A 57,671-nucleotide genomic window follows, 5' to 3' on the forward strand; every position below is an offset into this window, starting at 1 on the left:
AAATGCTTTGTATCCGGCATCACCATCAGGGAAGAGGTCTGCCGAGTAATTCTTTGCCTGGAGATACTCTCTCAACAGCATGCCAAGATTTTCATCATCTTCGCACAATAAGATACGTAATTTCTCGTCCATATTATTCATTTTTTAATAAAGGTATTGCAATTATAAATTTAGTTCCTTGCCCATATTCGCTCTCGGCACGGATGGTCCCGCCATGATCGGTCACTATTTTATGGACATAAGCCAATCCTAAGCCAAATCCTTTCACATCGTGCAAGTTTCCGGTGTGAACGCGATAGAACTTATCGAAAATTTTCTTCAAGTTCTCCTTCTTTATTCCTATACCATTGTCTTCAATAGAGATATTCAACTTATTTCCATCATTCCACGTACGAATATTCAGATTCAATTCTCTAGCCGGGTTACGGTATTTGACAGCATTATCCAATAAATTGAAAATCACGTTAGTAAAGTGCATCTCATCGACAAAGATATATGGATCAGCAGCCTGCAGATCGGTAGTGATTGATCCGCTATACTTCTCTACTTTCAACGAGAAAGAGTTAACAACACCATCTATCAGCTTATGGGCATTTACTTCTTTCTTTTTCAGCACTGCTTTTTGACGCTCAAACATAGACATCTGAAGCACCTTCTCTACTTGAAAGCGCAGACGTTTAGTCTCATCGTTAATCACTCCGGATATGTGCTTAAACATAGCCGGCGACTTTCCTATCTCAGGATCCTGCAACATCTGGGCGGCCAGAGAAATAGTAGAGATAGGTGTCTTAAACTCGTGTGTCATATTATTGATAAAATCGTTCTTTATCTCCGTCAACTTCTTCTGACGGAAGATGATATAAATGGTAAAGATGAATGTTACCAGTAATACGAGCGTAAAGATAATGGACGGAATCATAAACTTTACAGAGCGGAAAATGTAACGATCCAAGTCAGGAAAATGAATATTCACAAATCCCATACGTGCAGGTGGATCGTTTTTAAACAATTCCTGTGTAAACGTATGGTTACTGCCCGCGCTTGTATAGTCGGAACAACGATAAACTTCTTTCCCATCACGGTCGGTAACTGTAAAATGATACAGAATGTCAATGCCGTTGTTCAATAGTTCCGTCTTCAGGAATGAATCCAATTGGCGGAAGTTTACCCGCTTAGCCAAAGGTTTGTCGCTTGCCGTATACAAGATGTTATAAATCACTTCATCAAGGAGTGCACGCTGATAGACATAACGCTCTTTCAAAATATCCTGCAAAGCTTTTGAAGTCTGCGGAATGTTCTTTCCGGATGAAGAGATAAATGCTTTGGGCACACTTGAAGGACGATTAGTAGTAATATTGAACTCAAATGATGAGATCCCTCCTAATCCATCAATCGTTGACACCGAATAACGTCTGTGAATAGTGGTATCATTAGTTAGCGAATCGTCTGTAAGGGCTGACAGCCGGTTAGCCCGTTCCGTCGCGACAACATCCGCTTCCAAATATTTCTTCGTCTCAACCAATTCAATATTCTTGCAAGCCTGCACCAAACTACGTTTAACAGACTCTTCAAACTGTTCCTGACGCATACTTACCATCTCCTCAATATAGCTCACCTGAAGATAAAGCAATATGAGAAATGATACGCCCATCACAGCACCTAATATTAAAATTGTCGACTTTTTCATATAGCAAAAGTAAAACTGTTAAATTTATTATCATAATTATTAAATCAAAAATCTGCCAATTTTGCTCAATTTTAACAATATAGAAAAATATGATTACTTATTTATTAAATAAATAAAAATAGAGGAATATATCCTACCGATACATTCCTCTATCATTTATAATTAAAATTAAGATATTATTCTTCTTGAGCCTCTTGAGCTTCAAACTCTTTAATAAGCTTATCCTGAACATCACCAGGAACCAATTCGTAACTTGCAAACTTCATGGTGAATGAAGCACGTCCTCCGGTAATAGAGCTTAAAGCGGTAGAATAATTAGACATTTCCTTTAATGGCACCTTAGCTTGAAGTTTCTGATAACTCTTCTCGCTACTCATACCCATAATGATACCACGACGTCCTTGGATGTCACTCATTACATCGCCCATGAAATCGTTTGGAACCAATACCACAACATCATAGATAGGTTCCAAAATCTTTGGACCGGCATTCTTGAACGCATCACTAAATGCATGACGACCTGCCAACATAAATGAAATCTCATTTGAATCTACAGGGTGCATCTTACCATCGTAAACAATAACACGAACATCACGAGCATAAGAACCGGTTAACGGACCTTGTTCCATACGCCCCATGATACCTTTCAGGATAGCGGGCATAAAGCGAGTATCGATAGCGCCACCAACAACTGAGTTGATAAATACCAGCTTACCACCCCACTCCAATGGAATCTCTTCCTTACTCTTAACATTGATTTTATATTCTTGTCCATTGAACTTATAAGTAGTTGGATCGGGCATGCCTTCTGTATAAGGTTCAACAATGAGATGAACCTCGCCAAACTGACCGGCACCACCTGACTGTTTCTTATGGCGATAATCGGCACGAGCAGCCTTCGTAATAGTCTCACGATAAGGAATACGTGGCTCGCCATACTCTACCTGCAATCCTTCATTATTCTCCAAACGCCATTTTAATGTACGAAGATGGAACTCACCCTGACCACGAACAATAGTCTGACGCAACTCTTTAGACTGCTCTACCAACCAAGTAGGATCTTCTTCACGCATCTTATTCAGAACTGTTATCATCTTCTCCATATCAGCCTCGTTCACTGCCTTGATGGCACGTGAATACTTCGGATTAGGATATTTCACAAAATTATATGTCCAGCTCAATCCTTTATCATTCAGGGCATTACCTGTTTTTACATCTTTCAGTTTAACGGTACAACCGATATCACCGGCATGCAATTCAGATATAGGAATACGAGTTGCGCCGGCAGGAACAAACAGCTGTGCGATACGTTCTTTTGAACCTCTGTCGGCATTCTCCAAATCAGTACCTTCCTTAATGGTACCGTTCATAACCTTAAAGTACTGAACACCGCCAATATGTGGTTCAATACCGGTCTTAAAGAAATAAAGAGAAACAGGGCCATTAGAATCGGTAGGAACATCCTCTCCTTTTGAATTCTGAAGTACCGGCATATCAGAAACGAAAGGAACAACGTTACCCAAAAATTCCATCAGACGACGAACACCCATATCTTTCTTTGCGCATACGCAAAATACCGGGAACATACCACGACTGATCAAGCCTTTACGGATACCTTCTCGCATCTCATCTTCCGTCAGTTCATCTGATTCAAAAAACTTCTCCATCAAGCTTTCATCATGCTCGGCAGCAGCCTCGACTAATACTTTATGCCACGCTTCGGCTTTCTCTTTCTGATCAGCAGGGATATCTTCAATAATAGGAGCACCACCTTCAGATTTCCAAGAATACTTCTTCATCAACAGCACATCAATGAGCGAATTGAAGTTTGGTCCTGTCTCTAATGGGTACTGAATAGGGACTATGCCTTGACCATAGCTTGAACGCAACTGTTCAAGAATTTGATCGTAATCGCATTTTTCATTATCCAACTGATTGACGAGAAAAATAACCGGCTTCTGAAGTTTCTCTGTGTAACGGAAATGGTTCTGTGTACCCACTTCAACTCCATACTGCCCGTTCAACAAAATGACAGCGGCATCGGTTACATTTAATGCAGTAACAGCTGCTCCAACAAAATCATCACTACCCGGACAATCGATGATATTCAGTTTCTTATTGTTCCATTCTACATGGAAAACAGTTGAGAATACAGAATAACCATACTCTTGTTCTACTGGAAAATAATCACTTACAGTGTTATGAGCTTCAACGGTTCCTCTACGTTTTATAACGCCACTCCCATAGAGTAAGGACTCTGTGAGGGTGGTCTTTCCAGCTCCATGATTACCCAAAAGGGCAATGTTTTTGATTTCGTTTGTTTGATAAACTTTCATGATATCTAAGATTTTATTATTAACATTCAGTATGTCATCATACTTTTCAAAATGCGGAGCGCAAATTAGAAAATAATATTAAGAATAACAACGAATCTAAAGTGTTATAAAGCATAAAACGAGTTGTTTTATACTTTTTAGTCGTATATTTGCCCACGTTAAAGTAATTGTCATGGCCGGAATCTATATTCATATACCATTTTGTAAAAACAGATGTATCTACTGCGACTTCTACTCCACTACTCATCATGAAATGCAACAGGTGTATGCCGAAACGTTATGTAAAGAGCTGGAGATGAGAAGGAATTACCTTAATGGAGATGAGATAGAAACCATATACTTTGGAGGCGGAACTCCATCTCAATTAAATGAGAATCAGCTATCAAAAATCCTTTCACTTATATATAAGGTATATCAAGTTAAGAACGATGCTGAAATCACTATCGAATGCAACCCCGATGATTTGAAAACTGAATATATCACCATGCTCCGCCGATTGTCTTTTAATCGTATCAGTATGGGTATTCAGACTTTTAACGAAGACACTTTAAAAGTTCTGCATCGCCGACATTCTGCGGTCGAAGCGATGAATGCTTATCAAGCTTGCCGCCATGCAGGATTTCAAAACATCAGCATAGATTTAATGTACGGATTACCCCATGAAACGATTGAGCAATGGCTTTCCGATCTACAACAAGCTATTGCGTTGAAACCTGAACACATATCCGCATACCACCTGATATACGAAAAAGGAACTCCGCTATATAAGCTCCTAAAACAACATAAAATCCAAGAAGTAGATGAAAATCTAAGCCTGAAGTTCTTCACCATGCTAATGGATGAGTTAAAAGCGGCAGGATACATTCATTATGAAATCTCCAATTTCTGTTTACCAAATTATCATTCCAAACACAACTCCGGTTATTGGACCGGCAAAAAGTACTTAGGTTGCGGTCCGTCTGCACATTCGTTTGACGGAATGTCCCGCCAATGGAATATATCTTCATTGGATGCTTATCTAAACGGCATTAAAGTAGGGAAATTAAACTTTGAAAAAGAAGAGGAAAATTTATATACCCGATACAACGACTTTGTTATTACCTCCATCAGAACCTGTTGGGGAATGAATTTATTGATACTGAAAGAAAGATTTGGAGATAAGCTGTTCAACTATTGTCTGAAAATGGCTTCGCCGCACATCAAGCAGAAATTGATGACCATTCAAAACAATACGCTACGTCTTACGCGTGAAGGAATATTCATTTCCGACGGAATTATGAGCGACTTACTTTGGGTAGAGGAATAAAACACGCGCAGTTCGTTCAATCTATTCTGCAAAAAGCACCACTTTCATAAGCAGAAGAACGAATTACAAACATGATACCCGTGAACCGATAAAGTGATACGTATGAATCAACCAACTCATGCGGACGAACCGGTCAACTCATGCGGATGAACCAATCAACTCATACGCATCAGTTGAGCAACTCATGCGTATCACTTCACCCGTTCATACACATTGACTTGCTTGCCTCTCTATAACAAATCTGTAACACGCATGTATAAACATTGCTATCAAGGGATGAGATGGTGTTATGTCAAGTTATAGCAGCCAAACAATTACAAAAAATAGCCCCTCACGTATTCATCATGAGGGGGCGAAATTTTATATCTTCAGTATTTATTACATCAAACCTTTGATAACTTCCATCACTTCTTGGCCAATTTTATTGGCAGCCTCCATAGAAGCAGCTTCGGAATAGACACGTATAATAGGCTCTGTATTACTTTTACGCAGATGAACCCACTTGTCGGGGAAATCAATTTTCACTCCGTCAATATCATTGATCTCCTCTCCCTTAAACAACTCCTTAACTTTTACAAGAATGGCATCAATATCCGTATTCGGAGTCAAATCAATTCGATTCTTTGCTATATAATAAGCCGGATAAGTTTCACGGAGTTCGCTTATCTTCACATGTTTTTGAGCCAGATAACTGAGAATAAGAGCAATTCCTACCAAAGTATCGCGTCCGTAATGACATTCCGGATAGATAACTCCACCGTTACCTTCACCACCGATAACAGCTCCAACTTCTTTCATCTTGGTTACTACGTTTACTTCGCCTACAGCCGAAGCATAGTATTCACAACCGTACTTACGTGTTACATCGCGCAAGGCACGAGTAGAGCTCAAGTTGGAAACGGTAGCTCCGGGAGTATGCTGAAGAATATAGTCGGCAACTGTCACCAAAGTATATTCCTCTCCATACATCTTTCCGTTCTCCTCAATAACAGCCAGACGGTCGACATCAGGGTCACAGACAAAAGCAATATCGTAACCTCCTTTCGCGACCAGATTCATAATATCACCCAAGTTCTTCTCCAATGGTTCCGGATTATGCCGGAAATCTCCTGTAGGCTCACCATAAAGAGTGGTAACCGTATCGACGCCCAACTGTTTCAACAATTTAGGCAGAATAATTCCTCCAACGGAATTAACTGTATCAAGAGCAACACTGAAATGAGCATTGCGAATAGCTTCCACATCAACCAGCTTCAAACTCAATACTTTATCTATATGTTTCTGATCGTATGTATTATCCTCACGATATCTGCCTAAATGATCAACGTCGGCATATTCAAAAGCCTCAGCCTCAGCTATACGAAGCACTTCATTTCCTTCTTCTTTATTCAGAAACTCCCCTTTCTCGTTCAAAAGTTTCAATGCATTCCACTGACGAGGATTATGGCTTGCTGTAAGAATAATACCTCCACATGCCTCCTCCATAGTCACGGCAAGTTCTGTGGTGGGCGTAGAAGCCAATCCGATATTAACAACATCGAACCCCATCCCCATCAGAGTTCCGCAAACAACGTTCTTTACCATCTCTCCGGAAATGCGTGCGTCTCTGCCAACAACAATCTTATTTGTAGTGACTTGGGTTGTTTTCCTTATCAGCGTTGCATAAGCTGATGTAAATTTTACAATATCCAATGGATTTAATCCCTCTCCCGAATGGCCTCCTATAGTGCCACGAATACCAGAAATAGATTTTATTAGTGTCATCTTCCCAATTGATAAGTTATTTCAAAATAGCAAGGGTATACATACCTTTTAATTTGCATAAAGCTCTCTGAATGAGGTACAATCAAACGAACCTTTCCGCGTTCTCCCATCAATCGTCCAACTTTCAGATATTTAAATGGAGATAGCAGACCGGTCGGAACAGCTGATTCCCCCCAAGCATTCATTAGTTCACCCCGAGAGAATGTACCGGAGTATGTTGTACCGGACTTTGTAACAGTCATTACATCCGGGTCAGGAGTTCCTTGTAGATTTGTATTCCAAAGAGAATCGGTACCATTCTCATAGATACGTGACATATTAAAACGGAAAATAATCTCGTGGCGCCCATCCTTCAAATATTCCTTACCACCCCGATTAATTACCTGCATGTAGATACCACTTTCCTTAAAAAGAACGAATTCGTTCTTAAGTACATCCGTCATAGTATCATGCGCACAATAGTCTTCTTCCGAAATAACAGTTATATTGTTTTTATCTATAAAACGATTAATAGCTTCGCGCTCATCTTTTTTCCTTTCAGCATACGTTTTAGTATGACGACATGCTGTAAAAGCCTGACCAACAATTACGGCGGCCACCAACAAAAATGCTATTTTAAGCTTATTCATATCCTTTTCTATGTAAATTTGAACAAAAGTAATAAAAGAATGCTATATGTAACTATCTGTTTGGTGCAATTAGTATTAAATAACTATTTTTTTGCCAACAATAAATCCTGATACTTCACTAAAGCTTGTTTGAAAAGGTTCAATGCTTCTTCAAGCGTCCCATAATATTCTCCACCGGAAGCATTTAAATGCCCACCTCCGTTAAAGAAATCCGCGGCAACTTTATTACACGGGAACGAACCGACCGAACGTAAAGATATCTTGACCATGTCTTTCTCTGTATCCTCTCTAATAAAAGCTGAAAATATAATATTCTTTATGGTTAAAGGGATATTCACAAATCCTTCCGTATCACCTTTTACATAATGAAAATGCCGTTGCTCTTCTCTATCCAAATAAATTAAAGCAGAACGGAACTCAGGAAAGACTTCCATCTTATTATAAAGAACATATCCCTCCAAACGAAGACGTCCTTCGGAATAAGTATTATACACATTTCGATAAATCTGGTCTTTATCAATGCCTTTCGACAGAAGCTCACTGATAATGGTATATATTTCCGGTTTATTAGAATTATAGGTAAAGCCTCCTGTATCGGTCATCATACCACAATATATACATTCAGCTCCTGCCTTCGAAATATTCACAACATCATCTAACTGATAAATCAAACGGAATATCAGCTCTGATGTAGAGCACGCCTCCGGATGCGAGATGACGATCTGACAGAAATTCCCCGGATTCAGATGATGGTCAATCATTATCTTCTTTCCGGATGCATTCTTTACGGCCTCCTCCATTTCATCTATTCTGGAAAGCTCATTAAAATCCAAACAGCAAATTACATCAGCCGCATTTAAAAGAGCATCTCCTTTTTCTTTCCATTTATCATAACGAACTATATCGGGAGCGCAACTCATCCAACGAAGGAAATCAGGAAAGAGATTCGGGACAATAATATCAACTGACTTTCCTTTTTTTATCAGATAATGTCGTAAGCCTAAAGCCGATCCAATAGCATCTCCATCCGGAGACACATGAACAACAATCGCAAAACGTTCATAATTTTGAATCCACTCTGCAAACTGCTTCACACTGGCATCTGCAATTATATTCGATAACATCTTTACTACATTTAGAAAATGCGAATATACAATATATTTGCGAATTAAAAGACATTTTTTAGAAGAACCTTTAAATAGTCAATCGTTCAAATAACATATAAGAACTGCCAATCAGCAAAGTCGCCAACCAATGAATAAAATCTCTACGTCGTCGATAACGAATAAAAAGAAATGTTCCCATTATTATAAGGTATAATACGATGACTCCTGAAGGTTTAACATGCAAAACAAAAGAAGCATAAGGCAGACAACTCACCCATTCGGCCACATTATTCAGAAAATGAATAGCATGCCTCAAACAGAATATGAATGGAGAAAACAGCAATGAGCCCACAGCCAGATACATAATAATCGGTATGAGCGGCGCTACAATCAGATTAGACAATAAAAAATATACGGAGAAATTAGAGAAATAAGTCATAACTAACGGTGCTGTACCCAATTGAGCAGCAAAAGATACACAACAGACACCCCACACATAACGTACAACCGAATGATGAGAATGCAAAATATTAAACATAGGGCGATAAAACATAAAAATAGAAAGAACAGCCATAAACGATAGCTGAAAACTAACATCGAATAAATAGAAAGGATTATATATCAACATGAAAAACGCAGCCGCCGATAAAACATTGAGCGATGAAAACTTACTACTTCGAATATGCCCCAACTCAACCAGCATACACATAATGACTGCCCGAACTATGGATGCGGCCAAACCGGCTATAAAAGCATAAATCCACAAAACAGATGTGATTAAAATCCATTTTATAATTCTCCCACCCGTACTTCGTTTCAGCGGACGCAGCAATAACGTCAACAATCCCCATAATATGCCTACATGTAAGCCTGATATAGCTAACACATGGCTAATTCCCGCGACGGAAAAATCATGTCTGAGTTCGTCAGTAAGCTCTTCCTTATAACCAACTGTCAATGCAGACAATACCGCGAAATCTTTTTCTTCGAATCGCCAATCGCGAAACAAATCAATTACTTTAGCCCTCAGTAGCAACGATTTTTGCTTAAATGACAGTGATTGTTGCCCTGTCACCTTCCATTTCCCTGCCTCAACAAATCCCGTCCCACTTATTCCCTGACGCAACAGCCATTGGGCATAATCAAAATCACTAAAGTTTTTCGGCCGGTGTATCTTAGAATAAAACAACAACTCATCACCCATCTTCAAAGACATGGATAAGCTGTCCTTTCTGATATACATTAATGCCTTTTGCTTATTCAATAGCAATAAACAGGAAACGGTCTTTGCCTTTTTCTTTGGTATTTCTAATACAGTTCCTTTATAAATCTGACTATTTCCATTCCAATTTGGAGATATTTGTTTCCACTTCAACTGAACAAGCATTCCTCCCAACAAAAAAAGAAATATATAAAGAACTGTTCCAAATAACCAGCGTAGTTTATATTCTTGCGTTTTAATCAAGAACAGCAATAAAATAAAGAGACACCATGCAGCTACCCTGAAGACCATTGTTCCGGTAACAGGAAAGAAAGTATCAGTAAAAAAAATTCCGGCTATCAATGGAATTGTTAGCCGGAGTATAGGGTATGACCTCAAATCATTCACTCCCTTGCTCCCAAGTTTTTAAGTTGGTGAATCATTCCGATAACATCCGGAGCTTTAAAAACAGTATTACCCGCAACAAGTACGTCAGCACCGGCCTCAACCAATTGTTTCCCTGTTTTCAGATTCACACCACCATCTACCTCAATAAGTGAATTTGAATGAGTATAATTGATTAGTTCACGTAAAAGCTTCACTTTATCAATCGTATGTTGAATAAATGCCTGTCCACTGAATCCAGGATTGACACTCATTAGCAAAACCATATCCACATCCTGAATAATATCAGAGACCATCACTACAGGAGTAGACGGATTCAAAGTAATGCCCACCTTCATCCCGGCATCTTTAATTTGCTGAATAACACGATGATGATGAATAGTAGCTTCGTAATGAATATTCATCATCATTGCGCCCAAATCTCTCACTTCACCAATAAATTTCTCAGGCTGAACAATCATCATGTGAACATCCAATGGCTTTTTTGAAAGCTTAGCCATATACTTCATTACAGGGAATCCAAAAGAAATATTTGGGACAAAAACTCCGTCCATTACATCCAAATGCAACCAGTCGGCTTCACTCTGATTAATCAAATCAATATCATGCTGCAAATTTCCAAAATCCGCAGCCAATATTGAAGGAGAAATTAGTGGTTTCATAAGCATAATTATGTTCTCTGAACAAAGGTAAGCCTAATTATCCAATAAATCGAATAATACTGCTTTTATTTTCCTAAATTCAGGCGGAAACCGACTGATAAATTAAAATTTGTAGGATGTTTCTTGCGAATTGTCTGAACATCTGTCCCATCGTCAAAATAGTGAACGATACCCGGTTCCACATAAATGGCCAATTCTTTTATCAACTTATACTGTGTGCCAATAGAAGCGCTTACCGACCATTGAAGCTTATCTATATCTACATTTTGAACATGACCATTGTCTACTTCTTCACCATAAACAGACTTAACCTCCAACTGCCCTTTGACACATTTCTCTACAGCGCCACCGGCTGAAGCATATACATCGAAATGCTCATTTCCCCAAATAATACGGTTCAGCTTCAAAGGAATACCAATATAATGTAAACGCTGTTCTTCTTTCTTATATGAAAACTTCGTTCCGGAAGTCAATTCTGAATTTAACATTGTATAGAATAATCCCGATTCAACAGACCAATCCTGATTCAAAGCGTAACGAGCAGATAAACCAAAGGTAATGGGCGCTTTATGTTCAATATTCGTATATTCATTTTTCGAGTCCCTCGCATTCACAGAAATCAGATTATCAGAAAACCACTTATATTCCTTGCCATCATAAGTAATAACATCATCATCCGGTTTCGAAATCATACCAAGCTGAACATTATCCTGATAAATCCAATTGCTTTCCAAAGAATTGAAACCTTTCGATATGTTTGAATACGACAGCGGAGTATTGCCTCCTCCAAGAGCTACTGACCAACGATTAATTTTCTTTTTCTTAGCTGGTATGTAATTTTTGCTTTTACTCCGTGAAGCATAAGCCTGCTGCTTACTCTGAGGATTAATCTGTATCACCGACTGCTTCTCCTCCTTCTTATCAGTATTGGATACTGTTTCTTCCTTTACTTCATTCTCTTTGGCAGTACTGTCCTCATCTCTTTCAACATACAAAGTCTGATCAGAAGCATTGCTTCCGACTGCAACATCATCATTCCGAGTTAAGGTCACGGCATTTCTTCTCACCTGTTTATCCGTCGGAAATGCTTTTCCTAACTGATTGACTTCTTTTTCAGCAAGAGGGGTCTCTCCATCTTGCAATACCTGATTCCCATTTTCGTTCTGCTTAGCTGATGTAAACGGGATATTCTCAGATACCTGTCGTACATCAGACTGTTCATCATTAAACATGAACCATCCGGTAATTGAGCATGCAATAACCACTGTTATTACTGCAGCAACAGCCTGCCAACGCTTCCACCAAGGAATCAATTCCACAGAATTGGATGTTTTCAGCTCCTTCTCCAAACGACTCCAAAGGTCATCAGGAACAGGCTCCGAATAGCCATTCATTCTATTCCGTAATTTATTTATCCATTTATCTTGTTTCATATTAGTCTTGTTGTCTCCTTATATTCTTTAATTCTTTTCATTAATAGCATTCTTGCTCTAAAAAATTGTGAAGAAGAAGCATGTTCAGTGATTCCTAAAATCGATGCAATCTCCTTATGCGTCTTTTCTTCAAATACAAAAAGGTTGAATACCGTCCGATACCCATCGGGCAACTCCCGAATGAACTTCATCAAAACTTTCGGAGGAAGCTGATCCACATCACTCTCTTCATCCGACACATCAGGCAGTTGTTCCATCGGAACCTCATCCTTCAGTGTCTTTTTTTGCCGTCGCATGAAATTCAATGCTTCATTAGCCATCACTCGCGACAACCATGCGGAGAGCGATCCTTCGCCCTGATAACTGAATGACCGAATAGAACAAAATATTTTTAAGAAACCATCGTGTAAGACATCTTCTGCCGATTCCCTTTCGCCGGTATAACGAAGACAAATCGCCATCAATTGTCCGGAATATTGCTCATATAACCGCTTCCGAGCCTGATTTTCACCCTTACTACAACGTTCCGCTAATTCTTTTTCGTCCATTATCAAGACTCAACCTTTTATATTTATAACACCAATAGATTGAAAATACTGCATCCTGTCAACAACTTTTTTTTATTAGATACTTTTAACATTATTATATGCAGTCTTTTTATCCGATTTCTATTTAATCTATAGAAGATAACACTCCGCAATACCGCTATGAAAAGTCTAAGCAATTGATGACGCAAGACTTTAAGAGCGAAGCTCCTGTGAAGGATCTTCGCTCTGTTTTATGCTACTTTAATACCCTTTTTCGCTCTAAAGCCTCTAAGAAAATCTTCAATACACATTCTTTTCTTACCTGACAATTGAAGCGACAAAACATTCAAATATCCGTCACTTAAAGCAATCTTTAGATATGTTTTATTATCTGTAAGAACTGTTCCGACAGATTCTTTCACTTCACGAAACTCTTTCTCTGTCCGGAAAATCTTCAAATCAAGCCATTTCTCTCCATCACAAAGTTCTGTCCATGCAGCCGGATACGGAGAAAGTCCTCTGACAAAGTCGTACACCTTCTTTACTCCTTGATTCCAATCGATACGGCAAGTCTCTTTAAAAATTTTCGGAGCCGGTTTCAACTCCTCACTCGATTGAATCAACTGTTCTTGTGGTATACTCTTTACCGTGCCATTCAAAATCTTATCGACGGTCTCCAATATCAGGTCACCACCTAAATTCATCAGTTTATCATGTACTGTTTCCACATCATCCGTATCGGCAATAGGCACATGTACCTGCTGAATGATCTCTCCCGTATCTATTTCATGCTTCAAAAAGAAAGTAGTAATGCCTGTTTCTTTCTCTCCATTAATAATCGCCCAATTGATAGGTGCTGCTCCTCTATATTGTGGTAGAAGAGATGCATGCAAATTAAAAGTACCCCATCTTGGCATTGCCCAAACTACCTCTGGCAACATACGAAACGCGACAACTATTTGTAAGTCTGCTTTCAACGAACGAAGCTTTTCTACAAAAGCCTCATCCTTTAACTTTTCAGGCTGAAGAACCTTCAACCCCTGCGATACGGCATACTTTTTCACCGGACTTGCCGAGAGCACACTGCCATGCCGTCCAATAGGCTTATCGGGCATTGTGACAACACCGACAACATTATATCCGCCTTCAACCAAACGACGAAGACTCTCCACCGCAAAATCGGGAGTACCCATATAAACTATGCGTAAATCTTTCTTGTCCATATTACTCTTGTGAGAAATTAACTAATACTTGACGATAGGCATCAAATACTTCCGATTTAGAAACAAAGCCCAAATAAGTACCATCTCGTTTCACCACCGGCAAATTCCATGCTTTCGTATCGTCAAACTTTTTCATTACCGTCTCCATCGTATCATCTTCTATCACACGAGCCGGAGGTGATATCATAAACCGTTGGACTCTAAAACGATGATACAATTCCTGACGGAACATAATATTCCGGATATCATCCATAACTACAATGCCAAGAAGCTTATCACTATTATCAACAACCGGGAATAGATTTCGTTTTGAGCGGGAAATAACCTGAATCATCTGTCCTAAATCCATATCCGGAGTAACTTTCAAGAAATCTGTTTCTACCACACTGTCAATATTCAGCAGTGTAAGCACTGCCTTATCTTTATGGTGTGTCAACAGCTCGCCTTTCTTTGCCAAACGAATAGCATAAATACTCTGCGACTGAAACGCACGGTTTGTCAGATAAGCCGTGGCAGAAACAATCATCAGCGGAAGGAACAAATCGTAACCTCCGGTCAACTCTGCTATCAAGAATGTACTGGTCAGCGGAGCATGCATCACACCGGTCATCAGTCCGGCCATGCCATAAAGCGCAAAGTTCTGCTCCGGAGTAAACGTACCTATATCGAATACATTGCAGAAATGAGCGAAAATGAACCCGGAAATAGCGCCGAGAAACAAACTTGGCGCAAACAAACCACCACAACCGCCTCCTCCATTTGTCGCGCTCGAAGCAAAGACTTTTACTAAAACAATGAGTGACAAATATACTAACAACATATTCCCATCGCCTGAGAAAAAAGAATTCCGCATCACCATATTCCAATCGGCATCACTCTTACCGTTAATAAGTAATCCTACCGTATCGTAACCCTCTCCATAAAGCGAGGGAAAGAAGAAGATGAGCAGGCTCAAAGTAATGCCGCCAATTGCTAACTTGGTATATGGGTTGCTGTAACGACGAAATACATTCTCACACATATCCATCATTCGTGTAAAGTAAACGGAAACTAATCCACATGCTATTCCCAATATAATTACAGAAGGAACTCGCTTCAGTATAAAAGGCTCCACCATGTGAAACTCAAAAAGAGCCTGCGTACCTGTCAACAAATAAGAAACGATAGCAGCACTCACGCTGGTTACGAGTAGTGGAAGTAATGAATTCATCGTCAGGTCTATCATCAACACTTCAAGCACGAACAACATTCCCGCAATAGGTGCTTTATAGATACCTGCAATGGCTCCGGCAGCGCCACAACCAACTAACAACATCAGTGTTTTATGGTCGAGTTTGAACACACTGCCCAAATTAGAACCGATGGCAGAACCGGTCAACACAATAGGTGACTCTGCTCCAACCGATCCACCAAAACCAATGGTAATAGCACTCGCGATAAGCGACGACCAACAGTTATGTCGCTTAATACGACTTTTCCTTCGGGATATGGCATACAATATCTTTGTCACGCCATGCCCTATATCATCCTTTACCACATAGCGGATGAACAGACTGGTAATAAAAATTCCGATAACAGGATAAACCAGATACAGCCAGTTGCTACCCATTGCATTGAAATTACTCGTAAGCAGATGCTGCAAACCTTCAATCAACAATTTAAGCAATCGGGCGGCAATAGCGGTGAGTACACCTACTATAATACTGAGCAACAGTACGAACTGACTCTCGCTAACATGCTTCTCGCGCCAAAGAATAAAGCGTTGCAGCAGACCGGATTTTTCTGGTATCGGATCCATTTACTTCCTGATAATCTTTACTAATCCGCCCGATCCCACTTTGACAATACTTGATGGTTTCGGATGTCCGTGCTCTTTCTGACGGCAGTTTACTACATAATCGACTGCGTTCTTTACTTCGTCGCTGATATCTTCGAATGTGACCGGTGAAGGCTCTCCGCTTATATTGGCTGATGTAGAAACAATTGCTTTCTTGAAACGATAGCATAATTCGTTCGAAAAGACTTCTTTTGTTATTCTTATACCTATGCTGCCATCTTCTGCAATAAGATTCTCTGCCAAGTTACGTGCGCCTTCATAAATTACGGTCAACGGTTTGGTAGCATAGTCTATCAATTGCCACGCCACTTCCGGAACATCTTTTACATAGAAGTTCACTTTTACGTCACTGTCCACCAGCACTAACATAGCTTTACTGTCGGATCGGCTTTTCAGCTCATACACTTTCTTTACGGCTTCTGCATTGGTTGCGTCGCAACCTATACCCCATACCGTATCGGTGGGATAGAGAATCACTCCTCCTTTTTCCATCACTTCGCAAGCCTTTTTCACCTCAGCCTGCATAGCCTTACTCACAAAAGGTCGCTTGTTAGGGTTAGGTCTTATCTTCTCACCTTCCGCAAGCTCAGGCTTGTTCTGATATTTCTTTAAACTCATTTCTTTCCACTTTTTTATCGAAGATGCAAAGTTAATGAATTTCTTCAGAACATATTCTATCATTCTACATAATTAACGTATTCTATGCACATAGAATACGTTAATTAATCTCATTATTTTTTCTTTCCCTACTTAGAATTCCTGCTACAGGCTCGCTACTTTCCCTATGAAAAGAATAGCACCGGTACTTTGTTCTTGAATGAGAAATACGAACGGACGATTTACATGAAAGACACCGTTTTCACCAATCATAGCACCTAACATGCCGGTCTGTGTTACAGTGGCAGCTTCCGTACCATCTTCATCCACGTTCAGATAAATACCCTGTTTGATTTGATTGATGAATATGGATTCTTCAGCCATACCTGAGAAATTAGCATCACTTGAGAACACCTGTTTCATTCCCATGGCCTCCATGTCCGCTCTCAAGTCGGACTCATATTCCATTTTAAACTTCGGTAATTCTACATCCGTTTCCGTCAAATGACTACGTGAATCCAATTCTACCAACATATCTTTATTCAAATCGCTAATAGCATCATTAACAGACAGGTCTTTTTTGGGTAATAACACTTTCATATAAAAAGCGCCATTTCCATAAGGAAGTTTCAACATCTCAAAAGTACCATTGTCTGCATAAGCGAAAGTACCTTTCTGATGCATCATGTCTACCTTATTCTTCGAACCATCCTGATTGGTGAATTCCTTCTTCTCTGTCTCCGATTTTTTGAACTTTGAAGCCCATGAACCTTTAAAATAAAGCGCATTGACTAACATCATACGAGTCCGACGGTCTATATCCTTGATAAAATCGGAAATACAACCATTTGTCTTCTTCGAAATCCAATCATTAATAATCTTTTTAGTACTTTCTGCAGTAAAATCAACGGGACTGACCTCCGAATCATACTTAGCTTTATTCACCTCAACAAAATTCTTTTTAACATTCAAAGTATTAGCTGTCCAAATAGAATTAGCTATTGATAAATCTACCGTATTGTCAAGTTGAGGTAAACTTTTCATGAAAGTCTGATAATATTCATTCAATTCGTTTACGGATGAGCCACCAAAACCGAGAACCTTCATTATTTCATCTAAAGTATTCTCCTCCGCGCCATTGGCTACCATTGCCATAACCGTGGACAACGAGAATGGCGACACCATAAAATTAGGCTTTTGTGTTTCTTTTATATTATGCTGTTTAAAGAAATCAAAAGTAAATCCGCTTACCACTTCATTCAGCTCTTTCGATCTGGTGGTAAGAGATATGTCCTTCCGTTCGCCGGGGATAACCGGTGAATCGTCATTACTACATCCGGTTAAAATCACTAAGGATGCACAAAACAATAAAAATATTTTCTTCATATCGATTATGTATTAAATGTTAAAGTATTCTTTATATATAAAACACTGCTTTTACAAAATATTGCATGGGAAACTGAAAAATCTTTTCAAAAAAACGTTAATTTGACGGTTCAATTCCAGAAACAATAGACGTAGTATATCCATCTGGGAATAAACTATCATTCCCTTTCATTATATCTTCCGTCTCTATTTGTTGACTCTATGAAGTGATACGTGTAAACCAGCGGAGTAATATAAACCAACTATCAGTCAACTGCTTCCCTAAGTAAAGAGACTCAGGCGAAGCCGGTGAAAGGTATAAATGTTTACCGGACTGTTATCATTTCTTATCATTCCGATGGTCGGTCGTGGCATAACTTTTAAACTGAAGAGCGGGAAATATAAAATTATAATCACCAATACTACCACTTCGAAAGTTAGAAATCCTAACCGTTGTCCAAAAAAATGCGACTTTAATACGAAGATAAAGCGGATAATGCGTTTCTCTATCTATCACTCCTTTGACCTGACGAATCCCAATAAGTCCGGCTCGCTTTGGCTTAAGAGTTATTTCTATACCATCATCCACATTTTTCCAACTATATTCATAGTCGTTCAGATTATATTTAAATTTCGAGAGATAGGTATCCTTATTATCGTCATCCGATCGGTAAATACGTACAGTCCTCTTCTTATGATCGACCATATAGGCCGTAATCCCATCGTTCCACGAAGCATAACGCGGCTCGCTATACCGCATCTTCTTTTGTTTATACCAAATGGTACCATTCGTTTTATAAATCCCAATGATGTTCACATCATAATGCAGCGTAGAGCCCTGCTCGCCAAATACCATTTGATATACACTATTAAAAAGGTTACGGGCTTCTTCTGCATTCGTCTGTTGGGCATGAGCAACTTCAATACCCAGAAAGACAGCAGCAATAAATATAAAGATACGGCGAACAATCATGGAACAAACCTAAGTTTTTAAATATATGGCTGCAAAAATAAAGATTTTTATCTAATAGAAAGAAAAAATATGAACTTTAAGTATTTTTTCGAGATAAGAAATGCTAAATAATTTCTTTATTCATAAAACTATATTCCGATACGTACAAACGCTTGAAGTGATACGGATGAGTTGGGCAGTTCATGCGTATGAGTTGAATGATTCATCCGCGTGAGTTGTTGAACTCATACGTATCAATCACACAACAGATACGTATTGATTTAAGGGGATGACTGCCGGGGAGTTGGAATTACTCATCGGAAAGGTGCAACAGCGGGCGGACGAGACTTGCGGAACTGCCGAGATAAGGAAGAAAATACGGTCGGGATATGGCTATGTGAATGGTAAATTTAATGAACACGTAGGTTCACTTGGTTCACTTGGTTCACCTATGCTGTTTTCGGAACCTGAAAAGAATGAAAATTTTTCAGAAAACACTGAGTCACAGGATGATATTACCGAACACACCATTAGTGCCCTACCCTGCCTGCCCCGTTGTGTTTATACCCATCTTAATCAAATTTTGCTTACAATAACGAACATAGCGAACATATACTACGGACTGATAATGATGCGCCTCTGCGCCATCCTCACGGCCATGCGTAAGTGGGAAGCTAAAATGACGTTCACCGATGTTTATTGCGACGATGCCGATTTTAAAACGGCACGGGGCATAGTGCTGAACTGCATAAAGCACAGCTTGGCGCTGTTCACCATGCTGCCCGGCGGCATCAAGGTAACGCAGCCGGCAAAAAGCAACGAGGAAGTATTCTATATTCTCTTGGCTATGCCTGAAGAATTTACGTGGAGTGAATTTTGGGCTGCCCTGAAAGCTGCTCAGTTTTCAAAAAATAATTGTAACAGAGCATTGAAAAAGTTTGTCAAAAAAGGGTTCATTGTAAAAAAAGAAGGCAAGTATATAAAGAACAAAAAAGCCCTGAAGAAAGTGTCTAAAAGAGCATAGGTGAACCAAGTGAACCAAGTGAACCTAAAAAGATGTTAAAACGATGTTTTAGGTTATCCTGAGCCTGCTTTTCCGGAAAATATAAAAAAAAGACAACGGGTGTTGTTTTTCGCTCCCAAACAGGGAACCCGCCCTGAAAACCGGAAAAAGCAGGCTCTTTCCCTATCAGGCATAACGGTAAAATAATTTGAAGTATTCGTACAATTGAAAGATACTTATAATTCACCGAACTCATTACATAACCTACACATAATAACAACAAGCAGCTACCAATAAATGTAACTGCTTGTTTCCATGTAGCGGGACCCAGGATTGAACTGGGGACCTCATGATTATGAATCATGCGCTCTAACCAGCTGAGCTATCCCGCCATCATTCTTTGCTTTAGCGGGGGCAAAGATAAGCCATATTTTCTAATCTCCCAAACTTACTCCCGTTTTTTTTCGGCACCAATACACGATTTTTTCTGAAAGAAGATAAAAGTGATAGAACTAAACTATCTAAAAACACTTGAAACATCCACTAAGACAAGTATATATAGAAACGTCCACAGATTCTGCCTCAAAAAAAATAGGTCATTTATTATGTAAGAAATAAAAATTGATTTATTTTTGCCCGCAAACAGAAAACAAATCCCATGGAGAAAATAAAAATCCATCACGAATATATATTGTCATCCGGTTCCATTGAAGTGCTTTGGAACATGATCAGCATGCCTTCCGGTTTGGAACTGTGGTTTGCCGATAAAGTAACTGTAAACGATAAATTGTACACATTTCAATGGGGCAACAATGAAACTCGTACAGCTCGACTGATGAACAGTCATCAATACAGTTATATTCGTTTCCATTGGACAGACGATGAACGAGGCACTTTTTTTGAATTAAGAATGGAGGAAGATGAACTTACCGGAGATTACATCCTTACCGTTACCGACTTTGTTGAAAAAGGCGATGAAGAAGAGATGGAAAAACTCTGGAATATTCAAATTAAAGCTCTGAAGCGCGAAGCCGGAATCTAACATCATTAAAATTTGCAAAACATACTGTTCTCTCCTTTTTTTATACTACTTTTGCATAATTAATCGGGATTCGATTAGGATTGTTAAGAATGCTGCGCATAAAGAAGTTAGATATATTTATCCTGAAAAGTTTTTTACTGCTCTTCGTTGGAACTTTTGTCATCTGCTTATTTATCTTCATGATGCAATTTCTATGGAGATACGTTGATGAGTTAGTGGGAAAAGGACTTGAATTATCTGTTCTCGGCCAATTCTTTTTTTATTCTGCCATTACTTTAATCCCAATGTCTTTACCTCTTGCTATCTTATTAGCAGCACTCATGACATTCGGAAATTTCGGTGAACGATACGAATTGCTTGCCATGAAATCAGCCGGCATTCCTCTGACACGTATCATGCGCCCACTCATCGTTTTCTGCGGATTCCTTTGCGTACTCTCTTTCTTTTTTCAGAATGTCATAGCTCCCAAATCACAGCAAAAATTATGGACTTTAGTCGTCTCCGTCAATCAAACATCTCCGGAACTTGATATTCCTGAAGGAGTATTCTATACCGAAATAGAAGACTATAATATATATGTCAAACATAAGGATAAAGAAACCGGTATAATGAGCGATATCCTTATCTACAGTTTTTCCGACGGATTTGATAATGCACATGTTATATGGGCAGAAAGAGGGAAAATAGAAACCGCCGAAGACAAACAGCATCTATGGCTGCATTTATATAATGGAGAACAATTTGAAAATCTAAGAGCACAGCAAATGTCTTCGGCAGCCGTTCCTTATCGGCGAGAAACGTTCCGAGAGAAACATATTACAATAGAATTCAATACGGGGTTTGAGATGGCTGACGGAAGCTATCTGAGCAGTCGTTCGGATACCAAAAGCATGTCACAGATTTCCCATTCCATTGATTCATTAGAAACACATGCCGATAGCGTGGGACGCTATAATTACACGCAGATGTCGCAAACCTATTACAAGCCGATAAAACTGTCAGGACAGGATTCTATAAAGCTACAGCAACACAAAGCAATTAAATTAAACGCAGACAGTCTGTTCGAGTCGTACCCAATGGCAGAAAAGGAAAGGATTCTGACGAATGCTACCACCCAGCTGACTCAGTTGCAAGCCGACTGGGCTATGAAGGCTGCTCAAACAGAAGATATGGATAAAGATATTTTAAGACACTATATTGATTGGCACAGAAAGATTACGCTCTCATTGGCTTGTCTCATTTTCTTCTTTATCGGAGCACCGTTAGGGGCTATTATTCGAAAAGGAGGATTAGGTCTTCCTGTCGTTGTATCTGTGTTTATCTTCGTGTTTTATTATATAATTGATACCGGATCGACCCGTGTCGCAAAGAGCGGTGAAATGAACATCGCGTTAGGTACATGGATGAGCACGATGGTTCTTGCGCCCATTGGAGCATTCTTTACATACAAATCGAATAACGACTCCGTAGTATTCAATCTTGATATGTATAGAAATTTCTTCCGAATACTGTTTGGTATGCGTCTATCCCGCCATATATATAGGAAAGAGGTCATTATTGAAGACCCTGATTACATGCGTATATGCTCTGATTTGGAACAATTGAGCGCAGAATGTACTGCATATAATAAACAACATAAGTTTTGGAAAGCTCCCAATTATTATCGTATCTTTACCAATAAAGGTGACGATGACAAAATAGCCCATATCAGCGAGAAATTGGAAGGAATTATTGAAGAACTCTCTAATGGTAAAGACAAATATTTATTTGAATTATTGAACCGCTACCCTATTCTCTCTACCAGTGCGCACAAGAGCCCGTTCAAGAAGGAATGGCTAAACATCATAACCGGTATTATAATTCCGGTTGGACTGGTGTTTTATTTCCGTATATGGATGTTCGGTGTACGTTTGGACAAGGATTTACAGAAGATAGTAAAAAACAATAAGGATATTCAAAATAGAATTAATGATGAATCTTTTATAAAATAACAACTATGGAAGAAGAAAAGATACAGATGGATAGCATTGAAAGTGCTATTGACGATTTCCGTCAAGGTAAGTTTATAATTGTCGTTGATGACGAAGATCGGGAAAATGAAGGCGACTTAATTGTCTCAGCCGAGAAAATCACTCCCGAGCAAATTAACTTTATGCTGAAAAACGCTCGGGGCGTGCTCTGTGTTCCACTTACTATAGAACGATGCAAAGAACTTGAGCTGACCCGTCAGGTAGCCGATAACACTTCTATGTTGGGAACTCCGTTTACAATTACGGTTGATAAACTGGAGGGATGTACCACCGGTGTTTCTGTACACGACCGCTATGAAACAATTAAAGCATTAGCCGACCCCAATTCTACTCCGCAAACTTTTGGCCGTCCCGGACATATAAATCCGTTATATGCACAAGATAAGGGCGTACTCCGTAGAGCAGGACATACAGAAGCTTGCGTTGATATGGCTCGTTTAGCCGGTCTTTATCCGGCAGCCGCTCTGATGGAAATCATGAGCGATGACGGTTCCATGGCTCGACTGCCCGAGCTCAGAAGAAAGGCTACTGAATGGGGAATCAGACTTATCAGTATACGCGATTTAATCGCTTACCGCTTAAAGGAAGAATCCTTGATAGAACAAGGAGAAGAAGTAGATATGCCAACCGAATACGGACATTTCCATCTTATTCCTTTCCGACAGAAAAACAGTGGGTTAGAACACATCGCGCTCATTAAAGGAGAAATAAACAAAAATGAACCTACATTAGTACGTGTCCATTCCTCCTGCGCTACCGGAGATATATTTGGCTCCATGAGATGTGACTGCGGAGAACAACTACATAAAGCAATGCAAATGATTGAGAAAGAAGGAAAAGGTGCCATCGTTTACCTTAATCAGGAAGGACGCGGCATAGGATTGATGGATAAGATGCGCGCATATAAACTTCAAGAGGAGGGAATAGACACCGTCGATGCTAATCTGCTTTTGGGACATTTGGCCGATGAACGCGATTATGGCGTAGGAGCTCAAATTCTTCGCAGCTTAGGAATTACCAAAATGCGTTTGATGACCAATAATCCGGTTAAGCGTGTCGGATTGGAATCATACGGGCTCTCGGTCGCGGAAATTGTTCCGATTGAAATTCATCCTAATAAATACAATGAACGTTACCTTGAAACAAAAAAGGAACGTATGGGACATCTGTTACATTTATAAAAACCATTAAACACAATAATATATGAATCAATTATCTGATAGACTGAATCGTTTGACACCTTCTGCTACATTAGCCATGTCACAGAAGAGTAGTGAGCTGAAAGCTCAAGGTGTAGATGTGATCAACATGAGCGTTGGAGAGCCTGACTTCAACACTCCCGAAGCTATTAAAGAGGCTGCCAAGAAAGCGATTGATGAGAACTATTCAAAATACTCACCGGTTGCCGGATACCCTGCTTTACGCAATGCCATTGCCTCTAAGTTGAAGAATGAGAATGATCTGAAGTATACAGCTAATCAGATTACTGTTGCCAATGGTGCCAAACAATCGGTCTGCAACACCGTTATGTGTTTGGTTAACGAAGGCGATGAAGTCATCATCCCTGCCCCATACTGGGTAAGCTATCCGCAGATGGTCAAGTTAGCCGATGGTACTCCGATAACAATCTATGCCGGTATCGACCAGGATTTCAAAATTACTCCCGCACAATTGGAAGCAGCTATCACACCTAAAACAAAAGCATTGATTCTTTGCTCCCCGTCCAATCCTACAGGCTCTGTATATAGCAAGAACGAATTGGAAGACTTAGCAAAAGTTATCGCAAAACATCCGGACATGTTCGTCATCGCTGATGAAATTTACGAACATATAAACTATATAGGAAAGCATGAGAGCATTGCCCAATTCAAAGAGATTAAAGATCGGGTGATAATCATCAATGGAGTATCGAAAGCATACGCCATGACCGGTTGGAGAATTGGCTTTGCTGCCGGTCCGGAATGGATTATCAAGGGAATCAATAAATTGCAGGGACAATATACATCCGGCCCGAGTTCTGTTTCTCAGAAAGCTGCCGAAGCAGCCTATACGGGTAGTCAGCAATGTGTTGAGGACATGCGAAAGGCTTTTGAACGGAGACGCGACTTGATTGTCAAGTTAGCTAAAGAGATTCCTGGACTGGAGGTAAACGTTCCGCAGGGAGCATTCTATCTTTTCCCTAAATGTGATTCTTTCTACGGGAAAAGTTACGGAGACCGTAAAATCAACAACTCTAACGACTTGGCTATGTTCCTTTTGGAAGTAGGTCATGTCGCGACTGTTGGTGGCGATTCGTTCGGCGCGCCCGATTGCTTCCGCATGAGCTATGCTACTTCAGATGAAAATATCGAGGAAGCGATGAAAAGAATCAAAAGAGCCCTATCGCTACTTAAATAGACAAAAAACATAAAAGAAGAACGACTCCCCAAGTTGGAGAGCCGTTCTTTTATATACACTTTAAATAAATTCGACTTAACAACAAACGTCAGTGGTTTGTTCGTTCATTAACTTTTGGAGCTTCATAGTTAATAACTGACACATAGCTCCTTTTCTCATAGTCTTGTATCTGTTTAACTGATACTGTAACATCTCAATTTCGTTCATTTTAAATTTTTTCATCATAAACCTCTTCTTTCTGTTCTCCCGTTTGGAGAACTCTTTTAAATACTTTTTCCTATTAATTCGATGCAAAGATAATACTTTTTTGTTAGAAATATGTTTTATAACATAAAACAATCTCTTATTTAACATTATAAAACAAATTGGCATAGTAATTAACGACATCAACCATCAATCAATCGGAATATCTAATGAATATTTCTCAAGTATAAATCAAGTTATAAAACATGCTTTTAAAGCCCTATCATTTGGTTATTAAAACAAAAACCGTACCTTTGTAACGTGTTTTTCATAGTATTAGATTTAAAGGTTAATAAAAGGTTGGGATACAGCGGTATCCCTTTTTTTATGTCCGTACATCAGATGATAAAAAATAAAACTGACTTATACTGATATAAGTCAAACTTCATCGGTTTATAGCGATAATGCTTGCAAAACAGAACAAATAAAAAGAGAGGAGCTGAAATTCAACTCCTCTCCTCTTATGGTGGATAAACAATTATTCAGCATCAGCAGCTGCGCCAACATTTCTCTTTTCCTGAATTCTTGCCTTCTTTCCTGTAAGTTTACGCAAATAATACAATTTAGCACGACGAACCTTACCAACTTTATTGACAGTAATACTATCAATTGCCGGAGACTCGAGAGGGAAAATACGTTCAACACCAATAGTTCCGGACATCTTGCGAACGGTGAAACGTTTCTTTTCTCCATGTCCACAGATTTTGATAACAATACCACGATATAACTGAATACGTTCCTTGTTACCTTCAACGATACGGTATGCTACTGTTACAGTATCACCCGAACTAAATTTTGGATGCTGTTTACCTGTAGCAAATGCTTCTTCAGCAACTTTAATTAAATCCATTTTCTTAATAATTAAATTGTTTATCGTTACCAGCGCAACATATCAAGTAACTCTTCTTGACAGCGATTACGCGGAAAGCGATGCAAAGATATAACTTTTCCTTATTAAGTCAAAAGAATTTTCTCATTTTTTATTGTTTCCCTGTATATAAAGCCCAAGCGTAAGGATCGCTTTCGATCTCTCCTTTTACTAATTCTGGTATATTAAAAGACTGAAGCAAGCTAATATAATAATCGGGATCTTCTTGAGGCAATAAAAATGGTTTATCTATAGTTCCTTCATTACTAATATGACATATATATGGTCGAGTATAAAGACCATTTACTCGACGACTGCTAAAAACAAACCAACGGCTATTACTACTCCACGAGTGATAACTATCTGCCTCATCGCTATTTACTTTATCCATATCAATATACTTTTTCTTCTGTAAATCAAGCAGTTTCAAATCAGCATCTCTATGCCAAATAAAGAAATTTCCATAATCAGACACTGTATAAAGCAGATAACGACCATCCGGTGACTGTCTCGGAAATGCTGTACTCCTGTTCTCCTTATGGCTATTAAAAATAGTATCCACTTGTTGCCCTATTTCTTTCCTTTCCGCGTCAAAGCCGACACTTACTAAACTATATTTAATATCTTTATAATGTTCCGGCATCAGCATACTTGGAGCAGTACAAAAATACAATTGTCTCCCATCAGATGAAAAAGAAGGATAAGTTTCAAATGACTTCCGAGAACACAAAATAGAATCAGTAAACAATCTATTCTCCTTAACATCGTAAATTACCACATCTGAGGAATTATCAAAAACTTCTATCCGATTAGGATCCGAAAAATGGAAATCTTGTTTGATATCATTACTTGAGAATGCGATAAAATCTCCGGAAGGATACCAATATGGATAAACCATCCCAAACTTTCTATCCATAGATGGTTTTATGCTCTTCAATTTTCCTTTTTGGGCTATATATGTCCCAGGGTGAGTACTACGTTGATGAAAAAGCATTATATCGGGTGATTGCATTCGAAAAGAATGACAATTCATACAATTATGATCTGTCATAGAGTTTTCCAAGATAACCTTCTCTTCAAAATTCTCTAAATTACGTTGATAGATTCCCATTTGATTCCATAATCTATAAACAGGAGCAATACGTCTGTAGACCAGATGATTATCTATAGAATCTTTACTAACATATATAGGAAAAGACTTGTACCGGATCCAATCCGCACCATTTTTTTGATAGACTGTAACCTCTAAAGAATCAGAGTCGGCAAGTAGTTGATGCCACTTTTTAACAGGAACTTTAATAGCTCCACCATCTCCTTTAATAATTAATTCGTCATTCACAGACTTTAAAACAGCAAAAGCATCTCCTTCAAGTACTTTAAAATTAAGCGATGCTATATTTACTGGTACCGTAACCCATCTATAATCCGGAAATATTTCCGGAAAATCTTGACACACCTTTGCCTCTGGTAGCTTGTCTTTACAAGCAGCAAACAAAACTAAAGAAAAAACAGCTAATATATAATTTACAGATCTACTCATAACCGATTCTTTTTCTTCGCACTCATCATTTGATAATAAAACCAAAATGTATTCCCAAACGACTGCTTAAGTGTGTTCAAATTGCGATTCGCTTGCACAGACTTAACTGCTTGAACAAAATCTCTGAAGCGGGAAGATTGTTTTTCATCTATAGGGAAATGAGAGAGCTGTTTCGAATCTCCTATAAAAAGTTGCAGAGCCGCCTCTTGAAAATGAATAGGCATAGGTACCCAATTCGGATTGGAAGAATACTTCAATAGAAACTCTTTCATATGGTCTGTATCAAGTCCCAACAGATAATAACAACCTAAATATTCATAAGCATTCCTATCATGTTCTGTCTCAATATGAATGGTCAATAGCGAATCTATCGGCATAAAGCAAAGCAACTGATCCAACTCGCTATTCGGAAAATTCTTCCCTTTAATACATTCCTCAATATTAATACTCCGGTAATGGGGCATCTTTCTCAGCAATTTCAGATACTTTTCCTCAACATCTTTAGCACCTCGCAAATGAGAAATTTCTGCCAATCTGATAAGTGCTCTTGGCGAACCATTCCGCCTGGCTAAGGAAAGGGATTCCATTGCATAGCTCTCCGAAGTGCTCATGTCGCCAATCGTGAAATAAACATCGCTCAACAATGTACTGACATAATATGTCATATTATATGGAACTATAAGTCCGTTCTGCCCTTTCTGTTCAAAATTGAAAAGTCTATTTCCTAATTCTCCCTGATGGGCTAAAGCCATATTCACATAGTTCAAATTTATAGGGCTTAATCCTATCTTTCCTTCGTGCATCTTAATAATCGTATCCCATCTGCCACGACGGGAAAGATATGAAAGGCTATCCATCATCCAATTCTGATAATCGTGAGCAGAAGGATTGGAAAGCGAGCCAAAACATGCAGTAAGTATAATTAATACTGTATTTAAACCTATCTTGGAATATCTACTTTTCAAGCATAGAAAAGACAAAATAAATGCTATAACCAAAACAGTAAAGAATGTTATAAAAACTCTTATCCAGACATAAAAGATATATGGTTCCGGTTGGAGCATATTACTATAAAAATCCTTTTGTTTAAATCCTAAAAATAAACTGCTTCGCAAGCTAAAACGCACTCCAAAGTATGCTAAGACTATACCTAACAGCAACACAACAATATGGTACTTTTCAATTTTCCTTAGTCTTACAGATTCATAGAAGAGCTCCATCAGAACATATAAAACTACCAGTTGCCCACCTGCCCAATAAACAACAGCAGTCCCTATGAGGGTAACCGCAAAACGAACCCTTTTACCCTGAATCATAGATACAATCCACATACAGATAAGTATAAGAGCTATACCATAACTGCCATCGATAAGATAATCTAAATCGGCATGTATTTTTAGTAGAAATAAAGGAATTACTAAAGCAAGGAACAAATTATAAGTACGTATTGCTATTTGTTTCAATAATAAATAGCATATAAACCCGATAAATGTTAATAAAGAACCATTAATTACCGCAGAAAGAAAAGGAATATCAAAGAATTGAATTGAGTTCATACCCAACAACTTGCATAGCCCGCCCGAAGAAAGAAGAAAAGAAGATATAGATTTTTTATCTGGGAAAAACATCTGCATTTCTTCTTGTACATCAAAAGTATATGACACAAAATAGAAAAAATAATATGTCAGGCAGCATAATACTACCAACCAATATATCCCTATGCCAATTTTCCCTTTCATTTTACAAAGATAATATTTTAAGGGAAGTAAAAACAAATTTAAAAACAAACATAATTTTTTTATAATAGGTGAGTATTTACGACAATACCCTAACTAACTTTGCTAATAATACCGTTCAGAACTGAAATTTTGGGCGGTATTTTGCTATTCACAGATAGTTGTTTGGAGCAACCAATTTTTTACCAAAGTTATATATACCAAACGCAGTAAAGTTTGGTAATATGAATATTGGTAAATTTAACTCCTTATATGACCTTTTGGAAGCATTTCCTACAGAGGAAAGCTGCATCAAGTATCTGGAACAACAACGCTGGGCAAACGGTATTCCCGTTTCTCCTTATGACCCTACGTCCAAAGTATATAACCGTGGCGATGGAATGTATCGCTGCAAGAATACGGGCAAGAATTTCAACGTCAGAATAGGAACAATGTTTGAAGGCTCTAAATTACCATTGAGGAAGTGGTTTGTAGCTATCTATGAAATTACATCCCGCAAGAAAGGTATTTCATCAATCGAATTATCTAAGAGAATATCAGTAACTTATAAAACTGCGTGGTTTATGAACCAGTGTATTCGTGAATGCTTTGGTATTGTTATGGAAGAAAAACTTGACGGAGAAGTAGAGCTTGATGAAACTTTCGTTGGTGGCAAGAATAAAAATCGGCACTATAACAAGAAAGTAAAGAAGTGCCAAGGTAGGAGCTTCAAAGATAAAGTTCCCGTCATGGGTATGCTTCAGCGTGGCGGTAAGGTGGTTTGTAAAGTAGTCCGTGACACTTCCTATAAATCATTGACAGTTCCTATTCTCAAAACCGTAAAACGCACGGCAACGTTATTCTCAGATGAGTGGTGCGGATATAAAACCGTTAGCAAGTTATACGAGCATTACGTGGTTGACCATGGTCACGGACAATACGTTGATGAAGATGCTTATACTAACAATATCGAAGGATTTTGGAGTATTTTGAAGCGTGGCTTAACAGGAATATATAACCATACGAGCAAGAAACACCTGCAACGATATGTTAATGAGTTCTGCTTCCGCTATAATACAAAAGATTTTGATGACGTTTCACGATTTAATTTGTTACTTTGCAATTCAAATCATCGTATAACTTTTCAAAGTCTGACAAAATGAGTAAAAAGAAACAAGTAACAATAGAAGACATGGAAAAGGCAATGGCTATTGAGCTTCTACCTGCAAAAGAATTGAAGAAACAAGCAGAAGTTCCAGTGGATTTTTCTGCTCTTATGCAGAAGGCTCTGAAATACGATATTAAACCTAAAAAGAAAGGCAAGAAATAATCCTGCCTTTATCTAAATTTGACCTTTGGGGCTTGCTCTGCGGTTTCCTTTACTTTCTTAACCCAGCATTGCTTTTTATCACTCCAATAAATTTCGTTCTTTTTGAGAACTTTATCGAAAGCCTTTTGGCTTTCTTCATCTTCAAGTCCTGTATAATTCCAATCTACATCGTCATCCCAGCCAGTACTTGAATTGAAATAATCGTTCAAATCTACTGCCCGTTCAATATAGTTGTCGGAAAGTTCTATTTGAGGAGCTACTTCTTCAATTTGATAGCTCTTTCGGAGTTCCCTTTTTTCTACTGTACGATTGTAGAAAAATACGGCAAATAATACAAGCGGTATAAGCACGATAATCCATAATACCTTAACGAGTGTATCACTTTCTCCTTTTTCACGCTCTAAATGCTTGGAACATGCTAATACAATCAATCCTACAATACCCCAGAATAGAGATAAAAAGAACCAGTTTACAGAATTACGTCCTTTTCGGGAAGCTAATACAGCGGTGGCAATAGAAATACCCAACGCAAACAGAATACAAAAGAAAACTACTATAAGTTCCATGGTGGCGAATTTTAACGAGTTCTCCACGACAGCCATAGGAGAAGTTTAACAATGTTAGTTGTTAAAGAAAGTGGGCTGCCCCTGTGCATACTCGTTAGGTATCGCCAAACACCTGTATATACGCACAGTAGGGCAACCCACAAGTATGAACTGTCCTCTGTGCCTCGTATATACCTCTTGATAATTTGGCGATTTCAACGAGTATAAGGCACTTTCCTTATTATATTCCAAAACTTTGTCCCGAAAGACACAGCAAAGATAGCGAAAAAATTGTATTTTTGCTCAAAAATACAATCATGAATTTGATAACCCCTAAACTAAAAGATTCAATTTTACGAGATTTTGTAATTTCGGAAGATGTCCCGATTGATATTGAATATGACGAATTTGCATCTAAGTATTCAACATCAAGTGATAGGTTATGCATGATATTAGAGCAGTTTGAAGCTATGAATTTAATTAAGCTCACTCCTTGTATTGGAAGTTGCTTTATACAGGTCACAGCATATGCTCACGATTATATATCACATGGAGGTTTTACCGCTCAAGAAGAAATTTTGAAAGCGAATATTGAGAAATTGGGATTGGAATTAGAAACTCTTTCTAAACAACTTGAACCAAATCTTCTTGATAAAGCTGAAAAAATTGCATCGTTGGGTAGTAATATTCTTAATGCTCTTAACCTGTTTCTCTGAAATATTATCGTCAATCCAGTCTGTAAATGATTTCAATGGAGATATTTCTTTGGAATAAAGAGTAATACTACAAGTGTTATAAAAAATTTCTTTATTGTCGATTTTAATCAATCTGCGAATGAATGTTTTAGAATCAGCAATATTTGTTTCATATTCGATTGTTATTACTTTCTTTCTCATAACTTCTTATTTATCAAGTGTTCTATAATCGGGATTAGCTTTCATTTTACTCCGTATCGTAATATCATTGAATAGCTTACGAATACAAAGAATACCTAAACTTTCACCAAGTTTCGGAAACTTCTCCATAAATCGTCCTTTCAGAAGGTGAAGACGCAAAGAGTGTTTTTCTTCGTCCTTATAATCAAACTGCTCTTCAAAGAAAATCTGATTGTTCCGTTCTCCTCTGACGATGATATTAGCCTCTTTACCACCGTGGTCTTGTACTTCAATTGAAATAATTGTTCTGTTCATATCTACAAATTTTCCTTATTCTATATCTGAAAACTTTGGAAGTATAAGTAAATGATTTATAGCAGTATTAGTAAAATACTTATTCTATTGTACAGCCCAAAAACTTACTTTACCTTTGCACTATAATACTAAAATTATATCGAATATGTTAGAAATTAAATCGACAGCAAAAGGCTATGTTACTAATCAAGAAATTAGTTCAAGGTTATTTGAACAGGTAGGTAATACAATCGTGAGAGTTATTTGCGAAGTTCCTTGTTATTTAGATGCCAATTCTTTAGAGAATTCAATATGTAGTTATATGAATTCTTTCATGCCCGACGGCATTGAGGTAAAAACAAGCCACGTAACAATTAACCAAAGTTCTGGTGAAGATGCAAGAGGTAGATATATTGAAAGTTTAGATTTTCAAGTATATATCTAAATTGAATGATAAAACGGTAGAGCCTTTGGGAAATTACTCTACCGTTTTATTAGGGTATTGTCGTAAATACTCACCTTATAATATATACAACCATCGTTATGAGTGTTTAGGAAAAGATGCAATGACAACTAAAGTGATGCCCAACAATATTTAAATTGATGAATCATGACCATCAATTTAGATGCAACTCTTTAGCGTATATAAAAAGAGGAAGGAAAAAATCTCCCTCCTCTTTATCAAAACTTAACTATATGTATTATCCGTTAATAACCAGGGTTTTGCTCCAGCAAATTGTTTGATCCCATTACACTATAGTGTATAGGGAAACGATTCAAGTTCACATTATTAGTCGCTACATGATCCCACCAGTTTTCAGTTACATAAGCGCCCCAGCGAACCAAGTCTGTACGACGACGGCCTTCTGCGACAAATTCCATAGACCACTCGTTCAACATACGATACTTGTCCAAATTCTCTGCAGTAACAGGATCCGGATCAACACCATCCTCAAAATAACGCTGACGCACTTTATTTATAAGTTCTGCGGCACCGGCCTTGTCGCCTGTACGCATCTTACATTCGGCCAATGTATAATAAATTTCAGTCAGACGGATAAAAGGTATATCCGGATTAAATTTTTTCTTTACATCTGCCTGAAAAGGACGAGGGCTAACCTTTACTACACGAACACAAGAGTTCTCTTCTGCGGTACCGATAGTGGAAGGAAGTGATTCAACCGTAGGATATTCCGCAGAACCAACCTTAGACAAATAAGCTACTTGGTCAACTTCATTAATAATCTTACCTCCATACTCGCGGCTTCCCGTACAAGTGAAGTCCGGGTTATTGGGATCCTGTAATAATCCAACTATAAATATGCCTTTATAATTTCCATCACCCTCGTAAACATAGTTCTGTTTACGAACATCTTTATCATTGAACCGCTGATATACGCCACCTATATTGTAATCATAACTTTTACCTGTCGGATCCAAACCCGGTATTAGGCCAATGCCGTTATTCGATCCGGAACCTTCCAACCCGCCTAAGAAGTTCTTATAATTATAGGGTACCATATAACTCCAATGGGTTCCATCAGATTCCAATTTATTATTCTCACTTGGGACACTCCAAATCATTTCCTTGCTCTTCTCATTATTAAAGCCAAAGGTATTACGATAGTCCGCGTCAAGTTCATATTTTCCATACTTGCCATTAATCAAGTCCTGGCAAAGTTGGGCAGTCTCATTATACATAGCTTTACCGATATAAGCCTCAGCATTGAAATATAAACGGATTTTCAGAGCTACCCCCGCAGCCTGATTAACAGATCCATTTTCCATGCCACCCAACTCCGACTTCACCGGCAAATTCGGAATTGCTTCATTAAGCAAAGAATCAACAAAATTGAAAGTTTCAACATCTGTAGAACGTCCCTTTATACCTTCATGAGTTGATCTATAAAGCGGCATGCCACCGAAACAATCCAAACCATCCAAATAGAAAGACGCAACCAAGGCAGTCTGTTGAGCAAGCATCGACTCTCGAGTTCCTGATTCAAAACCAAGTTTATCGAAGTCTATCTCCGCCAAGTCCTCCAGAGCATCCCAGGCAAGAGCTACACCCATAGTCGGAAGTCTCCATCCTTCGTTAATCCATGCCATATCAAAAGTATACTCATGATGATGTATTTTCTGAAATCTCGCTCCGTCATACCAATCACTACCACGTGTAGGTAAACAAAATTCATCAGTCCCGAGTTCTTGAAGCATCCACCGATTCTCATTATGCCCGACGTACCACCGCCAATGCGTGAAAGGACGATCGAAACGTTGCCATACAGCATCTTGCGAACTATAAAACGTATCGGGAACTACCTGAGAATAAAACTCAGGCTCAACACTACAAGATGTAGCTGCCATCATACAGGTAACTCCGCAAATGGTGTATAATAATTTTTTTAATTTCATATTGCTTTCGTATTTAGAAGTTAAACTGCATTCCTAAAGTATAAACGTGTGATTGTGGGTAAACTTCCCAAATTTTATCTGTTCCCTGATCCCATCCAGTAATATTTACATCAGGTTTCAAACCGGAATAACCTGTAATGGTCGCAACATTATTTCCTGTTAGATAAACACGAACATTATCAACAAACTTAACGAACTTTCTCATTGGAATAGTATATCCGACTGTAATATTCTGAATTTTTAGGAATGTGCCATCTTCCAGATAGTAATCGCAAATCTGTTTTTCACCCTTTATATGATCATATTTTCCGTATGCGTCTTTTAACAGATTCATATTACCCATTCCCTGAATTCCATAATACATTGGCAATGTGTTATAAACATCAAAGTCTATCCAACTACGCAACGAGATACCAAAATCCAAATTCTTCCAAGTAATGGTATTATTCCATCCTACGATTAATTTAGGCATATAATTACCCATATATTGCTTATCAAGTTCGGTTTTCTTTGCAGCAGGTATAACTTCCCCATCCTTATTATATAATAAAAATGCGCCATCATTATCAAATCCGGCAAACTTCCAGATATAGAAAGAACCAATCTTAGATCCTTCTTCCATTCTTGAAGCATCGCCCGGAGAACCCGGAGCAGGGAAACCATTACTGTTATAATATGTATTATCACCCCATAAAGTTAAAATCTTTCCAGAATTGTGCGAGAGATTAAGACTGGATGTCCAAGTCAGGTCCTTATTCCTAATAATGTCTCCACCTATTTCGAACTCAAAACCTTTATTCTCCATACTTCCGATATTCTGCCACTGAGAATCTTGAGTATATGGAGGCTGAGGCACACGTACGCTATACAACATATTGTCTACCTTACGGCGATAAATATCGAGCTTCCCATATAAACGGTTATCAAAGAAAGAATAATCAAGACCTATATTCCATTCTTTCTTCTCTTCCCAACCTAAATCCGGATTCACATTCTGGGTTTTTCCATATGACTTTTGCCATTCTCCGGAAGGCAAAAGCCAAAATGTATCAGATCCCAACATATTGGCCATATATGAAGCACTAAAGTTATTGTTACCTGTCACGCCATAACCAACACGAAGTTTCAAATCATTGATCCAAGTCACCGACTCTTTAATAAAGTTCTCATTAGAAATACGCCATCCGGCATTTACTGACCAGAAATTCGCCCAACGATTGTCCTTTGCAAACTTAGAAGAGCCTTCATGACGGAGAGAAGCACCAGCCAAATATTTATCCTTATAAGAATAATTTACACGACCAAAAAACGCAAACAATCTTTCTGTAATATTTTTACTAGAACTCATAGATGCCTTACCATCACTCAAATAAGTTCCTTGGCCAATATCCCAATACTTAATTTTATCAACAGAAAAATTGTAGTTGTTCATATTGAATCCCTCTCCATTAGTTTCAAAATAAGAGTAACCGGCAACAGCATTCAGATTATGAGAATCATTAAATTCATGAATATAAGTAAAGTAACCTTCGGAAGTCAGGTTCTCTGTCTTACTGAAACCTAAATAAGCACTACCGTTTCTACTCTCTTCCAATTCAGAACGATGATACCTGGAATTATAAGTATGGTTCTCCCATTGACGATTTTCATAACCAAAAATCTGATCATACGACAAACCCGGAATCGTCTTGATATCCAAACGAAGATTGATTTCCGGCTTAAACCACTTATCAAGTCCGTAATAATCGCTCAACTTACTATCGGCCAAAACATTATAATCAAGCGATTCATTGGTCCACACATTATATCCTGTCTGACTGGATGGATCGTATGGAGAACGTGTCGGGTTATTTGCCATGGCCTGACGAAAATTCGGGACTCGATTATCACGAGCTGTCTGGCGATAATCAACTGCCGGACGAATTGTCAGCCAATCATCAAACAATTTGAATTCTCCGTTTATTCGCCCACCATAATCTTGACGACTATCATTAATCGCAACACCTTCATTCCGCTCATAGAAGAAAGAAGTGTACATCTTAGCTTTCGCGGTACCTACATTTAATGATACATGGTGACTTTGTGAAAAATTATCCTTATTGAGCAACTCATCCCACCAATCTGTATCTGTACCATAATCCGTACTGATATTATGTGAAGCATATTGACGACCTGTCAACATATCAGGCTTTCCATATGCAAAACGATGAATGAACTCATTGCTATAAGCTAACTTAATTTTTCCATTCGTATCCGAACCATTTTTTGTTGTAATAAGAATAACACCCGATGCAGCACGAGTACCATAAATAGCACCTGCGGAACCATCTTTCAGAATATCGATAGACTTAATATCCTCCTGATTAACAGAACGAATATCCCCTCCGGCAAATCCATCAATAACAATTAGCGGAGAACGTCCGGCATTGATAGAAGTCATACCGCGCAACTGTAAAGTTGTACCCGCATTAGCTGCTCCTGTATTCTCAATAATTAAACCGGAAATCTTTCCTTGCAAAGCTGTTGTTATATCAGCGCCTCCAACACCCTTCAACATATCGTCCGCTTTCAATGACGTAATAGCCGATGTTACTTGTTTCTTTTCTAAAGAACCATAACCGACAACAACGACATCACCAAGAAGTTGACTATCTTCGATAAGCGTTACTGCAATAGTTTGTCTGCCGTCGACTTTAACTTCCTGAGTTGAAAAACCGATGTAAGAAATAACCAAAGTTGCGTTAGATGGTACATTATACAATTTTAGCACACCATCCAAATCAGTAATACCGCCATTCATAGTCCCTTTTATCAGGACATTAGCGCCAATTACAGGATTTGTCCCATCGGTAACCGTAATTGTAACAGTACGCTCATTTTGCTGAACAATGCTGCTACCCAACTCCTCACCAATGCCAAAAACATCTGCATTAGCAATAGGTGAACAAAATAAGAACAGTCCTAAAACCACTGATGCTGGCTTGATGAAATTCCATCGAAAAGATGTAGGAACTGTGTTTAGCGTTTTTCTTTTTTGTTTCATAAGATCACCATCTTAAATTAAATAAGTTAATAAATCAGTCTCATATAATTGACAAAGCAAATCTCATACAATGGAATAGCAAGTAACCTGTGCTAAAGATACTATTAAATTTTTATATACAAAAAAAATAAATGTTTTTTCTTCTTCATGAAGATTTCTGAATAAACAATCAAATAGTTATCTTTTTTTCTTAATTTTGCAAAAAATCATCCAAATATGAAAATAAAGAATATACAACTCATCGCGGTTATGGCCTTTGGATGTTTAATTGCTGCCGGATGTAAATCGCATTACCAAATGACATCATTTACGGGAGGAAGATACGCAATAGATTCCAAATATGATGTAAACCAAGACAGGGACGCAATAACAATCATAGCACCATATAAAAGAACAGTAGATAGCATCATGTCTCCAATAATAGGACATTCCGATCATCTGCTAACTGCATACCGTCCGGAAAGCGAACTTTCAAACTTAGTGGCCGACATACTTCGAAACGCAGTTTCAGAATATACAGGTAAACCTGCCGATGTTGGCATAATGAATATGGGAGGGTTACGAACTTCACTTCCGGAAGGTGACATCACGTTTGGTAACATTTACGAGATTACGCCTTTCGAAAACTCACTTTGCATCATTAAAATGAGTGGAAAAGATTTGAGAAGCATCTTCTCGGATATGGCAAAGGTCCACGGAGAAGGGTTGAGTGGTGCCCAACTCGTTATAAGCAAAGAAGGTGAACTAATTAGCGCAAACGTTTCCGGCCGGAACTTGGATGATAACAAAACGTATGTTATAGCAACCATAGATTATATAGCCGAAGGTAACGATCACCTGAATACATTCAGAAAATTCTCTGACGCAGAAAAAATAATGCCCAAGGGGACTACGGTACGACAACTGTTTCTTAACTATGTTACAGCCACAGAACGTCAAGGGAAAAAAGTCAATTCAAAAATTGAAGGCAGAATCATTGTTAAAGAATAAATAACATGAAACAAATCTATCTTATATTAATAGCCGTTTTGATTGGTTTGCCTGTATCGGCACAAAATACAAAAGAACTGTTCATTCTTCATACCAACGATACCCATAGCCGGATAGAACCTTTATCTGAGACTGATCCCGATCCGAATATCGCCGGTAATGCCGGATATGTTCGTAGGGCTACCTTCATTAAACAGATGCGAGAAATACATCCAAACTTATTATTGTTTGACTGTGGAGACATATCGCAAGGCACTCCTTATTATAATATGTATAAAGGAGAATTAGAATTTAAACTAATGAACGAAATGAAATACGATGCTGCCACCATCGGAAATCATGAATTCGATTTTGGATTAGATAATATGGCACGATTGTTTAAGATGGCAAATTTCCCGATAGTTTGTGCTAATTACGATGTCCGAGGAACTGTTTTAGAAGGTTTGGTTAAGAAGTATATCATTCTAAAACGGAATGGAATAAAGATTGGAGTATTCGGTCTGTCTCCCGAAATAGACGGATTGATTCAAGCCTCAAAATGCGAAGGTGTAAAATACGAATCTCCAAAGACTGCGGCCCAACATGTGGCACATTTTTTGAAACATAATAAGAAATGCGATGTCGTAATATGTCTTTCACACATGGGGTGGAAAGATTTGAACGATTGTGACTTTGATTGGATTCCAACAACTAAAGATGTAGATGTAGTTCTTGGCGGTCATTCCCATACCTATATGAAAGAACCTAAGCTGGTCAAGAATGCCAACGGAGTTGAAATTCCTGTTCAACAAGAAGGTAAGCATGGGGCTTTTGTGGGGGTGATGAAATTGATATTGGAAAAGAAAAAGTAATTTAGATTAGAAACAAATTATTTCATTTTTTCATCTGATTGATAACAGTAGATGAAAAAAGACGTATATTTGCAATGAATAACTAACTTTAAAAATTGAGAATATGGCTTACGTAATTAGCGATGATTGTGTCGCTTGTGGTACTTGTATTGACGAATGTCCGGTAGGTGCTATCTCTGCGGGAGATACAAAGTATTCTATTGACCCTGCTACATGCGTAGAGTGTGGTACTTGCGCTGATGTTTGTCCTTCAGGCGCAATTTCATTAGGCGAATAATACAATCAGAGAACTTACAAAAGAGAGGGGATGTGTCAGAATTCGACACATCCCGTTTTTTGTTTATATATGGTTATTGAAATTTTATGCCATGAACGCTAAATGTCTGGCATGATGTTTCTGCGCTTCAATACAAATAAATAAGGAGAATTCAAAACGAATTAAAAATAACACAAGCCGTGTATCATTTCTTCTTTGTAAATGAATACACGGCTTGCGGGGACACTGACAATATACTACTATACAACTGCTGATACGGTGCATATAAACGAATAAAGTGATACGTATGAGTTGCTCAACTGATACGCATGAGTTTGACAATTCATCCGCATGAGTTGACCGGTTCATCCGCATCAGTTTGTTGGTTCATCCGCATGAGTTTGTTGGTTCATACATATCACTTTTACTAATCTCTTTATGGCAAAGTTAATACATCTAATAAATTACCATCCATCATTCTCATTTCATCCTAACGTATAGTATATAATTTCTTTTTTAACCCCAATCGGTCAATAATATGCTTTAAGATTTTCAAACTTGTTTTAGGCTGTTTTTTGCTTTCGATGGCGTTTATCGGGCTAAATAACAGAGAAAGCAGACGAAAAGCGGCAAAGCAGATTGTAAAGATAAAGAATAGCATCGTATCCGCTTGAAAAGAAACCTTTTTGCGTTCTATCAGCCAATTGGAGGGTTAAGCACCTTATAAACACATAAAAAGAGAGTGTGCCTAAATAAGCACACCCTCTGTTTTTTATTTATCATATAAATGGAACATCCTATCCATAAGTTTCCATTTCTGATCAGAAGTTACTCCCGGACTTGCGTCCTGAAACTCAGCCATGTAATCTTCCCATTCAGCCTGACGAGGTAAAGTTGCCAACTTAGCCATTGCTTTATCCCAATCAAAATCTAAAGGAGTCTCAACAATCATAAATAGCGTCTTCCCCAAGATATAGATTTCCATTTCAAGTATACCTACCTCACGAATACCTTTCAATATCTCCGGCCAAGCGTTTTCTTCCGCATGACGGCGGCGATATTCTTTAATCAGATCCGGATTATCTTTCAAATTCAAAGTCTGACAATATCGTTTTACAGGTCCGTGATACTCTTGTACCCGGTATCCTTGTTTCTTTTCCTCCATTATTTAGCTTCCCAGCCTAAAGCACTTGCGCCAAGCACTGCCGCATCTGCGTCTTTCAATTCAGAAAGCAATAACTTAGTCTTGCCTTTAAAAATTTTCAACACATGGTCATCTATAGCTTTCTGAACAGGCTTAAAGATGAAGTCACCTGACTTTGCCAAACCACCGAACAAAATAATAGCCTCGGGGCTGGAGAATGCAATGAAATCGGCTAAGGCTTCACCAAGGATAGTACCCGTGTAATCGAAAATATCCTTTGCTAACTCATCACCCTTAACGGCTGCGTCATATACATCTTTAGATGTAATATCTTCTGCTGGAATTTGGCGTAACAAACTTTCTTCCGGACGAGCTACTAAAAACTCACGTGCAGTACGTGCAACACCGGTTGCGGAACAATATGCCTCCAAACAGCCCTTACGTCCACATCCACAAAGACGTCCGTTCTCACGGCGAACAGTAACGTGTCCCAACTCACCGGCAAAACCGTCATGACCATAAACCAATTGCCCATTAACAACAATACCGCTACCAACGCCTGTTCCCAATGTAATCATGATGAAATCTTTCATACCACGGGCAGCGCCATAGGTCATTTCACCAATAGCCGCGGCATTAGCATCGTTTGTCAAAGCGCATGGAATACCGACAGCCTCCTCAAACATCGCTGCCAAAGGAATAATTCCCTTCCAAGGAAGATTGGGAGCAAACTCAATAGTACCACTATAATAGTTTCCATTTGGAGCACCAATACCAAAACCTTTAAAAGATTCAATACCGCCGAATTGGGTTATTAAAGGCTTTATTTTTTCTGATATAGCCTTTACATAATCCTCAATATGAACATACTGTTGAGTCTTAACTGAATCTGTAGCCAATACGTTACCACGTTGATCTACTACCCCGAAGACGGAATTTGTACCGCCTATATCCATACCTAAAACGTATGGTTTCTCTGTACTTACTGCCATGATATTATTTTTAAAGTTCTAAAAATTTACAACACAAATGTACAGAATCTATGTGAACAAGCAAATTTTTCCGGAAATATTTATTTTTTTAATGTAACATTTTATACTTTTGCACTGTCTAACTTTAGTAGTTGAGAATAATATACACAACAAATGATCCACTTAAAGAATATCAATAAAACATATAATAACGGCACTCCGTTACATGTACTGAAAGGAATAGACCTCGATATTGATAGAGGTGAGTTCGTTTCTATCATGGGTGCTTCCGGTTCCGGTAAATCTACCTTATTAAATATATTAGGTATACTTGATAATTATGATTCCGGCGAATATTATCTCAACGATGTGCTTATCAAAAATTTAAGTGAAACGAAGAGCGCAGAATACCGTAACAAAATGATCGGTTTCATCTTTCAGTCGTTTAATCTTATCGCTTTCAAAGATGCCATGGAAAATGTGGCCCTTCCTCTCTTTTATCAAGGTATAGGACGAAAGAAGCGCAACCAGATGGCAATGGAATACTTAGAACAATTAGGATTGAAAGACTGGGCACATCACATGCCGAATGAGCTGTCCGGAGGACAAAAGCAACGTGTCGCCATTGCGAGAGCACTGATTACCAAACCTCAGATTATTTTAGCTGACGAACCTACCGGTGCACTGGACAGTAAAACATCGGTAGAGGTGATGAACCTTCTGAAAGAGTTGCATGATAACGAAGGACTGACCATTATTGTGGTAACTCACGAAAGTGGTGTAGCCAATGAAACAAATAAGATTATTCACTTGAAAGATGGTATAATAGAGAATATTGAAAATAACATGAACCATCATGCTTCTATCTTTGGTGTAAATAGTATAATGAAATAAAATGATTGATCTGATACAGGAAATATACGGCACAATCAAACGGAACAAATTACGTACATTCCTCACGGGCTTTGCTGTCGCGTGGGGAATCTTTATGCTGATAGTACTGCTCGGATCCGGAAACGGATTGATTCATGCTTTCACTAATGCAGCTGCCGATATAGCTTCCAACTCAGTAGAGATTTATCCGGGAATCACTACAAAAGCATATAAAGGATATAAAGAAGGAAGGGCTATTCGTCTGACTGTTAAAGATATCCAATTGACTGAAGATGCACTGATCGATCGACTGGAAGAAATCGGTGCTGTCATTTCGCCGGGGAATCAAAACTTAAGTTATAAAGGAAACTTTGTTTCAACAAACCTGAATGGTACTTTCCCGATTTACCTAAAAATACAAGGTTATAAAATAAAGGAAGGAAGATACATCAACCAAATAGATATCAAAGAGAAAAGGAAAGTTATCGTACTAAATGAAAAGACGATAGAACAGCTGTTTAATAAATCGGAACAAAATGACGCCATAGGCAAATACATCAATTCAAGCGGTATAGCCTATAAAATAATAGGCATATACAAGTCACAAGGAAATATGATGCCGGGGGCCTATATTCCTTTTTCTACCGCAGCTATTATTTATAATAAAACGAATGATATCAGTGAACTAAATATGCTTACTAAGGATATCAACACCAAAAAGGGCTTTGAAAAGTTCGAAACAGATATCCGTCAGAACTTAGGAGCAAGACATGACTTTGATTCAGAAGACAATAGTGCTATCTGGATTTGGGGAATGTTTGAACAATTGGAGCAACAGGCTACAGCAACAAGACTTCTGCGAATTGCGATTTGGATTATCGGAATATTTACATTGTTAAGCGGAATCGTCGGAGTAAGCAATATTATGTTGATTACCGTCAAAGAGCGGACAAAAGAATTTGGAATCCGTAAAGCCTTGGGAGCTAAACCAATGTCTATTCTCAGGCTGATTATAATCGAAAGTATTACCATTACTACCATATTTGGTTATATTGGAATGATAACCGGTATAGCCGCAACAGAATATCTAAATGTAATATCAGGTAATAAAGTTGTCGATATCGGAATAACACAACTCACGATATTTTCTGATCCGACAGTCGACCTAAGTATTGCTATTGAAGCTACACTCACCTTGATTATTGCAGGAACATTAGCCGGTTTCTTCCCTGCAAGGAAGGCCGTTATGATTAAACCAATAGAAGCATTAAGAGCAGAATGATACGAATAGATTTAGATAAATGGGAAGAAATTCTTATTACCATTACACGTAATAAAACAAGAAGTCTGCTCACTGCTTTCGGTGTGTTCTGGGGAATCTTTATGCTAATCGCACTAATGGGTGGAGCTAAAGGACTGGAAGAAATGATGGCAGTCAATTTCAAAGGATTTGCTACCAATTCAGCCATATTTGGCACAAACAGGACAAGCATAGCATATAAAGGATTCCAAAAAGGACGGTCATGGGACCTGGAGTTAAACGACATCAATAAGATAAAAAAACAAGTTTACGAAGTGGATGTGGTTACTCCAACAGTAAGCAACTGGGGGTCAAAAGCTATATATGAGGATAAAAGCTCCGATTGTGTTATAAAAGGTTTATATCCTGAATATGAAAAAATAGAAAGTCAGGGCATTACAATGGGGCGTTTCATTAACGACGTAGATGTTCGTGATCGACGAAAAGTTTGTACCATTGGAAAGAAAATATATGAGCAACTCTTTCCAAACAAAGAAAACCCATTAGGCAAATTCATTCGTGTAGACGGTATTTATTACCAAATAATAGGAATGAGCCAATCGGTTGGCAAGATGAGCATCAATGGTGGTATAGAACAAAGTATCGTACTTCCTATAACTACTATGCAACAGGCGTATAACAGGGGTAGAAAAGTTGACCTGATATGCATCACAGCAAAATCCGGGCATACAGCAACCGAAGTAGCAGAAAAAGTTGAAGCGGTTATCAAACAATCACATTATATCCATCCTGATGACAAGCAAGCCGTTATGATGGTAAATACCGAAGCCATGTTCGGTATGGTGGATAATCTGTTCGCCGGAATGAAATTACTCTCATGGATGGTAGGCTTAGGTACCTTGTTGGCAGGAGCCATCGGAGTAAGTAATATTATGATGGTAACGGTTAGGGAGCGTACCAGTGAAATAGGAATTCGCAGAGCTATTGGTGCACGGCCAAAAGATATATTAAGCCAAATCCTCTCCGAGAGTATGGTATTAACAACTACTGCCGGCATGTTCGGTATCTGCTTTGGAGTGCTTATCTTGCAAATGCTTGAGATAGGCACCGCCCAATCAGATACCCCGGGAGAATTTCAAATCAGCTTTTGGGCTGCTATTGGGGCATGTGCATTGCTAATGGTATTAGGTATGTTGGCAGGTTTGCTACCTGCATACAGAGCGATGGGCATCAAGCCAATAGATGCTATAAGAGACGAATAAAATAGAAATTAAATAAAAAACATATTTATGAAGAAGTATTTCAAATTTGTAGTACTTGGAATCATTGCCTTGATTTTTATTGGAACATTTGCTTTCTTATATAGCAAATCGAGACCAAAAAAAATTTCCTATGAGACAGTCAAAGCTGAAGTTAAAGATCTTCAGAAGTCAACTATTGCGACGGGGAAGATTGAACCTCGTGATGAAATTCTTATAAAACCGCAAATATCAGGCATCATAGACGAAGTTTACAAAGAAGCCGGTGAACAGATAAAAAAAGGTGAAGTCATTGCAAAAGTAAAGGTTATCCCTGAGTTAGGGTCTCTGAATTCCGCAGAAAGTCGTGTTCGTTTAGCTGAGATTAATGCAAAACAAAATCAGACAGACTTTGACCGTATGAAGAAGCTTTACGAAGATAAACTCATTAGCAGCGAAGATTACGAAAAAAGCGAGATTACTCTGAAGCAAGCTAAAGAAGAATTACAAACAGCCAAAGATAATTTGCAAATCATCAAAGAAGGCATTACAAAAAATAGTGCTTCATTTAGTAGTACGCTCATTCGCTCTACCATTGACGGATTGATTTTAGATGTTCCTGTTAAAGCCGGCAACTCGGTTATTATGAGTAACACTTTTAATGATGGTACAACTATCGCTTCCGTAGCAAATATGAATGATTTAATCTTTAAAGGGAAGATTGATGAAACTGAAGTTGGGCAAATTCACGAAGGTATGCCTGTAAAAATCACTATCGGAGCATTACAGGATATGAAGTTTGATGCCAAATTGGAATATATCTCTCCAAAAGGTATAGAAGAAAACGGAGCTAATCAGTTTGAGATAAAAGCTGCTATTACAGTTCCAGATTCCGTTACGATCCGATCCGGATACAGTGCCAACGCAGAAATTGTATTGGCAAGTGCTTCAAAAGTGCTGACTATTCCTGAAAGCAGCTTAGCATTTAATGAAGACTCTACTTTCGTTTTTCTGTTGAACAGCAAATCTACTGCTCAAAAATTTGACAAAAGACTGATTACTACCGGACTGAGCGATGGGGTTGATATAGAAGTGAAAAGTGGATTGAAAGCGGGTGATATTATTCGCGGTAAAGAAAAAGAGAATTGATATGAAGAAACCTTTCCTACTTATATTAGCTGTTGTCTCTGTCATCCCGACTTTCGCGCAAGAAGAATGGACGCTGACAAAATGCATCGATTATGCCTTAGAACATAACCTGACAATCAAGCAACAAGAGGCAACAAGAGATTCCCGCAAGGTTGATGTGAATACAGCCAAATGGAGACGGCTGCCTAATTTGTCCGGTGACGTAAACCAATCATTCAACTTTGGACGAGGCCTACAAGTTGATAATACGTATGCCGATCGGAATACACGTTCGTTTAGTGTGAGTCTCGGAACTAATGTACCATTATTCACCGGACTGGAAATTCCCAATTCCATAGCACTCAGCAAATTGAACCTGCAGGCAGCCATTGAGGACTTGAATAAAGCAAAAGAAGATGTAAGCATTCAAGTTACATCCTATTATCTTCAAGTACTTTATACCGAGGAATTAGCTAAGATAGCTCACAGCCAATTAGAATTAAGCAAGGAACAACTTGATTCCAAGATTGAGTTCTTCAAAAACGGAAAAGCAGCAGAAGCAGAAGTCTATGAAGCCAAATCAAGAGTTGCGCAGGATGAGCTTTCGGCAATTCAAGCTGATAATAATTATAATTTGGCTGTTCTCGACTTAACACAGATATTAGAATTGCCTTCACCGGAAGGTTTCAAAGTAGTAGCTCCCACAAAGGAGTATTCTTTTGAGACACTTGCTTTACCCGAAGCCATTTATAATGAAGCTTTAACCTTTAAACCGTCTATTAAGGCTGCCCAATATCGACTTGAAGGTGCCGACAGAAGTATAAAGATTGCCCAAAGTGCCTTATATCCTCAACTAAACTTACAAGCAGGATTAGGAACCAACTATTATAATGTCTCGGGAATTAAAAATATCAGTTTCGCCGATCAGTGGAGTCAAAACTTTGCAAGATATATCGGGGTCAGCCTCAGTATACCTATATTCAATCGGTTCCAAACACGTAATAATATAAGAAAAGCAAGAATTGACAAAACAAATCTCACTTGGCAATTGGAAGAAAGCAAGAAGACGCTTTATAAAGAGATTCAACAAGCCTATTATAATGCGGTAGCTGCTGAGAGCAAATATAAAAGCAGCCAAACGGCAAGCGAAGCAGCTGAAGCTTCATTTAACTTAATAAAAGTGAAATATCAGGAAGGAAAAGCCAATGCTACAGAATATAATGAATCGCGTACCAATTGGATGAAAGCTGTCTCCGACTTGGCTCAAGCTAAATACGAATATCTGTTTCGTACAAAAATCTTAGACTTCTATAAAGGAACGCCAATCGCCTTGAAATAAAATTTAAAACATATAAACAAAAAGAGGATGTGTCTGTTCGACACACTCCTCTTTTCTATTACAGACAATTGAAAAGTAAAGCAATTCTATATTTTAAAATTAACGATGTCTGCTTGCGCCACCAACATTATTGTCATGTCTCGAAGAAGTATTCTCTGATCTTGTTGAAACACTCCCACTTCTGACTTCACTTCTATTCTCAACTCTCGTAGAACGCTCTTTGCGGGAATTATTATTGTAATGCATCTTTCGATCTTCCGAAGAATATCTCATATCCACTCCGTTACGATTAGAGTTTCCGGCTCTTACACGTTCTCTACTGTTATCAAAATTATTATTGCCCCTTCTGTTATCGTCATAACGACGACTATTTACTTCCGGACGACGATTATCTGTTCGACCTATTCTGTAAACATCGTCACGCCCTCTTCTGTTATCCATTCTCGGAACAGGATGATGTCCAAGGTCCCGACCGCGTGCTATTCTGAAATCTCCTTTGAAAACTTCAAATCCACGATAACGACGATGGTGAATCTCATAGAAGCTACGATTACCAAAATGAGTACGATAATGTCCACCGCAATAAGTGCGATAACCTATCGGCACATCAAAATAGAAGAAATTATGATTCGTATAAACTTTAAAGATTCCTAAGTTCCAAGAACGACGATAAGTGTACACCGGACGATAGAAATAAGAAATCTGCATAAAACGGCTGTACTGATAGCTTGACAATATCCAACGAAGATCATCATTACGAATATCAAGGAAATTGTAGTATTCATTTAACGCATACTCATCACCTCTTGCCACCGCTTTCATAATAGGATCTACTTGATACATGAAATCAAAATTAACTTCATATACATCATTATATTGCTCTGATGAAAGCTGTAGTTCATACGCCATACGATCGGTGAGAAATCGAACGTTTCTGCGCATCTTATTTAAACTCATAGCTGATACGGATAATGTACCGAACATGACGATCATCATCCAAAGTGCAGTTAACTTTTTCATGGCTGTTGTATTTAAAATGTTCGACATCTTTTTTTCTTTTTCCTATCACAAAAATAAAGGAAGAGAAATACTCAGCCAATTGAAATTCCCTAATTACCAAAAGGACTTTCCCTATTTCTATTAGGGATTATCCTCTAACGAGTTTTATGCCATTATCATCCAACAAGATAAGACGCTTCTTATAAAGATCGCCAACCGCTTTCTTAAATGTTTTTTTACTTACTCCAAATGCTCTGTATATATCATTAGCCTCACTTTTATCGTTAAACTCGGTATGACCTCCGTGCTCCCTTATATAATTTAATAAGGTCTCAGCGAAGCTGTCTACTTTCTTATAACCTCCCTGTTGTAACTCCAAATCTATCTTTCCGTCCTCACGAATCTGCTTAATATAGGCCTGCGTCTTCTGCCCTACATCAATCAACTGAAAAATTTCGTCTTTATATAACAAGCCACTGAACTTATTCTCTATAATGGCTTTATAACCCAAATCTGTCTGCAGCCAAATAAGTATATCTACCTTCTGCCCTGCCTCATACTCGAAAGTATCTTTCGAAAGGAAACGCTCCACTCTTGCTGACGCCATAATACGATAGCTCTCTTCATCTACATGAACATGAACAATATACTTATGTCCTTTTTGCATCCGCGTCTTTTGTTCGCGAAACGGACAAAACAAATCCTTCATCAGTCCCCAATGAAGAAATGCACCAAACTTATTTACCCAAACCACCTCAAGATACGCAAACTGACCAACCTCCGCTAAAGGTTCTTGTGTAGTAGCTATAAGACGTTCATCCTGATCCAGATAAAGAAAAACATCCAATTTATCTCCTACCATACATCCTTGCGGAACGTAACGCGAAGGAAGCAAAATCTCTCCGTCATCACCTCCGTCCAAGTAAACGCCGAAATCTACTTCTTTTACTACCTCAAGCGTATTATGTTTTCCTAATTCTATTTCCATATTTTTCTATTTTTTCTGTAAAGATAATCTTTTTCATGTTAAATGACCTTTTTAACATGAAATAAATGAATGAAAATTTGGAAACATGCTGATAAAATAATATATTTGTTTATCACCTATAAAAATATACGACTATGAAAACAATAACACTTACTTATTGCAAGAGTACCATTGAAGCACATCGCATTAAAGATGTCTTAGAAGAGCAAGGCATTCAATGTATTCTCCAGAATGAGAATATAACTCACGTTTTAATACCTTTTCCAAAGTTTGAGATTCCTATCTTTGTTGACGAGGATGATTTAAAGAAAGCTCAAGATATTCTGAAAGAACTATTCCCTGAGAAAATTATTGGAAACGATTCTATTTATTATTTCTAACTTAGTTCTCCTGATATCCGACCATCTAATAGATGAATGATCCTATCTGTCAATTTGGCCAAGTTCTCGTCGTGAGTTACAATAACAAATGTCTGATTCAGCTTGTTACGCAAGTTGAAGAACAATTGATGTAGCTCTTGCTTATTGACAGTATCCAGACTTCCGGAAGGCTCGTCGGCAAGGATAACGGAAGGATTATTTATGAGCGCACGTCCTACTGCCACACGTTGCTTCTCTCCTCCCGACAATTCTGCAGGTTTATGTGAAGCACGATCTTTCAATCCTAACATATCCAATATATCCAACGCTTTCTTCTTGGCAATCGAAGCTGATTCCCCCGCTATCAATGCCGGAATCATGATATTTTCCATAGCAGTAAATTCAGGAAGCAACTGATGAAACTGAAATACAAAACCTATTTGCTTATTACGAAAGGCCGACAATTCCTTTTCCGCCAACTTGCTCACATCCGTTCCTTTGATTATCACCGATCCACTATCAGCCTTATCTAATGTTCCCATAATCTGAAGTAATGTCGTCTTTCCCGCGCCACTCGGACCGACAATACTCACCACTTCTCCTTTTTCTATATTCAAATCTATATCTTTTAGCACCTGTAGTGTACCAAAACTCTTTTTTATTCCTTTTAATTCTATCATCATAACCGTAATATTAATCTTCTTTCTTCGTTAGCTTTGAGAATCGATCGACAATCTTATCGTATAAAGTAATGGACACCGGCTTCCGAATAATCGGGTTTGCAAACGAAACAATGTCTTGCGGACTGGCAAATTGATCAGGATAAATAATCAATAAACTGTTATTGGCAAAATATTTACTAAGTTGCTGAGGCAATTTCTCAAACGAAGATTTGTACGAAATAGATCCTGATCGGGAAGAAACCACCACAAACAAATGGTCATAGCTAACCTGACCGGTAAGAAGTAACAAATCATCCCAATCCTCCAGTTCGGAGAACTCGGCAAACTGACCGCCATCTTTCCGTTCTACAATATTCTGAATCAAGACGGTAGTAGACTTCGTAGCAAAGAAGCGAATACGACACCCCAACTGACGTGCCATTCGGCACAACTGAATGATCCACTTCACAAATCCTGCCTCATATTCGGCTTTCTCAGGAACAGCTACCACTATTCTGCGTAAGGTATTCACCGGCATCAGTAGTTTGGCAATCATCACCTGACGTTGAGTTTCTTCCAACAAACGCTCTGTCAAAGAACCAAGAAAAGAATCCATCAGTTTTTCTTTCCGATGCAAACCGATGACCACATCGGTTGCCGAATTTTCTTTCAGCGTATGAATGATTCCCTGAGCAATATTCATATCATAACGCAACACGGTCTTTACCGTAGCATTGACCGCGGCACCCAACTTTGCGGCCAGCTCCAAGTTCCGTTTGCTTATACGTTCCTTTACTTCCAATGCATTATTATCATTAATCACGCTTAATGCTACCAATGGAGCTTTCTCTTTACTCGAACGAAGCGTCAATGCCATCTCCATCAAACCTTCTATATTATCCGGATTAGAAACAGGTATTAAGAATATCTCCTGCTCATGATTCACAGAATCGGCACTCAACTGCTGCTGTGTCACTATCTGGCGAGCAGCTCGTTCAGTAATCATTGAACTGATAATACATGTAACAAGTATCATCACTATGGTTCCATTCAGCACATTATCGTCAAGTAAACGTTCTCCATTCGCCATAACTATCCCATGCCCTACCATTACAGTGGCCAACGCAGCAGCGGCATGAGCATTTGTCATTCCAAATAGAACCTTTCGCTCCACATTCTGTAATCTGAATATTTTCTGGATAATATAACAAGGTATCCACTTGACTATCATAGCAACAATAGTCATCACTGCCGCCACATAAAGGGCAAAACCGCCGACAAACAAACTCTTTATATCAATAATCATTCCCACACCTATCAAGAAGTATGGAATAAACAGCGCGTTACCTACAAACTCTAACCGACTCATCAATGGAGACACATGAGGAACGAACCTGTTCAGCACCAGACCTGCAAGAAAAGCACCTAAAATACCCTCCATTCCCACAATCTGCATCAGCGCGGCTCCCAAGAATACCATGGAAAGTACAAATACAAACTGCATTACTGCATCATCGTACCGGCGAAAGAACCAACGACATAAACGGGGCATAAAAAAGGAAATCAGCGCAGTAAGAACAAACACATTGATTAAAAGCAGCACCCAGAACCATGAACTCTGATTACCCAACTTATAGGTTCCACTTATCACCGCTAAAATAATTAACGCAAAAAGTACGGCTACAATTGTCCCCGCAATAGAAATACTTGAAGACCGCTCCCGCGACAGACCATACCGGCTTATAATAGGATAAGTAATAAGCGTATTGCTGGCATAGATACTGGCCAATAAAACAGAAGACATTAAACCATAATGCAATAAGGAATGATTGGCTATAAAACCTATTATCATCGGAATGGCGAAAGTCAGCAGTCCGAAGACGATACCTTTTAACCGGTTCTTCTTGAAATCGTCCATATCCAACTCCAATCCGGCAAGAAACACAATATAGTACATGCCCACCTTACCGAAAAGTTCAAAGCTATCATCATAAGCCAGAATATTCAAACCATCCTTCCCGATGAGAATACCGGCAAGAATCATTCCCACAATATGTGGAATACGAAGCTTACCCATCAGCAGCGGAGCAAAGAGAATAATCAATAGCACCAGGAAGAAAATCCAGGTTGGATCAGTGATGGGGAAATGTATGGAAAAACCTAAAAAATCCATGATGCTTGCTTTCAACTGAGCAAAAATACAAAAAATCTGATTGAACTTAAAGATATAATACAAAATGTTGTATTTTTGCAAAAGAATAAAGCTAAATGCTTTATTTATAAATAAAATACATAAATATATAACTAAAATGAGAGTAGCTATAGTTGGCGCAAGTGGTGCTGTAGGGCAAGAACTCCTTCGCATCCTTTCAGAGAGAAACTTTCCTCTTGACGATTTAGTATTGTTTGGCTCGGAACGCAGCGCTGGACGTACATATAATTTCAAAGGTAAAGACTATCAAGTTAAACTTCTTCAACATAACGACGATTTTAAAGATATTGACATTGCCTTTGCGTCGGCAGGCGCAGGAACCAGCAAAGAATATGCCGATACCATCACTAAGTTCGGTACCGTTATGATTGATAACTCCAGTGCTTTCCGTATGGATGACGATGTTCCTCTGGTCGTTCCGGAAATTAATCCGGAAGATGCGCTGAACCGTCCGCATAATATCATCGCTAATCCAAACTGCACGACCATTATGATGGTTGTCGTCTTAAATCCTATTGATAAATTGAGCCATATCAAGCGTATCCATATCGCTTCTTATCAGAGTGCCAGCGGCGCGGGAGCTGTTGCCATGGCCGAATTGGAACAACAGTATAAAGAAATGATACAAAACGGTAAAGTAAGTACCATCAACAAGTTCCCTCATCAATTGGCATATAACGTTATCCCTCAGATAGATAAGATGACCGAAAACGATTATACCAAGGAAGAAATGAAGATGTTTAACGAGACTCGTAAAATTATGCATAGCGATGTTCGTACCAGCGCTACCTGCGTCCGTGTCTCTTCCCTTCGCTCTCATTCCGAATCTGTTTGGTTTGAAACGGAAAGACCGCTGACCGTTGATGAAGTTCGCGAGGCCATTGATTCCGCTCCGGGATGTACTCTCGAAGATGATCCACAAAACTATGTTTATCCTATGCCACTGGAATCTGCCGGAAAAGATGACGTATTTGTCGGACGTATCCGCAAAGACTTGGCTGATGATTATGGAATGACGCTCTGGCTTACCGGTGATCAAATTCGTAAAGGAGCTGCTCTGAACGCTGTTCAAATAGCGGAATATCTTATTCAAGTAAAGAATATCTGATACATCTTTTATATGAATGAAGAGGACATGCCGACGCATGTCCTCTTTCTTTTGCTCATCATTAATATATCTTAACTTTTCTCCACGCAGTTTTTTCCCTTTTCTTCATTTATATGATAGAAAAACAGAAAAACAATTAAAATGAAAAAATCTCTTTTAAGTTTATTAGGTTTAGGTTTGATAACCTTCACTTTTGGGTTGCAATCATGCAACGATGATAACGACTGGAACAACAGTCGGATGTTCCCATCGGCTTTGGTAACCGTAAAACCAAACGTAGACAATTCTTCTTTTTATTTACAATTGGACGACATTACTACACTGGCTCCGACAAACATGACTACTTCCCCGTTCGGAACGAAAGAAGTTCGTGCACTGGTTAACTATACCGAAGTTGAAAAGCAAACAAATACCGCACATAGCCGAGCTGTAAAAATCAACTGGATAGATAGTATTCTGACAAAGCCTACTGCCACCTCTTTCGGCAAGAATCTGAATATAGAAAAATACGGTAACGACCCTGTCGAAATAATAAACGATTGGGTAACCATAGCCGAAGACGGTTATCTTACGCTCCGCTTCCGCACATGCTGGAGATACGGCGTCAAACACTATGTCAACTTGGTTATTACGCCCGACGAAACGAACGCGTATAATGTTACTTTCTACCACAACGCAAAAGGTGATAAAGACGGTCGGGTAGGTGATGCGTTGGTTGCGTTCAATTTAAGTGATCTGCCCGATACTCAGGGAAAAACAGTGAATTTGAAACTCAATTGGATGTCATTCTCCGGAGAAAAGTCGGCTACATTTAAGTATTGTACCCGTAAATCTACCAATACAAAGAACAGCATTACCGAAGGAAGCTTTGTAAACAGTGTTCAATAATCTTCATATAAATTATAATAAGACAAATTAAGAAACCATTTTGATGATTATAGAGGGTGTGCCTTGAGGGTATACCCTCTTTCTTTTATCATTTAATAAAGTGATGGAGATTAAGAATAAAAGTGTTGCGTATCAACGACCGAAGTCATCCGCATCATTTTATCGTTTCACAGCTGTGAAACGATAAAGTCATCCGCATGAACGGAAAGAAAGATACGTATTGAAATGTATCTGATTAAAGACAATAATATTATATTGTTGTTCAACCGGAATAAGTAATGCCTTAAAACAAGTCAACTCCTCTGATTCGCTGTTTTCCGGCAAATAAAAAACATAGTTTGCTTTGCCAAGCATCAAGCACTAATAATAAAGCTCTCTGCAATTTTCCTGCAAAGAGCTCTATTGATGATGTATTGATACAACTTATTTCTTGCCTTTAAGAGGACGAACGTTGGCCAGATATAAATCAAATATCAACGTAGAATATCCTTTAATACCTTTATAATCTGATTTGCCATAACCCAACTGATACGGAATATATACCATCCAATGGTCACCTTCCGCCATGTTCAGCAAAGCCGATGAGAATCCTGTTACAAAGCCGGAAGCAAGGCTGGAACTCGTAGCAACTGTTTCCTTATTTAACTGACCGGAATAGGTCGCATCGAATGTTCTAACCGTCCCATCACTCAAATGAATTTGTTTACCGATATAAGCAATAGAAACAGTATCGGTAAACAAAGGAATCGCACCATTGCCTTTTTCCAAGATCTTGCAATATACATAATCTTCTATCTTTCCATCCATATTCAACGTACCCGGAAACTTATAAGTATGGACAATTTTCCAAGTTCCCGGTTCTGTTCCATTATTAGCTTTCGCAACAGCTGCGATAGAATCAATATAGTTCTCATTACGAGTTTGCCAGTTGGCATACAAATCTTCATCCTCATCGTGTGTTTTACACGAAGAGAAAGGTATCACGGCCATAGCCAATAGGCAACCAAAGATAAAGAATAATCCCTTCTTCATATTTAATTATTGCAAAGTTTTTAACAGACCGATGATGCTTACCTTATCGTGAAGTAACCCGTTCAGCTCGGGAACGGCAACACGAATCTGTTCCATTGTATCACGATTACGTAACGTTACGGTATTATCTTCCAAAGTTTGATGGTCGACTGTAACACAATATGGAGTGCCAATAGCGTCCTGACGACGATAGCGTTTGCCAATACTGTCTTTTTCATCGTACTGACAATTGAAATGAAACTTCAGTTCATTACGGATATCAAGAGCTTTTTCAGCCAAACCGTCTTTCTTTACCAATGGTAAGATAGCCAACTTAACAGGAGCAAGCTGCGCAGGCAACTTCAATACTACACGGGTTTCGCCATTCTCCAAAGTCTCCTCTGTATATGCGCCGCACATCACGCTTAGGAACATACGGTCGACGCCAATAGATGTTTCAATGTCGTACGGAGTGTACGACTCATTTAGTTCAGGATCGAAGTACTTGATGCTCTTACCCGAGAATTTCTCATGCTGAGAGAGGTCGAAATCGGTACGACTGTGAATGCCTTCCACTTCTTTAAAGCCGAACGGCATCTTAAACTCAATATCGGTAGCGGCATTAGCATAATGAGCCAACTTTTCATGGTCATGAAATCGATAGTTCTCTGATCCGAATCCCAATGCTTCATGCCATTTCATACGTATTTCTTTCCACTTCTTAAACCATTCTATCTCGGTACCCGGACGAACGAAGAACTGCATCTCCATTTGTTCAAACTCACGCATACGGAAAATAAACTGACGAGCTACAATCTCATTACGGAAAGCTTTTCCAATCTGAGCAATACCAAACGGAATTTTCATACGACCGGTCTTCTGAACGTTCAAGAAGTTAACAAAAATTCCCTGAGCAGTCTCTGGACGGAGATAAACTTTCATAGAGCCTTCGGAAGTAGAGCCCATCTCGGTAGAGAACATCAAGTTGAACTGACGAACATCAGTCCAATTACGTGTTCCACC

At 38.6% G+C, this 57,671-nt stretch carries 51 protein-coding genes and 1 tRNA gene (2 of these 52 cut by a window edge); 21 read left to right on the plus strand and 31 right to left on the minus strand.

All coding sequences use genetic code 11. The features are described 5' to 3' along the window. The 3 genes from rprY to LO761_RS04630 form a co-directional block, all read right to left on the minus strand. A protein-coding gene (gene rprY / locus LO761_RS04620) for a response regulator transcription factor RprY (RefSeq protein ID WP_272817164.1) crosses the window boundary here: on the minus strand, positions 1-141 show its start. It extends 567 nt beyond the left edge of the window; the window shows 141 of its 708 coding nt (coding positions 1-141); it begins with the start codon at positions 139-141; its stop codon lies beyond the left edge, outside the window. Then, the gene (locus LO761_RS04625; RefSeq protein ID WP_272817165.1) at positions 134-1,687 is read right to left on the minus strand and encodes a sensor histidine kinase; all 1,554 of its coding nucleotides are present in this window, start codon (positions 1,685-1,687) and stop codon (positions 134-136) included. The genes rprY and LO761_RS04625 overlap by 8 nt, the downstream gene beginning before the upstream one ends. A 176-nt stretch (positions 1,688-1,863) precedes the next feature. After that, a complete protein-coding gene (locus LO761_RS04630) occupies positions 1,864-4,023 on the minus strand; it encodes an elongation factor G (protein ID WP_272817166.1) in 2,160 nt (719 codons plus the stop codon). Between the two features lie 172 nt (positions 4,024-4,195). On the opposite strand from LO761_RS04630, the gene hemW reads away from it, so the two are divergent. Next, positions 4,196-5,329, plus strand: a complete 1,134-nt coding sequence (gene hemW / locus LO761_RS04635; RefSeq protein WP_272817167.1) for a radical SAM family heme chaperone HemW — start codon at positions 4,196-4,198, stop codon at positions 5,327-5,329. Between the two features lie 378 nt (positions 5,330-5,707). Here the strand turns inward: hemW and glmM are convergent, their stop codons facing one another. The 12 genes from glmM to LO761_RS04695 form a co-directional block, all read right to left on the minus strand. Continuing rightward, positions 5,708-7,093: a phosphoglucosamine mutase gene (gene glmM / locus LO761_RS04640; protein ID WP_272817168.1), complete on the minus strand. Its 1,386-nt coding sequence runs from the start codon at positions 7,091-7,093 to the stop codon at positions 5,708-5,710. Continuing rightward, on the minus strand, positions 7,090-7,722 hold the full coding sequence (locus LO761_RS04645) for a DUF4827 domain-containing protein (RefSeq protein WP_272817169.1): 633 nt from the start codon (positions 7,720-7,722) through the stop codon (positions 7,090-7,092). Before LO761_RS04645 ends, glmM begins: the two co-directional genes overlap by 4 nt. A gap of 83 nt (positions 7,723-7,805) precedes the next feature. Further along, the gene (locus tag LO761_RS04650; protein WP_272817170.1) at positions 7,806-8,846 is read right to left on the minus strand and encodes a DHH family phosphoesterase; all 1,041 of its coding nucleotides are present in this window, start codon (positions 8,844-8,846) and stop codon (positions 7,806-7,808) included. 70 nt (positions 8,847-8,916) lie between these two features. After that, positions 8,917-10,437: a ComEC/Rec2 family competence protein gene (locus LO761_RS04655; RefSeq protein WP_272817171.1), complete on the minus strand. Its 1,521-nt coding sequence runs from the start codon at positions 10,435-10,437 to the stop codon at positions 8,917-8,919. Continuing rightward, on the minus strand, positions 10,434-11,096 hold the full coding sequence (gene rpe / locus LO761_RS04660) for a ribulose-phosphate 3-epimerase (RefSeq protein ID WP_272817172.1): 663 nt from the start codon (positions 11,094-11,096) through the stop codon (positions 10,434-10,436). Before rpe ends, LO761_RS04655 begins: the two co-directional genes overlap by 4 nt. A gap of 65 nt (positions 11,097-11,161) precedes the next feature. Beyond that, entirely contained in the window at positions 11,162-12,529 is a 1,368-nt protein-coding gene (locus tag LO761_RS04665) for an outer membrane beta-barrel protein (RefSeq protein WP_272817173.1), read from the minus strand. Beyond that, positions 12,526-13,077: an RNA polymerase sigma factor gene (locus LO761_RS04670; RefSeq protein ID WP_272817174.1), complete on the minus strand. Its 552-nt coding sequence runs from the start codon at positions 13,075-13,077 to the stop codon at positions 12,526-12,528. The genes LO761_RS04665 and LO761_RS04670 overlap by 4 nt, the downstream gene beginning before the upstream one ends. Positions 13,078-13,307: 230 nt before the next feature. Next, positions 13,308-14,279 (minus strand): methionyl-tRNA formyltransferase, encoded by a 972-nt coding sequence (gene fmt, locus LO761_RS04675; protein ID WP_272817175.1) that lies wholly within the window; start codon positions 14,277-14,279, stop codon positions 13,308-13,310. A gap of 1 nt (position 14,280) precedes the next feature. Continuing rightward, complete coding sequence (locus tag LO761_RS04680) at positions 14,281-16,077, minus strand: chloride channel protein (RefSeq protein ID WP_272817176.1); 1,797 nt, start codon at positions 16,075-16,077, stop codon at positions 14,281-14,283. After that, positions 16,078-16,641 carry an L-threonylcarbamoyladenylate synthase gene (locus LO761_RS04685; protein WP_272817217.1) on the minus strand — a complete coding sequence of 188 codons (564 nt, stop codon included), beginning with the start codon at positions 16,639-16,641 and terminating at the stop codon, positions 16,078-16,080. Positions 16,642-16,878: 237 nt separating this feature from the next. Beyond that, entirely contained in the window at positions 16,879-18,099 is a 1,221-nt protein-coding gene (locus tag LO761_RS04690) for a serpin family protein (protein WP_272817177.1), read from the minus strand. A 319-nt stretch (positions 18,100-18,418) separates the two neighbouring features. Then, a complete protein-coding gene (locus LO761_RS04695; protein ID WP_272817178.1) occupies positions 18,419-19,051 on the minus strand; it encodes a hypothetical protein in 633 nt (210 codons plus the stop codon). A 268-nt stretch (positions 19,052-19,319) separates the two neighbouring features. On the opposite strand from LO761_RS04695, the gene LO761_RS04700 reads away from it, so the two are divergent. After that, positions 19,320-20,054 carry a hypothetical protein gene (locus LO761_RS04700; RefSeq protein ID WP_272817179.1) on the plus strand — a complete coding sequence of 245 codons (735 nt, stop codon included), beginning with the start codon at positions 19,320-19,322 and terminating at the stop codon, positions 20,052-20,054. A 297-nt stretch (positions 20,055-20,351) separates the two neighbouring features. On the opposite strand, the gene LO761_RS04705 is transcribed toward LO761_RS04700, so the two are convergent. Further along, positions 20,352-20,425, minus strand: a tRNA-Met gene (locus LO761_RS04705). A gap of 266 nt (positions 20,426-20,691) precedes the next feature. Between LO761_RS04705 and LO761_RS04710 the strand changes: the two genes are divergently transcribed. The 4 genes from LO761_RS04710 (at position 20,692) to LO761_RS04725 (ending at position 25,502) form a co-directional block, all read left to right on the plus strand. Further along, positions 20,692-21,075, plus strand: coding sequence for an START-like domain-containing protein (locus tag LO761_RS04710; RefSeq protein WP_272817180.1), 384 nt, complete (start codon positions 20,692-20,694; stop codon positions 21,073-21,075). A gap of 89 nt (positions 21,076-21,164) precedes the next feature. Then, positions 21,165-23,066 carry an LptF/LptG family permease gene (locus LO761_RS04715; protein WP_272817181.1) on the plus strand — a complete coding sequence of 634 codons (1,902 nt, stop codon included), beginning with the start codon at positions 21,165-21,167 and terminating at the stop codon, positions 23,064-23,066. 5 nt (positions 23,067-23,071) lie between these two features. Then, on the plus strand, positions 23,072-24,286 hold the full coding sequence (locus tag LO761_RS04720; RefSeq protein ID WP_272817182.1) for a bifunctional 3,4-dihydroxy-2-butanone-4-phosphate synthase/GTP cyclohydrolase II: 1,215 nt from the start codon (positions 23,072-23,074) through the stop codon (positions 24,284-24,286). Between the two features lie 22 nt (positions 24,287-24,308). Continuing rightward, a complete protein-coding gene (locus LO761_RS04725; protein ID WP_272817183.1) occupies positions 24,309-25,502 on the plus strand; it encodes a pyridoxal phosphate-dependent aminotransferase in 1,194 nt (397 codons plus the stop codon). A gap of 721 nt (positions 25,503-26,223) precedes the next feature. Here LO761_RS04725 and rplS read toward each other — a convergent pair. From rplS to LO761_RS04740, 3 genes are all read right to left on the minus strand, one after another. Further along, positions 26,224-26,595 (minus strand): 50S ribosomal protein L19, encoded by a 372-nt coding sequence (rplS, locus tag LO761_RS04730; protein ID WP_272817184.1) that lies wholly within the window; start codon positions 26,593-26,595, stop codon positions 26,224-26,226. Positions 26,596-26,725: 130 nt separating this feature from the next. Beyond that, on the minus strand, positions 26,726-28,153 hold the full coding sequence (locus tag LO761_RS04735) for a TolB family protein (protein WP_272817185.1): 1,428 nt from the start codon (positions 28,151-28,153) through the stop codon (positions 26,726-26,728). After that, positions 28,150-29,892: a DUF6057 family protein gene (locus LO761_RS04740; protein ID WP_272817186.1), complete on the minus strand. Its 1,743-nt coding sequence runs from the start codon at positions 29,890-29,892 to the stop codon at positions 28,150-28,152. The genes LO761_RS04735 and LO761_RS04740 overlap by 4 nt, the downstream gene beginning before the upstream one ends. A gap of 221 nt (positions 29,893-30,113) precedes the next feature. Between LO761_RS04740 and LO761_RS04745 the strand changes: the two genes are divergently transcribed. Together LO761_RS04745 and LO761_RS04750 are read left to right on the plus strand one after the other, a co-directional pair. Then, the gene (locus LO761_RS04745; RefSeq protein WP_272817187.1) at positions 30,114-31,031 is read left to right on the plus strand and encodes an IS1595 family transposase; all 918 of its coding nucleotides are present in this window, start codon (positions 30,114-30,116) and stop codon (positions 31,029-31,031) included. Beyond that, positions 31,028-31,198 carry a hypothetical protein gene (locus LO761_RS04750; RefSeq protein ID WP_195738853.1) on the plus strand — a complete coding sequence of 57 codons (171 nt, stop codon included), beginning with the start codon at positions 31,028-31,030 and terminating at the stop codon, positions 31,196-31,198. The genes LO761_RS04745 and LO761_RS04750 overlap by 4 nt, the downstream gene beginning before the upstream one ends. 8 nt (positions 31,199-31,206) lie before the next feature. Here LO761_RS04750 and LO761_RS04755 read toward each other — a convergent pair whose 3' ends face one another. Then, positions 31,207-31,764, minus strand: coding sequence for a hypothetical protein (locus LO761_RS04755; RefSeq protein ID WP_272817188.1), 558 nt, complete (start codon positions 31,762-31,764; stop codon positions 31,207-31,209). Between the two features lie 296 nt (positions 31,765-32,060). On the opposite strand from LO761_RS04755, the gene LO761_RS04760 reads away from it, so the two are divergent. Beyond that, positions 32,061-32,459 (plus strand): hypothetical protein, encoded by a 399-nt coding sequence (locus tag LO761_RS04760; protein ID WP_272817189.1) that lies wholly within the window; start codon positions 32,061-32,063, stop codon positions 32,457-32,459. Between the two features lie 186 nt (positions 32,460-32,645). Here the strand turns inward: LO761_RS04760 and LO761_RS04765 are convergent, their stop codons facing one another. Then, positions 32,646-32,933: a hypothetical protein gene (locus tag LO761_RS04765; RefSeq protein WP_272817190.1), complete on the minus strand. Its 288-nt coding sequence runs from the start codon at positions 32,931-32,933 to the stop codon at positions 32,646-32,648. A 145-nt stretch (positions 32,934-33,078) separates the two neighbouring features. Between LO761_RS04765 and LO761_RS04770 the strand changes: the two genes are divergently transcribed. Continuing rightward, on the plus strand, positions 33,079-33,357 hold the full coding sequence (locus tag LO761_RS04770; RefSeq protein WP_272817191.1) for a hypothetical protein: 279 nt from the start codon (positions 33,079-33,081) through the stop codon (positions 33,355-33,357). A 263-nt stretch (positions 33,358-33,620) separates the two neighbouring features. On the opposite strand, the gene LO761_RS04775 is transcribed toward LO761_RS04770, so the two are convergent. After that, positions 33,621-35,327, minus strand: coding sequence for a RagB/SusD family nutrient uptake outer membrane protein (locus LO761_RS04775; protein ID WP_272817192.1), 1,707 nt, complete (start codon positions 35,325-35,327; stop codon positions 33,621-33,623). Between the two features lie 13 nt (positions 35,328-35,340). Continuing rightward, a complete protein-coding gene (locus tag LO761_RS04780; protein ID WP_272817193.1) occupies positions 35,341-38,370 on the minus strand; it encodes a SusC/RagA family TonB-linked outer membrane protein in 3,030 nt (1,009 codons plus the stop codon). A 216-nt stretch (positions 38,371-38,586) separates the two neighbouring features. On the opposite strand from LO761_RS04780, the gene LO761_RS04785 reads away from it, so the two are divergent. From LO761_RS04785 to LO761_RS04795, 3 genes are all read left to right on the plus strand, one after another. Continuing rightward, positions 38,587-39,360: a 5'-nucleotidase C-terminal domain-containing protein gene (locus tag LO761_RS04785; RefSeq protein WP_272817194.1), complete on the plus strand. Its 774-nt coding sequence runs from the start codon at positions 38,587-38,589 to the stop codon at positions 39,358-39,360. A 5-nt stretch (positions 39,361-39,365) separates the two neighbouring features. Beyond that, positions 39,366-40,211, plus strand: coding sequence for a bifunctional metallophosphatase/5'-nucleotidase (locus LO761_RS04790; RefSeq protein WP_272817195.1), 846 nt, complete (start codon positions 39,366-39,368; stop codon positions 40,209-40,211). A gap of 103 nt (positions 40,212-40,314) precedes the next feature. Then, positions 40,315-40,488 (plus strand): DUF362 domain-containing protein, encoded by a 174-nt coding sequence (locus LO761_RS04795; RefSeq protein ID WP_272817196.1) that lies wholly within the window; start codon positions 40,315-40,317, stop codon positions 40,486-40,488. 751 nt (positions 40,489-41,239) lie between these two features. Here LO761_RS04795 and LO761_RS04800 read toward each other — a convergent pair. Further along, the gene (locus tag LO761_RS04800) at positions 41,240-41,632 is read right to left on the minus strand and encodes an L-rhamnose mutarotase (RefSeq protein ID WP_272817197.1); all 393 of its coding nucleotides are present in this window, start codon (positions 41,630-41,632) and stop codon (positions 41,240-41,242) included. Continuing rightward, positions 41,632-42,603, minus strand: coding sequence for an ROK family protein (locus LO761_RS04805; RefSeq protein WP_272817198.1), 972 nt, complete (start codon positions 42,601-42,603; stop codon positions 41,632-41,634). The genes LO761_RS04800 and LO761_RS04805 overlap by 1 nt, the downstream gene beginning before the upstream one ends. 153 nt (positions 42,604-42,756) lie before the next feature. On the opposite strand from LO761_RS04805, the gene LO761_RS04810 reads away from it, so the two are divergent. Genes LO761_RS04810 through LO761_RS04830 form a run of 5 tightly spaced genes read left to right on the plus strand, consistent with a single transcriptional unit; the run spans position 42,757 to position 48,421 of the window. Further along, on the plus strand, positions 42,757-43,476 hold the full coding sequence (locus tag LO761_RS04810) for an ABC transporter ATP-binding protein (protein WP_272817199.1): 720 nt from the start codon (positions 42,757-42,759) through the stop codon (positions 43,474-43,476). A 1-nt stretch (position 43,477) separates the two neighbouring features. Further along, positions 43,478-44,737 (plus strand): ABC transporter permease, encoded by a 1,260-nt coding sequence (locus tag LO761_RS04815; protein WP_272817200.1) that lies wholly within the window; start codon positions 43,478-43,480, stop codon positions 44,735-44,737. Further along, on the plus strand, positions 44,737-45,978 hold the full coding sequence (locus LO761_RS04820; protein ID WP_272817218.1) for an ABC transporter permease: 1,242 nt from the start codon (positions 44,737-44,739) through the stop codon (positions 45,976-45,978). Before LO761_RS04815 ends, LO761_RS04820 begins: the two co-directional genes overlap by 1 nt. 27 nt (positions 45,979-46,005) lie before the next feature. Continuing rightward, positions 46,006-47,103: an efflux RND transporter periplasmic adaptor subunit gene (locus LO761_RS04825; RefSeq protein ID WP_272817201.1), complete on the plus strand. Its 1,098-nt coding sequence runs from the start codon at positions 46,006-46,008 to the stop codon at positions 47,101-47,103. Position 47,104: 1 nt separating this feature from the next. Next, on the plus strand, positions 47,105-48,421 hold the full coding sequence (locus LO761_RS04830) for a TolC family protein (RefSeq protein WP_272817202.1): 1,317 nt from the start codon (positions 47,105-47,107) through the stop codon (positions 48,419-48,421). A gap of 99 nt (positions 48,422-48,520) precedes the next feature. Here the strand turns inward: LO761_RS04830 and LO761_RS04835 are convergent, their stop codons facing one another. Further along, positions 48,521-49,441 carry a hypothetical protein gene (locus LO761_RS04835; RefSeq protein WP_272817203.1) on the minus strand — a complete coding sequence of 307 codons (921 nt, stop codon included), beginning with the start codon at positions 49,439-49,441 and terminating at the stop codon, positions 48,521-48,523. A 127-nt stretch (positions 49,442-49,568) separates the two neighbouring features. Beyond that, a complete protein-coding gene (locus LO761_RS04840) occupies positions 49,569-50,408 on the minus strand; it encodes a CvfB family protein (RefSeq protein WP_272817204.1) in 840 nt (279 codons plus the stop codon). Between the two features lie 134 nt (positions 50,409-50,542). Here LO761_RS04840 and LO761_RS04845 point away from each other — a divergent pair, with 134 nt between their 5' ends. After that, the gene (locus LO761_RS04845; RefSeq protein ID WP_272817205.1) at positions 50,543-50,788 is read left to right on the plus strand and encodes a putative signal transducing protein; all 246 of its coding nucleotides are present in this window, start codon (positions 50,543-50,545) and stop codon (positions 50,786-50,788) included. Here LO761_RS04845 and LO761_RS04850 read toward each other — a convergent pair. Both LO761_RS04850 and LO761_RS04855 read right to left on the minus strand, forming a co-directional pair. Continuing rightward, the gene (locus LO761_RS04850) at positions 50,785-51,447 is read right to left on the minus strand and encodes an ABC transporter ATP-binding protein (RefSeq protein WP_272817219.1); all 663 of its coding nucleotides are present in this window, start codon (positions 51,445-51,447) and stop codon (positions 50,785-50,787) included. The two genes, LO761_RS04845 and LO761_RS04850, sit on opposite strands and share 4 nt — an antisense overlap. A gap of 13 nt (positions 51,448-51,460) precedes the next feature. After that, positions 51,461-53,602 (minus strand): cation:proton antiporter, encoded by a 2,142-nt coding sequence (locus LO761_RS04855; RefSeq protein WP_272817206.1) that lies wholly within the window; start codon positions 53,600-53,602, stop codon positions 51,461-51,463. A 136-nt stretch (positions 53,603-53,738) separates the two neighbouring features. Between LO761_RS04855 and LO761_RS04860 the strand changes: the two genes are divergently transcribed. Next, positions 53,739-54,749 (plus strand): aspartate-semialdehyde dehydrogenase, encoded by a 1,011-nt coding sequence (locus LO761_RS04860; protein ID WP_272817207.1) that lies wholly within the window; start codon positions 53,739-53,741, stop codon positions 54,747-54,749. A 141-nt stretch (positions 54,750-54,890) separates the two neighbouring features. After that, a complete protein-coding gene (locus LO761_RS04865) occupies positions 54,891-55,637 on the plus strand; it encodes a NigD1/NigD2 family lipoprotein (protein ID WP_272817208.1) in 747 nt (248 codons plus the stop codon). A gap of 423 nt (positions 55,638-56,060) precedes the next feature. On the opposite strand, the gene LO761_RS04870 is transcribed toward LO761_RS04865, so the two are convergent. Together LO761_RS04870 and LO761_RS04875 are read right to left on the minus strand one after the other, a co-directional pair. Beyond that, positions 56,061-56,669, minus strand: a complete 609-nt coding sequence (locus LO761_RS04870; protein ID WP_272817209.1) for an FKBP-type peptidyl-prolyl cis-trans isomerase — start codon at positions 56,667-56,669, stop codon at positions 56,061-56,063. Between the two features lie 6 nt (positions 56,670-56,675). Beyond that, positions 56,676-57,671, minus strand: partial view of a glycine--tRNA ligase gene (locus tag LO761_RS04875; protein ID WP_272817210.1) — the 3' portion only. The gene runs 546 nt beyond the window's last position; only the last 996 of its 1,542 coding nucleotides appear in the window; the start codon falls outside the window, past its right edge; its stop codon occupies positions 56,676-56,678.

This window comes from Phocaeicola oris, assembly GCF_021295095.1.
Lineage (GTDB): Bacteria > Bacteroidota > Bacteroidia > Bacteroidales > Bacteroidaceae > Phocaeicola > Phocaeicola oris.

What these genes read in the sequence shown, in the direction of transcription:
- LO761_RS04625 (WP_272817165.1), bottom strand. Translation starts at nt 1,687, where the DNA reads ATGAAAAAGTCGACAATTTTAATATTAGGTGCTGTGATGGGCGTATCA.
- LO761_RS04630 (WP_272817166.1), bottom strand. Translation starts at nt 4,023, where the DNA reads ATGAAAGTTTATCAAACAAACGAAATCAAAAACATTGCCCTTTTGGGT.
- hemW (WP_272817167.1), top strand. Translation starts at nt 4,196, where the DNA reads ATGGCCGGAATCTATATTCATATACCATTTTGTAAAAACAGATGTATC.
- glmM (WP_272817168.1), bottom strand. Translation starts at nt 7,093, where the DNA reads ATGACACTAATAAAATCTATTTCTGGTATTCGTGGCACTATAGGAGGC.
- LO761_RS04645 (WP_272817169.1), bottom strand. Translation starts at nt 7,722, where the DNA reads ATGAATAAGCTTAAAATAGCATTTTTGTTGGTGGCCGCCGTAATTGTT.
- LO761_RS04650 (WP_272817170.1), bottom strand. Translation starts at nt 8,846, where the DNA reads ATGTTATCGAATATAATTGCAGATGCCAGTGTGAAGCAGTTTGCAGAG.
- rpe (WP_272817172.1), bottom strand. Translation starts at nt 11,096, where the DNA reads ATGAAACCACTAATTTCTCCTTCAATATTGGCTGCGGATTTTGGAAAT.
- LO761_RS04665 (WP_272817173.1), bottom strand. Translation starts at nt 12,529, where the DNA reads ATGAAACAAGATAAATGGATAAATAAATTACGGAATAGAATGAATGGC.
- LO761_RS04670 (WP_272817174.1), bottom strand. Translation starts at nt 13,077, where the DNA reads ATGGACGAAAAAGAATTAGCGGAACGTTGTAGTAAGGGTGAAAATCAG.
- fmt (WP_272817175.1), bottom strand. Translation starts at nt 14,279, where the DNA reads ATGGACAAGAAAGATTTACGCATAGTTTATATGGGTACTCCCGATTTT.
- LO761_RS04680 (WP_272817176.1), bottom strand. Translation starts at nt 16,077, where the DNA reads ATGGATCCGATACCAGAAAAATCCGGTCTGCTGCAACGCTTTATTCTT.
- LO761_RS04685 (WP_272817217.1), bottom strand. Translation starts at nt 16,641, where the DNA reads ATGCAGGCTGAGGTGAAAAAGGCTTGCGAAGTGATGGAAAAAGGAGGA.
- LO761_RS04690 (WP_272817177.1), bottom strand. Translation starts at nt 18,099, where the DNA reads ATGAAGAAAATATTTTTATTGTTTTGTGCATCCTTAGTGATTTTAACC.
- LO761_RS04695 (WP_272817178.1), bottom strand. Translation starts at nt 19,051, where the DNA reads ATGATTGTTCGCCGTATCTTTATATTTATTGCTGCTGTCTTTCTGGGT.
- LO761_RS04700 (WP_272817179.1), top strand. Translation starts at nt 19,320, where the DNA reads ATGACTGCCGGGGAGTTGGAATTACTCATCGGAAAGGTGCAACAGCGG.
- LO761_RS04710 (WP_272817180.1), top strand. Translation starts at nt 20,692, where the DNA reads ATGGAGAAAATAAAAATCCATCACGAATATATATTGTCATCCGGTTCC.
- LO761_RS04715 (WP_272817181.1), top strand. Translation starts at nt 21,165, where the DNA reads ATGCTGCGCATAAAGAAGTTAGATATATTTATCCTGAAAAGTTTTTTA.
- LO761_RS04720 (WP_272817182.1), top strand. Translation starts at nt 23,072, where the DNA reads ATGGAAGAAGAAAAGATACAGATGGATAGCATTGAAAGTGCTATTGAC.
- LO761_RS04725 (WP_272817183.1), top strand. Translation starts at nt 24,309, where the DNA reads ATGAATCAATTATCTGATAGACTGAATCGTTTGACACCTTCTGCTACA.
- rplS (WP_272817184.1), bottom strand. Translation starts at nt 26,595, where the DNA reads ATGGATTTAATTAAAGTTGCTGAAGAAGCATTTGCTACAGGTAAACAG.
- LO761_RS04735 (WP_272817185.1), bottom strand. Translation starts at nt 28,153, where the DNA reads ATGAGTAGATCTGTAAATTATATATTAGCTGTTTTTTCTTTAGTTTTG.
- LO761_RS04740 (WP_272817186.1), bottom strand. Translation starts at nt 29,892, where the DNA reads ATGAAAGGGAAAATTGGCATAGGGATATATTGGTTGGTAGTATTATGC.
- LO761_RS04745 (WP_272817187.1), top strand. Translation starts at nt 30,114, where the DNA reads ATGAATATTGGTAAATTTAACTCCTTATATGACCTTTTGGAAGCATTT.
- LO761_RS04750 (WP_195738853.1), top strand. Translation starts at nt 31,028, where the DNA reads ATGAGTAAAAAGAAACAAGTAACAATAGAAGACATGGAAAAGGCAATG.
- LO761_RS04755 (WP_272817188.1), bottom strand. Translation starts at nt 31,764, where the DNA reads ATGGAACTTATAGTAGTTTTCTTTTGTATTCTGTTTGCGTTGGGTATT.
- LO761_RS04760 (WP_272817189.1), top strand. Translation starts at nt 32,061, where the DNA reads ATGAATTTGATAACCCCTAAACTAAAAGATTCAATTTTACGAGATTTT.
- LO761_RS04765 (WP_272817190.1), bottom strand. Translation starts at nt 32,933, where the DNA reads ATGAACAGAACAATTATTTCAATTGAAGTACAAGACCACGGTGGTAAA.
- LO761_RS04770 (WP_272817191.1), top strand. Translation starts at nt 33,079, where the DNA reads ATGTTAGAAATTAAATCGACAGCAAAAGGCTATGTTACTAATCAAGAA.
- LO761_RS04775 (WP_272817192.1), bottom strand. Translation starts at nt 35,327, where the DNA reads ATGAAATTAAAAAAATTATTATACACCATTTGCGGAGTTACCTGTATG.
- LO761_RS04780 (WP_272817193.1), bottom strand. Translation starts at nt 38,370, where the DNA reads ATGAAACAAAAAAGAAAAACGCTAAACACAGTTCCTACATCTTTTCGA.
- LO761_RS04785 (WP_272817194.1), top strand. Translation starts at nt 38,587, where the DNA reads ATGAAAATAAAGAATATACAACTCATCGCGGTTATGGCCTTTGGATGT.
- LO761_RS04790 (WP_272817195.1), top strand. Translation starts at nt 39,366, where the DNA reads ATGAAACAAATCTATCTTATATTAATAGCCGTTTTGATTGGTTTGCCT.
- LO761_RS04795 (WP_272817196.1), top strand. Translation starts at nt 40,315, where the DNA reads ATGGCTTACGTAATTAGCGATGATTGTGTCGCTTGTGGTACTTGTATT.
- LO761_RS04800 (WP_272817197.1), bottom strand. Translation starts at nt 41,632, where the DNA reads ATGGAGGAAAAGAAACAAGGATACCGGGTACAAGAGTATCACGGACCT.
- LO761_RS04805 (WP_272817198.1), bottom strand. Translation starts at nt 42,603, where the DNA reads ATGGCAGTAAGTACAGAGAAACCATACGTTTTAGGTATGGATATAGGC.
- LO761_RS04810 (WP_272817199.1), top strand. Translation starts at nt 42,757, where the DNA reads ATGATCCACTTAAAGAATATCAATAAAACATATAATAACGGCACTCCG.
- LO761_RS04815 (WP_272817200.1), top strand. Translation starts at nt 43,478, where the DNA reads ATGATTGATCTGATACAGGAAATATACGGCACAATCAAACGGAACAAA.
- LO761_RS04825 (WP_272817201.1), top strand. Translation starts at nt 46,006, where the DNA reads ATGAAGAAGTATTTCAAATTTGTAGTACTTGGAATCATTGCCTTGATT.
- LO761_RS04830 (WP_272817202.1), top strand. Translation starts at nt 47,105, where the DNA reads ATGAAGAAACCTTTCCTACTTATATTAGCTGTTGTCTCTGTCATCCCG.
- LO761_RS04835 (WP_272817203.1), bottom strand. Translation starts at nt 49,441, where the DNA reads ATGAAAAAGTTAACTGCACTTTGGATGATGATCGTCATGTTCGGTACA.
- LO761_RS04840 (WP_272817204.1), bottom strand. Translation starts at nt 50,408, where the DNA reads ATGGAAATAGAATTAGGAAAACATAATACGCTTGAGGTAGTAAAAGAA.
- LO761_RS04845 (WP_272817205.1), top strand. Translation starts at nt 50,543, where the DNA reads ATGAAAACAATAACACTTACTTATTGCAAGAGTACCATTGAAGCACAT.
- LO761_RS04850 (WP_272817219.1), bottom strand. Translation starts at nt 51,447, where the DNA reads ATGATAGAATTAAAAGGAATAAAAAAGAGTTTTGGTACACTACAGGTG.
- LO761_RS04855 (WP_272817206.1), bottom strand. Translation starts at nt 53,602, where the DNA reads ATGGATTTTTTAGGTTTTTCCATACATTTCCCCATCACTGATCCAACC.
- LO761_RS04860 (WP_272817207.1), top strand. Translation starts at nt 53,739, where the DNA reads ATGAGAGTAGCTATAGTTGGCGCAAGTGGTGCTGTAGGGCAAGAACTC.
- LO761_RS04865 (WP_272817208.1), top strand. Translation starts at nt 54,891, where the DNA reads ATGAAAAAATCTCTTTTAAGTTTATTAGGTTTAGGTTTGATAACCTTC.
- LO761_RS04870 (WP_272817209.1), bottom strand. Translation starts at nt 56,669, where the DNA reads ATGAAGAAGGGATTATTCTTTATCTTTGGTTGCCTATTGGCTATGGCC.